This is a genomic window from Bacillus sp. Leaf49 (assembly GCF_001426125.1).
GTDB lineage: Bacteria > Bacillota > Bacilli > Bacillales > Bacillaceae > Bacillus > Bacillus altitudinis.
Window position 1 is genome coordinate 172830 of the sequence record NZ_LMRK01000022.1, and the last position, 57671, is coordinate 230500.

Consider the following 57671-nt stretch of genomic DNA (forward strand, 5'->3'; position numbering starts at 1 on the left):
AAAATTTTTAGCCTCAGGCGATCAGGTTGAAGTAACAATTGAACCAATTGGGACGTTATCAAATCGCGTCAAATAAAGGCGTGTTGACACAGGATTGTCGCTTTGTGTTCGACTTATTTCGTGGTACGATGAGAAGGTAATTGTTCTGATAAAGGGGGAAATCACAAATGGGAACACATTTACATATTACAGCGTGGGTGCTAGGTATTATTTTATTTTTCGTTGCCTTTGCATTAGCAGGTAAAAACGATAAAGGCGCTAAAATTGTGCATATGATCGTACGACTGTTCTACTTGATTATTATTGCAACAGGCGTAGAGCTGTATGTTCGCACAGGAATGAAAATCCCGGGTTACGGGGGCGAGTATGTTGGAAAAATGATACTTGGTATTCTTGTGATTGGTTTCATGGAAATGGTCCTTGTACGCAAGAAAAAAGGAAAATCGGTGACGGGTGTATTCATTGGTTTTATCGTGGTTGCTATTGTGACCATTCTTCTCGGCTTACGTCTGCCGATCGGTTTCCATATCTTTTAAGATAAAAAGGGCATTGCTTATCAAAAGCAGTGCCCTTTTTATGTGAGATCAAACTGAGACATCAGCCGATGACCGTCAGACGTCGTCCATTCCAATTGAACTTGATTTGTACCCGAATGATGGTGGCATTGAAGGGCAAGTGATTGCATGTCTCCTGAAAACTGAAAAAAAGACACGCGATGAGAAGGATGGAAGGAAGAGAAGATACAATCATAGACGGAAAAGCCAAGCTGTTCTACATAGTCAATGATCTGATAAAAGACGCTTTCCGGTACGAACATGAGCAAATCAAGCCACCCTTTAGAAAGAGACGCTGTATATTGAATGCGTTCACCGCCTTTTACCTCCATCAACTTCCCATTCTCACAAAGAACGACAGACCCGAGCAATTCTCCTTTTGTCCATCGATCCTTTTCTTTCAAACAGATCATAGAACTTTGAAGGCTTTCAGGCAGCATGATGTCTCCTTCTTCGTCTTCAATCAGACAATGACCGTTTTCCATCAGTAAGTACCCGTTACACCATTTTGGGTGGTTTTGCTGAAGATATGTCATTCGGTTCTCCATTCGCAAAACCTCCTTTCCTCTTTCTTTTCTTACCAAATGAAGCTTGTCCTATACACAGGGGAAAAAAGGACAAATCAACTATCAAGGAGCCGATGCATAAACTAAGAAAGGCTAAATGAGAACACTTGATGAAAAACGGATGGGAGCTGATGATGATGTGTGGAATAACAGGCTGGGCAGACTTTAAAAAGCAGCTCATCCAACAGGATCATGTAATCAATCAAATGACAGATACATTATCTAAACGAGGGCCGGATGATACAAATACGTGGAAAAGTGAGCACGTTCTTTTCGGCCATAAACGGTTAGCCGTTGTCGATGTTGAAGGCGGAAAGCAGCCGATGACATATACCCATCAACACCATGATTATACGGTGGTATACAATGGAGAACTTTATAACACGGAGGATATACGAAAAGAATTATTCAAAAGGGGGCACCGCTTTCTTGGGCATTCTGATACAGAGGTTCTTCTTCACGCCTATACAGAATGGAAGGAAGAGTGTGTGACCCATTTTAATGGAATTTTTGCATTTGTCATTTGGGATAGTGAGCGTGAATTATTATTTGCAGCGAGAGACCGGCTCGGTGTCAAGCCATTTTTCTATACAGAACGTCATCATTCCTTTTTGTTTGGCTCAGAAATCAAAGCACTTCTAGCTCATCCTGAAATGAAAGCCAAAGTGGATCATGAAGGGTTATCAGAAATCTTTGGTTTAGGGCCGTCTAGAACACCAGGGCAAGGCGTATTTAAAGGGGTGAAAGAGCTGAGACCTGCTCATGCCCTAACCTTTTCAAAAGATGGTTTGCGTGTGTGGAGGTACTGGAATGTCAAAAGCAAGCAGCATACAGATTCGCTTGATGACACCGCTCAGCACGTGAAGGAACTCTTTACGGATGCTGTTACAAGACAACTTGTCTCTGATGTGCCTGTATGTACGTTTTTATCGGGCGGTGTGGATTCTAGTGCCATTACGGCCATTGCCGCCAAGCACTTTGAGAAAATAGGGAAAGCCCCGCTGCATACGTATTCCGTTGATTACGACGGAAATGATCAATTCTTTGAAGCAAGTCAATTTCAGCCGAATGCTGACGGCCCGTGGATTGATCGAATGACCAAAGCGTTTCAAACGAATCATCACAGCTGCATCATTGGGCAAAAAGAGCTGGCTTCTTATTTGAAAGAAGCGGTTGAAGTGCGAGATTTGCCGGGGATGGCAGATATTGATTCTTCCTTACTATGGTTCTGCCGAGAAATTAAAAAGGATTTTGTTGTTGGTTTATCAGGTGAATGTGCAGATGAAATTTTTGGAGGTTACCCATGGTTTCACATGGCAAGCGAAACCAATGGATTTCCGTGGATGAGATCAACGGAAGCACGCATTCAGCTTCTTCAAGACTCATGGCAAAAGAAATTATCACTGAAGGAATATGCGCAAAGCAAATATGAAGAAACCGTGGCAGAAACCCCTCTTTTAGATGGGGAAACTGGAGTAGATAAAGCCCGAAGAGAACTTTTTTACTTAAATATGATTTGGTTTATGACAACACTGCTGGATCGAAAAGATCGTATGAGCATGGGGGCGAGCCTTGAGGTACGTGTACCATTCGCAGATCATCGTCTTGTTGAGTATGTATGGAATATTCCTTGGGAAATGAAAATGTATGGAAATCGGGAAAAAGGGGTTTTGAGAAAAGCATTAGAGGGAATTTTACCGAATGAAGTGCTTTATCGCAAGAAGAGCCCTTATCCGAAAACACATCATCCTGCTTATACTCAGGCGGTAAAAGAGATGTTAACAGATTGTCTCGCGCAAAAGGATTCTGTGCTTCATGAATTTTTAGATCCACATCAATTAAAACAGCTGATTGAAACGGAAGGGGCTTCTTTCCAGGTTCCTTGGTATGGTCAGTTAATGAAAGGCCCACAGCTCATTGCCCATTTGGCACAGATTCATCATTGGTTTGAAACATATCGAATTGATATAGAAGCATAACAAAGGGTCGGCTTTCTTGCACTTGTTGAAAGGAAGTCGGCTTTTTTGATACATAACATGAGACTTTTAGAGCACATCAAAAGTTGATCTAACCGCTTCAATTTGTATAATTAACTTAAAGTGAATTAATTTGGAGGAAAAAGGATAATGAAAATCATTGTGATCGGAGCAGGACCAGGGGGACTTGCAGCAGCTATGATGTTGCAAAGCAAAGGACATGATGTTCATATATATGAAAAACAGTCCTTTGTTGGCGGACGTAACTCTAAGTTTCAACTTGGTGATTTCACGTTTGATACAGGTCCTACTTTTCTCAGTATGATTCATATTGCAGAGGAACTGTTCACCTTTGCCGGTAAAAATCTCTATGATTATATAGATGTGATTGAATTAAAAGAAATGTATAGATTAATCTTTCAAGATGAGAAGCTTGATATGATTCGAGATCGAGACGAAATGTACAAACGGCTAGAAGCCTTTGCACCTGGTGAGGGCGAGGGGTATGTACGTTTTATGAATGATACAAAACGAAAAATGGACCGCCTAACGCCGATTCTACAAAGTAAAATGGATCGTTTCCATCATTACTTGCGACCAAAAGTCATCAAAGCACTTCCTCAGCTCTCATTAAATAAAAGCTTATATGATGTGCTGTCGGATTATTTCTCAAATGAATCAGTGAAATATGCCTTTACATTCCAATCAAAATATTTAGGGATGTCACCTTGGGAATGCCCAGGAGCGTTCTCAATTCTTTCCTTTATGGAGCATGACACAGGCGTTTATCATCCGAAAGGCGGAGTGAATCAGCTGTCAGAAGCGATGGCAAAGGCAGCTGTTGAATCTGGGGCTACCCTTCATCTATCAACTGGAGTTGACAAGTTGCTGACGGAAGGCAGGAAAGTGAAGGGCATTCGCTTAGAAACTGGTGAAGAAATACAGGCAGATGAGGTGGTCGTAAATGGTGATTTTGCACACGTGATGACAAAGCTTGTAGAGCCGGGTCTTTTAAAGAAATATAGCGAGAAGAAACTGAAAAAGAAAAAATTCTCATGCTCCACCTTCATGCTGTACCTAGGTTTAGATACGATATATGATGAGCCACATCATACCATCGTTTTTTCCGATGACTATGCGAAGTTCGTCAAAGAGATTACGAAAACCTTTGAGCTGCCGGATGATCCGTCCATTTATATTCAAAATGCAAGTGTGACAGATGATTCGCTTGCGCCAAAAGGCAAGTCCGCTCTTTATGTGTTAGCACCTGTTGCCAATAATCAAAGCGGTATTGACTGGGAAGTGTATCAAGAAGAATTTAGAGAGCTTGTGCTGGATACGCTGGAGCGGAAAACAGGCTTTAAGAATATCAGGCAGCATATTGAAGTCGAGCGGATGATCACGCCGAAGCACTGGGAAGAAGAGCTGTACGTGTATGAAGGAGCTACATTTAATCTGGGTCACCAGTTGACGCAGATGATGGTACTCAGGCCGCATAATGAATTTGATGAGTTGAAACACTGCTGGCTCGTTGGTGGAGGAACCCACCCGGGCAGCGGATTGCCAACCATTTTAGAATCAGCGCGTATTACGACAAATGCGATTCTGTCAAAAGAGAAACATACGCACAAAAGAGTGCCACATCAAGAAAAGGGGAGCGCCTCATGAAAAAACATATATTGATTGCTGGCGGCGGTATTGGCGGTATGATCTCAGCCCTCTATTTAAAAAAAGCTGGACATGATGTCACCCTTGTTGAAAAAAATGAACGGCTCGGCGGGAGACTTGCTTTTGTACGTGAGAAAGGATATAAAGTAGATGAAGGTCCGACCATTGTCCTACTTCCTGATATGTTAAAAGGCATTTTACATGACGTAGGCATTGATGAAACATCTCTTGATCTCTTGCAGCTCGATCCGCTGTATACGATCCACTATCAAGATGGAACCTCCTATACGAAATACTCTGATACACTGCGACAACTAGAAGAAATCAAACGTGTATTTCCAAAGGAAGAACAGGGATATTTAACATTTATGCAAGAAATGACGGATCGGTTTCAAGAAGGGCAGGAAGCTTTTCTAGAAAAATCATTTCATGAAAAACGAACCTTTTTTACAAAAGCGAACATGAAGATTTTAATGAAATTAAAAGCATATCGAACCGTTCAAAGTTCTCTCAAAAAATATTTTTCAGATGAGCGCCTCCGAGATGCATATGCACTTCAAACCCTCTATGTCGGAGGAAATCCGTATGAAGCATCTGCCATTTATTCGCTTGTTTCATATAGTGAGCACGCACACGGAATTTACTATTTAAAAGGCGGATATGCGAGTTTAGTAGATATATTGGAGAGACAGCTCTTAAAGACGGGTGTACACATAAGAAAAAGTGAAGAAGTCGCACAATTTGAGTTTGAGGGGAAACGTGTGGTCAAGGCAACAATAAATGATGAGCACATAGCAGCTGATGCATTTGTGATGAACGGAGATTATCCAGCGGCGTTAAAACAGCTTGGTTTAGGTGAACAAGACCGGCGTAAATACGTTCCATCCTCCGGCTGCGTGATGGTGTATCTAGGGTTAAACAAAGTATACGATGAAGCACCTGTTCATCAATTTTTCATGGGAGAACACTTTGATCAGCATATGAGAGAGGTGTTCCAAACGAAAACGATACCTCAAGATCCATCATTTTATACGTTTAATCCATCGACCATCGATCCATCCCTTGCCCCAGAAGGCAGCAGTGTCCTATATATGCTCATTCCTGTTCCATCAGGAGATCACATCGATTGGGAACAAGAGACAGACTTTGTGGATAAAATGGTGGAGCGTCTTGAGAAAAGAGGCTTTCCACAGCTGCGAGAGGCGGTTGTCTGGCAAAAGGTGAGAACACCGAATGATTCAATGCGAGAAGGATTGTTTGAAGGCGGCAGCTTTGGACTCGCTCCTAATTTGTTTCAATCAGGTGTGTTTCGCCCGCAAGTAAAGGTTGCAGATGTAGACAATCTATATGCGGTAGGTGCTTCCATCCATCCCGGCGGCGGGGTACCGATCGTGATGCAAAGTGCAAAGCTCATGGCTTCTGTACTGCTTAAAGAGCTGAACAACAGAAAGGAAGTGAAGCTAAGTGGTTGATGTGCAAACAGCATTGAAAATATGTGAAGAGACCATTCAAACCCATTCAAAAACGTTTTATCGTGCCTTTTCCATGCTGCCTAAAAAGAAAAGACAGGCTGTTTGGGCCGTATATTCTTTTTGTAGGAGAGCGGATGACATTGTAGATGAGTCTCCTTCACCAAAGGAAGAACTGGCGTCTTTTCAGGAGGCATTTGAACGTTTCTTGCAAGGAGAAGTAGATCGTGATGATCCAATGTGGGTGGCGCTGGAGTATACATTTCAACAGTTTCGTATGGATGAATCCCCATTCCGTGACCTGCTGCGAGGACAGGAGATGGATTTAGAGCAACATCGATATGAAACGTTAGATGAACTGCTCATCTATTCCTATCATGTCGCAAGTACAGTTGGATTAATGCTGCTTCCGATCATTGCACCGCGTAAAAAAGAACAGCTAAAAGAAGCTGCGATTTCCCTTGGGATTGGCATGCAGTTGACCAATATTCTTCGAGACATTGGTGAGGATAAGGCGGAAAGGAACCGCATTTATTTGCCAAAACAAGTCATGGATCAATTTGGGTATACAGAGCAAGAATTACAAGAAGGGATCGTCAATCAAGCCTTCCAGCACGTATGGGAATATATTGCTTTTGAGGCAGAGGCGTACTATGAGGAATTTTTTGACCATCTCCATGAATTCCCACTTTATTCAAGGATACCAGTGAAAGCAGCTGCTCACTTTTATAAGGCTATTTTAGATAAAACTAGAGAAAACGAATACCGCGTCTTTACGAAGCGGTCATATATTTCAACACAAGAAAAAGCACTTATTTTAGAAGATATTACGTAATGAAAAGAAGACAAAGGGCTAAAATAAAGTTCATTTTAGCCCTTTGTCAACAATCTGAAAGGACTGCACCCGCAGTCCTTTTTATGTGGAAGTAAACCGATACTCCGTCCACACCCTTGAACGCCACCGCCTATACATGAAGATACCTCTTACCCATTCATCCACGATAAAAGAAATCCAAACCCCGATAAGGCCCATCTCAAGTTGAATGCCTAATAAATAAGCGATCGGAAGGCCGATGCCCCACATTGAAATCATCGCCATATAGACTGGAAACTTCGCGTCACCAGCTGCCCGCAAGGAGTTGATGATGACCATATTAAAAGAACGTCCAGGCTCTAAAACAATCGTCAATATGAGGAGGAGGCTCGCGATTTGAATGATCTCACTGTTGCTAGTGAAAAAAGTAAGTAAATGCGTCGATGATAAAGATAAAGCAGTAGAAGAAAGAAGCGAGATGGCAATGGCCCAGTATAAGCTTTTCATGCATCTTCGATAGGCCGCATCAAATTCTTTCGCCCCGATCAGGCGCCCGATTAAGATTTGCGTTCCTTGGCTAATGGCGGCACCAAATAACATAATGAACATCATCAAATTCTGGGTATAGACTTTTGCTGCCAGTGCTTGCGTGCCCATAAATGTGATAAACAGCGTAATAATCATTTGAGAGCCATTATAAGAAAGCTGTTCTCCAGCAGAAGGAATGCCGATTTTTAGCAGTTTTTTTAAATGCGTTCGCTGGATGTAAAACATTCGCTTGAATGAAAACCGCAATCCAATGCGGTGTCGAACAATGAGGATCATGGCTGTTAGACCGATCAACCGTGCAAATGATGTGGAAAGAGCAACACCCATGACACCTAATACAGGGAAGCCAAATGGTCCAAAGATGACCAAATAATTACCAGCAACGTTTAACAGATTCATACCGATGGTGACATACATCGTATCTCTCGTGAATCCATAGCTTTTTAAAATAGCACTATAGGTCATAATGAGCGCCTGTATAAAAGACAGCAGGCCGACAATCTGTAAAAAGACGGTTGCATCTGGCATGAGCTCGCTTGATAATCCCATGATATGCAGGATGGGCACAGCTAACACAAACATAAGAAGACTGATCGCAAAGCTAATGAGGAAGTTGGTGCCTAGTGATACATAGGCAACTAGGGTCGCTTCCTGATTGCGGCCCGCTCCTAAAAGCTGCGCAATGACAATCGTCGTCCCAGTCGTAATGAAGCTGAACATCACAATCAATAGATTTAGTAGCTGATTGCTTACCCCTACTGCGGCAACACTATTGTCAGAATACTGGCTGAGCATCAGTGTATCTGCGCTCCCCATCAGCATATATAAAGAGATTTCGATAAAAATAGGCCAAGTTAATGCAAATAATGAAGGGTGGGATTTTTCACTTTTGGCTTGAACCTTTTGTATTGTCAGTGCTTGTGGTTTCATCACATCACCTTCTTTCGTATAAATCCGATTTATAGTGTACCTTGCATCGACTATAATAAGAAGAGATGAAACCGAAACTTATTGGAGAAATCCGACTTCATAAGGGGATGAATATGGGTCCATTTATTACATTTACTGTACCGCCATTTCCAGTCTATATTGCTTCAGGCAAAGGTGTATTCCATCCAGGAGAACGACATATCTCCAGAATTTTCACCGTGTTTGATCTTCTTTATGTCACGAAAGGTGAACTGTGGATCACAGAAGACGAGGTGCCTCATCACGTAAAAGAGGGAGAATATATCATCTTATCACCGGGACTTGCCCATGGTGGACATCTGCCATGCAAAGAAGAAACACTTTATGAGTGGCTGCATTTTTCAATTGATCCATTTGAGTTTACAGATCGGCCGAGAGAACACTGGTTTGACATGAAGCAAAATCAAGCCACTTTTGAAAAAGCAGCAAGCTATGAATTTCGTCTGCCCCGAAAAGGAAAAGTGAAAGGGGGAAGCGTGCTACAGAAGCATCTTTTAGCGATGCGCGCTTTAAATGATGATGCGTCTGAACTTCAGCTCAAAAAGCAGCTTCAATTTGAGGAAATGCTCATCCATTTACAAAAAGAAGCATTTCATATTCCAAGTGCAAAGGAGACTGTCGCTTCAGAAGTGGTTTACTATCTTGAACGTCATTTTACGCAAAAATTAAAGATGGAGAAGCTGGCAGAGATTCTTCATTATCATCCTGATTACATGACAAGGTGCATGCAGACCGTGTACGGACTGACGCCGAGCCAGTACATCAATCGACTCAAAATTGAAAAAGCCAAAAGCCTACTTGCTTCAACGAATGAAAAAATAGCTCTCATTGCAGAACATGTAGGCATTGATGACCCTACTTATTTTTCAAAGCTGTTTCGGCAAAATGAAGGCATGACGCCTATCGAGTATCGTCATCTTGCTAAAAGAACGACAAAGTAAAGGAACGTGAACAGATGAAAGGAAAAAAAGAAGAGATTGTGAGCATACGTCCATTAGACGAAACCGATTTAGAAGTGGTATGGCATTTAAGGTTTAAAGCACCAGACCAGGCCTATCGAAAGTGGAATGCACCGTATTTTATTGAACATGACATATCGCTTGCTGCATTTAAAAAACGCTATTTACAGGATGAATCTGTCCTGCCAAAACTATTTGGCATTGATGTAGGAGGTGAATTAAAGGGCACAGTTTCTTATTATTGGGAGAATGAACGCACACGCTGGCTGGAGTGCGGGATTCTTATTTATGACTCACGTTTTTGGAATGGGGGCGTTGGAACAAAGGCATTGCGTCTATGGATCGATGAACTCTTTTCACACATCGATATCCCACGCATCGGTCTGACCACCTGGTCTGGAAATGAACGCATGATGCGTTGCGCAGAGAAATGCGGGTTTATCCTTGAGGGAAGACTGCGTAAGGTTCGTTACTATCAAGGGGATTATTATGATTCGATGCGGTATGGGATGCTAAGAGAAGAATGGCAAAGCCTTCCGCACCATTCATTTGAATAGTTGTTTTTAAGATTAGGAAAAAAGTATAGTAAGATTCAATAAATTGAAAAAGAAGGGTGGCGGATGAATGTGAAATGGATTACAGGTTGGTTTGTATCCATATTAGTCGCAATCTACCTATTCGTTGATGCACCAAAACACGGGAAAAATAAATGGTTATGGGCCATCTTAGGCCTTTTACTCGGGCTCTTCACACTTGGAATATATCTCATTCAAACAGGAAGAAAAGGGTTGGGCTGGACAGTACTGATTGTGTCCATTCTCATCTATGCGATTGCCATCCTCGTCTTTGTCTTGTACTTTCTCATGCTGATCTTCGGGTACTCCAACGCAAATTAGAGAGTACGGCTGTGGCGATTTGTTTCACTTCAAGTTGCTACCGATTGATGGTTTGATTGCGCCAAAGCATCTTAGGATCAATGGTGATGGGGCGCGGTCAAGATGATCCTCATGTTTAACCATCTTATTTTATCTCATGTGGCTCACTGCTTTGGTCAAGTAAGTCCTTCATAAAGAAGGGCTTTTTTCTTTTATTTTTTGAGCAGGGACACCTGCAATGACAATCCGCTCTTCATGAAAGGAGCGATTCACTACTGCATTTGCTCCGATGGAAATATGATTCGCAATATAAATATTTCCAAACAGTTTAGCGCCAGGGCCGATCCATACATGATCTCCAATGACGGGCACATCTTTTTCATGATGGTTTTGACCGATATTCACGCCTTGATGAATATCACAAAACGATCCGATTTTGGCGTGCTTGTTCACAATCAACAGCCCAGTATGGTTGATTCTGAGCCCAGGTCCAAATACACCAATTGGGATATCAAAGCCAAGCTGCATGCCTTTCTTTTTATGTAAGTAACGATAAAACCATTTGCGTAACGTAGCACCGCTATTCGTATAGTACTCATATTTTCGTAAATATCTTTGATATTTCCAAATATCATCCCCAAGCCACTTTGGTCTTTTTCGATTGATGGCAAGTGCTTTCTGATCTTGTGCCAAGTAGTGGTGAAGGTCATGCTTCGTTAAAATCATCAGATCTCCCTCGATTCCCTTTCGTTTCAGAGAAATTATACCATCATACCCATTTATATCAAGATAAAATAACGTTCATTTTTTGTTTTACTGCATTCATTTCATTCGGCCGTCGCGTATCAAGCAAGGGAGCTACAACGCATAGAGCAAAAGAACCAGGAGAATTGTTTTGTAATTTTTTTCAATATTTTTCATACTCAAACGTTACATCGCCCTTATGGCTGTAGATGTTTGTAAAAAATACACGAAATTACTCGTTAAAAAGAGAATATAGCATTCATATGCTTTTAGAATCATCTTTTTGAATACAATTGACTTTCGTATCTTACATCCTCTAGGCTAGTAAATGAAAATGATAATCTTTATCAATTGGAGGAGTGTTTTATTATGTCCATCAAAACCGTTTCTAAAAATCAGCAATTTTTAGAGCAACAAAGTCAAAGAGAATCTAATGCAAGGTCTTACCCGAGACGGTTCCCATTAGCCATGCAAAAAGCCGAAGGTATGATCGTGACAGATGCAGATGGTAGAGAATTTTATGACTGCCTAGCAGGTGCAGGAACACTTGCCCTTGGTCACAATCACCCGGTTGTTATAGATGCTATTGAACGTATGCTTCATGAAAAAAGACCGTTGCATACGCTGGACATCACTTCAGAGATTAAAGAAGAATTTGTGAATGAGATTTTTTCTCACTTGCCAGAAGAGTTTGCAAAAAGAGCAAAAATTCAATTTTGTGGACCAACTGGTGGTGATGCTATAGAAGCAGCAATTAAATTAGTCAAGACAGCGACGGGAAATCGTTCCATTCTATCATTCCACGGAGCATATCATGGTGCTACGCATGGCACGATGTCATTAAGCGGCAACTTATCGCCAAAGGAAAAAGTACAAGGATTAATGCCAGATGTTCACTTCCTGCCTTATCCATATGAATACCGCTGCCCATTTGGAATTGGCGGTAAAGATTCACATCGCATTTCCAGCTCTTATATTGAGCGTGTATTAAATGACCCTGAGAGTGGAATTCTTCCGCCAGCAGGCATGATCTTTGAAGCGGTCCAAGGGGAGGGCGGCTCCATCCCGGCATCAATTGAATGGATACAAGAAATGAGACGAATCACAAAAGAAAAAGGAATTCCACTTATTATTGATGAGGTTCAATCAGGCATCGGCCGAACGGGTAAGATGTTTGCCTTTGAACATGCTGGTATTGTGCCAGATGTCATTGTGTTATCAAAAGCAATTGGGGGAAGCCTTCCGCTATCCGTTGTGATTTATGACAAAGACTTAGATCAATGGAATCCAGGTGCACACATTGGCACGTTTAGAGGAAATCAAATGGCGATGGCAGCTGGAACTGCTACGCTTAAATATATAAAAGAAACCAATCTGCTTGATCATGTAGAAGCGCTTGGTCAGCGTATGCAGGCGAATCTAAAAGACATTCAAAAACAAGTGCCTGCTCTCGGTGATGTGCGAGGAAGAGGATTAATGATTGGTGTTGAAGTTGTGAATCCAGATGAGAAACAGGATGTGGACGGCAGTTATCCAGCAAATCCAGAGCTAGCCAGTCTCATTCAAAAGAATTGTTTCGATAAAGGCTTAATTGTGGAGACAGGAGGCCGTTTTGGAAGTGTGATTCGATTCTTACCACCTTTGATCATGACAGAAGAACAGCTTGAAAAAGTCATCACGATTTTTAAAGAGGCAGTTTACGATGCAGTCAACTAAACCATCTGTCGATTCATTATTTATTCAACAAAGCCAGCTTGGGAGGGAGTCCTTCCAAGCGGCACTCTACACATCCATCGACAGCTTACTGGCAGAGTGGCAAACAAGCAGAGGACCGTATAGCGGAATATTGCCTGGGAAATTAGCGACTCATGTCGAATCGTTATTCCAGATTCAACCGGCTGGTGAATCCATTGAGTCTGTTTTTCAAGATATAAAAAATCACCTTTTACCGCATTTAGTGGATGTGTCACATCCTAAATGCCTGGCACATTTGCATTGCCCACCTCTTATCCCTGCTCTGGCAGCAGAGGTGATCGTAAGTTCCTTTAACCAATCAATGGATTCCTTTGATCAAAGCGGCATTGCATCTTTGGTTGAGGAGGAAATCCTCAAGTGGTTATGTGAAAAGTTTTCTTATGGAGAACGAGCAGATGGGACCTTTACGAGCGGTGGAACCCAATCTAACTACATGGGACTGCTTTTAGCAAGAGATGCATTTTGCGAAAACACTTGGCAATGGAATGTACAGCAGAAAGGGTTGCCGAGCGAGGCAAATCGTATGCGGATTCTTTGCTCCAAGAATGCCCACTTCACTGTGAAAAAATCAGCATCTCAGTTAGGTTTAGGTGAACAGGCTGTTGTGTTAGTTGAGACGGACGAACATCACCGAATGGACCTGCATGATTTGCAGAAGAAGCTTATGGAGCTTAAAGAGCAGGATTTGCTTCCATTTGCAGTCGTGGCGACTTGCGGGACAACTGATTTTGGCAGTATTGATCCTGTACATGACATATATGACATGGTGAAGCCTTTCGGTTTGTGGATTCATGCAGATGCTGCCTATGGAGGAGCGCTTGTATTAAGCAAAACGTTCCGAGGAAAATTAGATGGCATCGAGCTTGCTGATTCGATCACGATCGACTTTCATAAGCAATTTTATCAGCCGATCTCCTGCGGGGCATTTCTACTAAAGGATAAAAGATATTTTGGTTTGATTGATTACCATGCAGATTATCTCAATCCAAAGGAAGATGAACTGGAAGGCATTCTGCATCTCGTGAATAAATCTGTTCAGACGACGCGCCGGTTTGATGCGCTAAAACTCCTTCTCTCTCTGCGTATGATTGGAGAAGAAGGATTTGCAAGTATCATTGACCATACCATCCAATTTTCGAAAGATGTGGCTACGTTGATTGAGAAAAATGAGCATCTTGAGGTGATCAATCCTGATCCAGAAATCAATGCAGTCGTGTTCCGTTTTATAGATGATCATCAAGCAGATGACATCAATAAAATCATTCATCGCACACTTTTCCAAACAGGAACGGCTGTCGTAGCAAAAACAGTAGCCGATGGTCAAACTTGCTTAAAATTCACTTTGTTAAATCCGAGAACGACTATTACACATATTGAGGAAATCCTTTCTGACATTGTTGATATCGGGATCGCTCATATTCAATCCGGGAGGGTACTACGTTGAGTCAATATAAACAAATGGCTGAAAATGCAACGATGCAAAGCTTTTTAAACTGTTTTTTACGTGAAACAGGAATTGATCGATCTGCAAAGAAAGAGACAAAAGCAGACGGCTCACTTGTATTTGTAGCAGCATTAGCAAAACAAGATCTTGAGCTTGTCATTCCGATTCGATATTTTTCGCCTGTAGGCCGTCATCTCTTTGATTTTCCCGTTCGCTTTCGCCCGCAAGGCAGTGAGCAACAGGGAACGATCGTCGATTACACCACACTTGTTGCTTTATGTTCAAAGGAACTTCTCATTGAATACGGCCGCACAGATGCAGAGGATGAGTTCATGCTTCGCATCATTTTAAGCTGCCGGAATATTGAACGATTCATCAGAGAGAGAGAAAGTGATCGAGCAGCTCTTTCTTCAGCTGATTTTGAATATATCGAAGCGGAGCAGTCACTTCTTCTTGGGCATTTAACGCATCCTACACCAAAAAGCAGACAAGGAATGACAGAAGAGGAGGAAGCGATTTATTCTCCTGAGCTGAAAGGCTCTTTCCAGCTTCATTACTTTAAAGCACATCCGTCAATTGTGCTTCAGGATTCTTCTCTTTCACAATCTGCGGCAAGTCTCATGTTTGAGGAGCTCATGCGCCAGATGCCAGAAGAAAAAGAGAGACTGACGACGTTAACAGAAGGCGGTGAATATGTCCTGATTCCGATTCATCCGCTACAAGTCCAAGTGGTCATGGGGAAAGCGTTCGTCAAGCGTTATATAGAGGACGGGATGCTGACGTATTTAGGGCCGCTAGGATCTGAATACACAGCGACATCTTCCTTTAGAACGGTCTATCAAAAAGACTCTGCGTACATGCTTAAATTCTCTGTCCCTGTAAAGATCACAAACTCTTTACGCGTTAACAAACAAAAGGAACTTGATCGTGGAGTTGAGATGTCACGTATCTTAAAAACAGAATTAGGCGTTTCTTTATATGACAAATTCTCTGGATTCCGTGTGATTGAAGATCCTGCGTATCTATCTATTCAAGGGGATGAGGCGGAATCTGGCTTTGAAGTCGTCATTCGTCAAAATCCATTTTTGCATCATGAAAAAGGGGCAAGCTTAATTGCAGGGCTATGTCAGGATCATGCATACGGAGGAAAATCAAGGCTTTCAGGCATTATCCATGAATTAGCAGACGCTGAAGGCAGATCAACAGAAGATGTCAGCCGTGATTGGTTCACACAATATTTATCGATTGCGTTAGAGCCGATGCTTTGGCTGTTTGAAACGTATGGACTTGCCCTTGAAGCCCATCAGCAAAATGCTGTCGTACAGCTAAAGAATGGATATCCGCACACATTCTATTATCGTGACAACCAAGGCTACTATTATAGCGAATCGAAAAAGGATCAGCTTGCGAAGCTTGTTCAAAACTTAAGCGTCAGAAGTGAAACCATTTGTGCAGACGATGTAGCGGTTGAGAGACTGCGTTACTATTTCTTCTTTAATCATTTGTTTGGTCTTGTGAATGGTTTTGGTACAGAGGGGCTTGCAAAAGAAGAAGATTTATTAGCCCTGATTAGAGACACACTGATTGCGCATGAAGAGACATATGGTGCATCTGAGCTGACGAACAGTCTTCTCCGGTCACAGGAACTGCCTTCAAAAGCGAACTTACTCACGCGATTTGAAGATATGGATGAGCTGACCGGTTCTTTAGAAACTCAATCCAGGTACACGTCTGTATTGAATCCGCTCTTTTTACATAAGGAGGCGCTGATTGGATGAGGCATCGAATTGGGTTCATTCGCGCTGAATATGAACGGGACGTCCAGCTTGTCCACAAGTGGATGCAAGAAGAGTATGTCCACCCATTTTGGCATTTGAATATTCCATTTCCTGCTTTTGAAAAGCACTTTTATCAGGCCATTCATGATCCGCATCAAACCCTTTATTTAGGAACCATTGATGGAACGCCGATGAGCTATTTTGAAGCATACAATGTGAAAGGGGATATCATTGAATCGTACTATGAGCCTTCTCCGCATGATCAAGGCATTCACCTGTTAATTGGAGAGCCAGATTATGTAGGGAAAGGATTTGCGGCTCCGCTGCTTCAAGCCATGACAGCATTTCAGTTTGAGCAGAACAAACGAACAGAAAAAATCGTGGCTGAGCCAGATATTCGGAACGAAAAAATGATTCATGTCTTTGAAAAGTGTGGATTCGAACGTGTGAAACCAGTTACTTTACCAGATAAAACAGGTCTTTTGATGTTTTGTCATCGAGATCGATTTGAAAGGAAGTATAACCATGACGCGGTTCAACAAGCAAAATAATGTAGTGGATGTCATTGGGATTGGTATTGGACCATTTAACCTAGGGCTTGCTGCATTATCTGAAGAAGTAGATGAAATTGACGCTTTGTTTTTTGAAAGAAGTGAAGCGTTCCACTGGCATCCAGGTATGCTCATTGAAGGGACAACACTTCAAGTCCCCTTTTTAGCGGATCTTGTCAGTATGGCGGATGTGAAAAGTAAATATAGCTTTCTCAACTATTTGCAGGAACAAAACCGTTTGTATTCATTTTACTTTCTAGAAGACTTCCATATCCCACGCAAGGAATATAGCCATTATTGCCGCTGGGTCGCGGATCAATTAGATTCTTGCCGATTTGGCATGAATGTCGAATCTGTCTCCATCGTTGAAAAAGCTGGAGAAAAACGATATGAAGTGCATGTCCGTCATGTGAAAGATCAAACGGTAGAGGTGTTTGAAAGTAAGCATCTTGTTTTAGGTATCGGTACACAGCCTGCGGTACCAGCATCTCTTCAGCCAGCTTTAGGGGATCGGGTGTTTCATTCTGCTGATTACTTGAAACGAAAGAAAGAAGGCTGTTTTAAAGGAAAATCCGTGACGGTCATCGGTTCTGGTCAAAGTGCGGCAGAAGTATTCTATGACATTTTATCAGACGATGAGGCGAAGGATATTCATTGGTTTACACGCTCTAAAGGGTTTTTCCCAATGGAATATTCAAATTTGGGTCTTGAGTATTTCTCTCCAGACTATATTGATTTCTTTTATGAGCTTCCTCAGCCTAAAAAAGATGCGCTATTAAAGCAGCAAGATTTGCTGTATAAAGGCATCAGCTCAGCGATGATCCGAGATATTTATCACTTGCTTTATGAACGTTCTGCTTGCGGAGAGCAGCTGAACACCGTGCTGCAGGCGATGACGGAAGTCAATTTGATTGAGGAAACGAGGGACGGCTTATCGCTTTCATGCAATCAATGGGTCAAAGAGGAATCCTTTACGCATGAGACAGACATTGTCGTCTTGGCAACGGGCTATCAATCTGTATTACCGCCATTTATTGATCCGATTTCCCATCATATTCAGTGGGATCATCAAGGACGCTTCCAGGTTGAACGTGAATATCGATTGAAAACAAACACATTAGGTGAAAATGATATTTTTGTACAAAATGCAGAGCTTCATACACATGGAGTAGGCGCACCAGATTTAGGGCTAGGGGCGTACCGAAACTGTGTCATTATCAATGAACTGGCTCGTCGACCTGTGTATCCACTTTATCAAAAGCATGTTTTCCAGACATTCGGTACACATAAACACGCAAATACATTTGAAGAAATCAAAGGGTAAGGAGGATGAACCGATGAGTGTACAAGATGAATTGAAAAAAGCGGTCAATCCTGCTGCTTGGAAAAAAGCAAACCAACGAATGGTGGCAAAAATGCTGTCCGAATATATGTATGAGGATATGCTTCATCCCGTTCAGCTAGATCATCAGGATGGCATCGCCCAATATGAATTAATCATTCACGAACAGAAGAAATATCGTTATCTCGCAAAACCTCGTTTGTTTGATAGTTTTGATACGATTGCTGAATCGATCGAGTGCTGTCAAGACGGAACATGGACAAAGGATGTTAGTGCCATTGTGTTTTTACTAGACATTCAGCCAATCATCCCAATGTCTTCTGAAACAACTGGCCATCTGATCAAAGAGCTTCACCATACCTTGTTAGCTGATGTTCATTTGCTGTCGAAAAAAGCACTTCGTGCAGATGAGCTGACGGATACAGATTATGCATGGATTGAAGGCGAGATGACTGGTCATCCGTGGATCGTCTATAACAAAGGGCGTATTGGGTTCAGCTACGATGATTACTTAGCCTATGCACCTGAAAGGCAGGAATGTGTGCAGCTGTCTTGGATTGCTGTTCACCGAGAACTTGCGACTTTCCATGCGGTCGATCATGAGAACTATGAGCACATCATTGCCAAGGAATTAGACGAAGTCACGATTCGTCAATTCCAACGTGTGTTAAAGGATGAAGGGCTAAATGCGGCTGATTATTATATGATGCCTGTTCATAAATGGCAGTGGACGCATATGATCATCCAGCATTTCCCTGAAGATTTAGCCATGCGCCGTATTGTGTATTTAGGAGAAGGGCTGGATCAATATATTCCACAGCAATCGATCAGAACCTTTACAAACATCTCAAATAAAGGCAAGCATCATATTAAACTGCCAATGAGTATTTTAAATACGCTAGTGTACCGGGGACTCCCATCAGAACGTACGGTGATTGCTCCTCGTATTACAGCACATATTAAAGGAATCGCCGATCAAGACGCCTTTTTATCCGATGTATGCCGCGTGATTTTACCAGGTGAGAATGCGAGTATCAATGTTGATCATCCTTATTACAGCAAGCTACCTGGTGCGCCATATCAATACCTTGAAATGCTTGGGGTCATTTTTAGAGAAAGCATTTATACGTATTTAGATGAAGGGGAGAGCCCTGTTACGCTGGCGGCACTGACGTATGAAGATCATGAAGGCGAGCCTTATCTGAAGCAGCTCATTGAAAAATCGGGTCTGTCAGCAAAAGAATGGATGGCGTCATTCTTCCATGTTGTCATGCCGCCGCTTCTGCACTTTATGTATCAATATGGCACGGTGTTTTCACCGCACGGACAAAATACAATTCTTGTATTAAAAGATCACAAGCCGCATCGTTTGGCGATCAAAGATTTTGTTGATGATGTGAACATTAGTGATCAACCGCTGCCTGAATTGGCTTCATTAGAAGAAGATCTAAAGGAAGTGTTGCGTAGTGAGCCGCCTGAGGGTCTTGTACAATTTATTTTTACGGGCCTGTTTATTTGCAATCTTCGTTACGTGTCAAACGTGTTAGACAATCACAATCTGTTAGATGAAACGACGCTTTGGCGCTTGCTTGCAGAAGAAATTCAGCAGTATCAAAAGCAATTTCCACAGCTAAAAGATCGTTTTGCTTTATTTGATCTATTCCAGCCTCAGCTGACAAAGCTTTGCTTAAACCGTAATCGCATGATTGATTACGGCTATGGAGATGGAGATGACCGGCCGCATGCATCAGAGCATGGCAAGGTCACAAATGCACTCGCTCAAGTTCTCTCATCCGTAGGCGAAAAATAAAAAAGAAAAGCTGTAGACAACATCTGTCTACAGCTTTTTGATTTTTTATGAAAATGCTTGTGAGGCCAGGAAATAGAGAAGCGCCGGATCGTTCTGCTTTTCGTTCCCGCGAATCACCATAAAATGTGCGACGTTTGTTTTCGTAAATCCTGCTTCTACAAGTGATGCATGCAGGCGTTCAGCTGTTTCTTCCTGCATATCTATACGAAAGGCGCCAGAATAAGACGTGAGAAGTGATTGAATGAGTGCTAGCGCCGTTTGTTCATCGTTTGCTGCAAGCGGGCCAATCATCAGATTAGCTGGTGTTTCCACACCAAACGCGAAGCCGGTGATTTCGTGGTGTTCATCCTTTGCGATCAGTTTAAATGCTGCTCGCTCCATTCGTTTTATTAAGAAGTTTGATCGATTGGTTCCTGCGCCTTTTTCATCCAGTCTTTCAATAGACGGGAGGTGCGTTTCATCAGCGGGAAAAAGATGAATCTGATGTGACACGTGAAGCGCACTAGGGTTTGTTTTTTGTGCTTTGTATGTATGAATATAACCGGCTGTCTGAAAGCCGATTTTTTCATAGACTGGCTGTCCTTGTACAGTAGCCGTTAAAACGACAGGGACACTTGGATCACTATGACGAAGCAGTGTGTCAATCATTTGACGGGCAAGACCGAGGCCTCGATGTGTCTCAGATACAATGACCGCTCCAATTGATGCCACACTGTCATACTGAAAAAGTCCAGCGCATGAAATGACTTGTCCTTCAGTTGTTGTAAAACCGGTAAAATGTCCATTTGTTAAAAGAGATGTGAGCTCTTCCGCATTGTAATCAGGCCAATCGACCTCTTTTGACAATGCGACAAGGTCTGGTATGTCATCAAGGGTTAAAGATCGTTGAATAACGTTTGGCAATACACGCAACTCCTTCTTAGCTGATTTCTCTCTATGTATCGTACCATAAGAACGCATAAGAAAAAGGAAAAGGGGATACCTTTTCCTTTTGTCTAGTTTAATAATTGAGGTCACGGTTGTATTCATATTCAAAGGTGAGCTGTAAGTTCTTAATTGAGACAACGCCTACTTTGATTAACCGTCCACCGATCAATTGAGGAACCTCGGTTGCATTAAAAGAAACAAAAAAGCGGTCTTTTGCTGGCACTTGACTTGTTTTATAAGAAGAGATGTCAACTTTTTGACCGTTCCAAGGTACGTTCACTGTTCCGCCTTTTAAGGAAGAGACGGTGAATACATAATTATATGCATTTGTACTACCTTTTTCAGCTTCTAATGACAGGCCAGTGACAACGGCATCCTGCGGCAAGCTGCTTAAATCAAAAGAAGAATTGGGAGATCCGGCTTCATTGAAACTATTCAATGTGGCAGGTGATCCATATCGTTTGGTTGTGCCTTTTTCAATACTTTTATCAAAGACAATACGATACATGTTGTCCTCTTCATTTAATAATTGCTTTGGTTTGACGGCTAAATAGTAGTCAGTACTGGCGGCAATTTTCGGCATATGGATGATTTCATTTTGGTTGTTTGTCCGCACAGAGGAAGACACGAGTGACCCGCTCTGATTGTAAAGATAAAGATCGAAATCATTTCCAGCTTTCACATTGACGAGTTTGATAGAAAAGCGGCCATCTGCTCCATCAAATTTAGAGCTGGTGAACCGATAAAAATCAATGTCATTCATAGAAGAGATACTACCTTCGTGATATAAATAGGTCTTGTTTAGATGAAGAGAGTGCTGTAAGAATTGAGCTTTGTCCATCGTATCATTGTTTGCATAATCACTGTCTGGATACAGATGCTCCAATTCTTCTGTATAATATTTTGTTTGTTTCGTAGACGTTTCACTTGCTTGAGCAGGTGATTGGAAAAGAGGGCTAGCGATAAAGAGGCCTGTAAGCAATAAAACCCCGATCTTCTTTTTGAACATGACAAACATCTCCTTTTAAGTAAATGACTTTCATTTATAATATCGGTAAATAAACGTATTTTTTCATATATATTCCATTTTTATTTATAAAAAGAACCTCCAATTCAGGAGGTTTTTTTAGTGAACGTTAAAATATCGAGCTTCAGGATGAGAAACGACAATGGCTGAAACGGATGCTTCAGGCTCCATCATAAACCCTTCTGTGAGATGAATCCCGATTTTTTCTGGCTGCAGCAGGTGGAATAGTTTTTCTTGGTCTTCTAGATTAGGGCACGCTGGATAACCAAAGGAATAGCGCTGACCTTGATATTTGGCTTGGAATCGTTTCTCCATCGTGAAATCGACTGGGTCTGGGAATCCCCATTTATCACGAATTACTTGGTGCGTTCGTTCAGCCAATCCTTCTGCAAGCTCAAGTGCTAAAGCTTGGACAGCATGCATTTTCAAATAGTCACCCTCTTGTTTAAATTGCTGCGCAACTTCTCGTATGCGGGCACCAGCCGTCACTGCAAATAAGGCGATATAATCTTTCTCGTTCTCTCCGGTTTTCCGCACATAATCAGAAATAGACCGGTACGGAAGTTTTTCCTGTCTTGGAAATTGGAATGTCTCAATGACGCGGTCAGGCGCTTCTGGATCATAGATATGCAGGTCATTCCCATTTGAATTGGCAGGGAAGAATTGATAGACGAATGCAGGTGCAAACCAGTTTTTCTCTCTGCCTTCTTGAAGAAGATCTGTGATCAGCTGTTTTAACTCCAATGCTTTTGGATGCTGTTCAGCCAAGAGCTTTTTGACCTTTCCTTTTAAACCGAGGTGATGGCCGATCAGCATTTGCTCATTGACATAGGGCATTATGTGGTGCAAATCAATATCCCGTACATAATGGCGTTTCGTATTTTCTGGCGTGAATATCGCTGCCTCCGGAAGTGTCGCGCGTTTTTCTAGTAATTCAATCACAGCTTTTGGCTGCGTTGTTTCTTTTTCCTTATGGAGCGTTTCTTGATCCTCTAAGGGTTTTGTTTGAAATTGAAGAGGGTTCGTTCTTAATTCATTCGCTAAAGACAGACCGTCCATTGCATCTTTGGCGTAAAGGACGGGGCCATCATATTGAGGCGAAATTTTCATCTTCGTAAACTTCCGTGAAAGCGCCGCGCCGCCCACCAAAATGGGAACAGAGATGTTTGCTTTTTGTAAATCTTGAGCGGTCAAGACCATTTGCTGTGCTGATTTGACAAGTAAACCTGATAGTCCAATCATATCTGGCTTTTCTTTTTGCACCGCTTCAATCAATGTTTGTGGGGTTACTTTGATTCCGAGATCGACGACGTGAAAGCCATTATTGCTCAAAATGATGTCGACCAGGTTTTTCCCTATATCATGGACATCTCCTTTGACGGTGGCGAGGAGAATCTTCCCTTTGCCGCTTGCGTCCTTTTTCTCCATAAATTGCTCAAGGTATGAAACAGATGCTTTCATGACCTCAGCGGATTGAAGCACTTCAGCTACAATCAATTCGTTTTGATTAAAAAGGCGCCCAACCTCTGACATTCCCTGCATTAATGGTCCATTGATGATATGAAGAGGTGATTCAAATTTCTCCAAAGCAAGGGCAAGGTCATCAATCAGGCCTTCTTTCGTCCCTTCGACGACATAGAGTGCCAGTCTTTCATCAAGCGATAAGGAGATCTTTGGTTTTTTCTCTGTTTTCTTTTTCCCGCGATAAAATTGTGTGAACTCAGCAAGGGTTTGATCATTTGTTTCATAAAGTAAAGTTTCAGCCAGCTTGATTTCTTCCTTTGGAATTGAAGCGAAGCGTTCAAGCTTTTCAGTATTCACGATCGCATAATCAAGCCCTGCTTTGACGCAGTGATACAAATAAACGGCATTCAATATTTCTCTACCAACTGGCGGGAGTCCGAAAGACACGTTACTAATGCCTAAAATGGTGAGACATTCAGGCAGTACTGCTTTGATTCGCTCAATGCCTTTAATCGTCTCTTCAGCAGCACCAATATACTGTTCGTCTCCAGTACCTACTGGAAAGACAAGCGGGTCAAAAATGATATCACTCGCAGGGATTCCATATTTTTTCGTGAGCAGGTCATGGGATCTTACGGCAATTTCAAGTTTTCGATCTGCTGTGACGGCCATCCCTGTTTCATCGATTGTTCCAACAACAAGTGCGCCGCCATATAGCTTGACAAGCGGAAGAATCTCTTCAAAGCGCTCTTCTCCATCCTCTAAATTAATAGAATTGATAATGGCTTTTCCTTGAGAATACATGAGTGCTTTTTCGATGACATGTTTATCGGTTGAATCAATGACAAAAGGAGCTTTCACTTTTTTCATGGCTTCTTTTAAAAAGCCTTCCATGTCTGCTATCTCATCACGATCAGGGTCTGCTAGACACACATCAATGACGTGAGCGCCATTTTTCACTTGAGCACGAGCAATTTCTGCTGCCTCTTCAAACTTTTGTTCTGCGATGAGCCGTTTGAATTTGCGTGAACCAATGACATTTGTGCGCTCGCCAACAAAGAGGGGGCGCATCGCTTCTTCATAAATGAGGGGCTCGATTCCTGATACGGTATGCGGTGATGACTCATGCGACATGCTGCGGGGCTGAAGCGGACGTACTTCATCTGATAATGCCTGAATATGTGCAGGCGTTGTACCGCAGCAGCCGCCGACGATATTTAACCAGCCTTCTTTTGCAAAAGCGGCGATTTTTTTAGCAAGCGAAGCAGGGGATTCGTGATATTGTCCTTCTTCATCAGGGAGACCAGCGTTTGGATAGCAGCTGACAGCCGACTTTGAGATGGAGGAGAGTGTACGGATATGGTCTGTCATAAATTCTGGACCAGTTGCACAGTTTAGTCCGACGCTGATTGGTTTCATATGCTCAAGTGAGATATAAAAGGCTTCAATATCTTGACCGGCAAGGGTGGTGCCCATTGGTTCGATCGTCCCTGACACCATCAGTGGTAGCTCAATACCGGTTGCGTGAAAGGCTTCTTGAATGCCTTTAAATCCAGCTTTGACATTCAGCATGTCTTGACTCGTTTCTAAAAGAAGAGCATCACATTTCCCATCGATCAGGGCGCGGGCTTGTTCTTCATAATTTGCAACGAGCTCTTCAAACGTTGTGCCGCCTGTCACGGATAATGTTTTTGTAGTGGGCCCCATTGCGCCTACTACAAAGCGGGGCCAATCTGGTGTCGACAAACGGTCTGCTTCACGCTTTGCTAGCTGAGCTGCTTTTACGTTCAATTCATAGGCGAGATGGCCAAGTCCATATTCATCGAGAACGAGCTTTGTCGCACCGAATGTATTCGTTTCAATGAGGTCAGCACTTGCCTCTAGGTATTGCCGGTGAATCGTGGAGATAATGTGAGGGGCTGTGACGTTCAAATATTCGTTACAGCCCTCATACTCTTCTCCGCCGAAATCCTCTGCTGTGAGATCGGCGTTTTGAATCATTGTGCCCATTGCACCGTCAAGGACGAGGATGCGTTTTTTGAGCTGTTCAGTGATAGTTGGCATGGATGTTTGGCTCCTTTTCTTTCTGATGGATGTAAGTTGTCAGTTCTGCTGTTAAATCTGATCGAAGGAAAGGGGTAATTAAATAGATACCATTAAACAATTCGCAAGCTGTATCTAACAAAGAGCGAGCAATCGCTAACCCTTCTGTCCGCTGCTTTTCTTTATCTTCGCCTGCCTTGGCCATAATCTCACGAATCGAGTCAGACAATTTAATGCCGGGAATTTCATGATGAATAAACTCAGCATTTCGGCTGCTTGTTAGCGGCATAATGCCGATATAAATCGGTTTATCCAAATGTCGGCTTTCTTCATGAATTTTCACAAGCTGTTCCTCAGAGTAAACAGGTTGTGAAATAAAATAATCGGCCCCGTATTCGATTTTCTTCTCGAGGCGTTTGACTGCTTTATCAATATGACGGACATTTGGATTAAACGCGCCAGCCACTGAAAAATTAGTCTTTTTCCCGAGTGGCTTCCCAGAGAAAGATAGTCCCTCGTTAAATTGTTTGATCAGACGGATCAAATCAAAGGAGGTTAAATCATACACAGATGTCGCACCTGGGAAGTCTCCAATTTTAGACGGATCGCCTGTGATGGCTAAAATATCGGTTAGTCCAAGTGTGTCCAGCCCCATTAAGTGGGATTGGAGTCCAATTAAATTGCGATCACGACATGTGATATGGACAAGTGAACGCATATCAAGCTGCTGTTTTAATAAAGCGCCGCATGCCACATTGCTAATACGCGGGGTAGCTAGAGAGTTATCGGCCAGTGTGAGGGCATCAATGCCTGCACTTTTTAATTCGTTCGCTGCGACGAGGAATTTTTCAAAGTTCAGCTTCTTCGGCGGATCCAGCTCGACGATAATCGAACGTTTTTTCACAGCCAGCTCGTCAAGACCTGGTTCTGTCCGTTGATCTTGGATGGAAATGATTTCTTCTTTTAATACTTTCACTTCTTTTTCGGTAATAGGTGCTAAATCTTTGACCGCCTCAGCCATAGCACTAATATGCTGAGGGGTTGTTCCGCAGCAGCCTCCAATGATTCGTGCGCCCTGATTTCTAAACTCAAGTGCACTTTTTCGGAAATAATCATTATCTGTATCATAGACGAGTCTGCCTTCTTCAAGGGAGGGGAGACTGCTATTTGGATAGACAGATAAATGAGAATTTTCCAAAAGTGGAACACCTTCAAGTGCCTGAATCATATGATAAGGGCCTAATCGGCAGTTAATGCCGACGACATCAGCGCCAAGTGAGGATAATTCAGATAAACCGTCTTTTAGCGGTGTACCGTCCTGTAATACACCTTGCTCATGCATGGAGACGTTCATGACAATCGGAAGCGCTGTTTCTTTGCGAGCAATCTCAAGAACGGCTTTTGCTTCTTCAATATCGTAGTATGTTTCAAGCAGTAATCCATCAGGCTCTTCATTTAAAAGGATATAGAGCTGTTCTCTAAAGCTCCGTTTAATCTCGTCTAAAGAGTAGGCATTTTTGTTAAATGTTCGAATGCCGCCGATCGTTCCGAGGACATAAGCTGAGCCAGCGGCTGCTTTGGCAATTTGTACAGCTTTTGTGTTAATGCGTTTTGTTTCTTCCTCTAAGCCGTAGCGGGATAGTTTAATATAATTCGCACCGTATGTGTTCGTTTGAATAATGTCCGCTCCAGCTTGCACATATGCCTCGTGCACTCTTTTGACTTCATCTTCTTTTGATAAATTTAATTCTTCAAAGCAGCGGTCAATGCCATAAGAGTATAAAAGTGTTCCCATTGCTCCATCAGCAATCAGTACGCGATTTTGTAAGTCTTGTAATAGGCCCATTGGTTTCCTCCTTATTTCTATGTAACAAAAAAAGCCTTCTGATAAGAAGAAGACTTTTTGGCTGTATTGAAATTCTTCTTCTTATCTTCCAAGCAGTTGCTTGCTGGATTTAGCACCTTGGTCATAGAAAATAGATTTCTACTACACCGGTTGCTGAGGCTTCACAGGGCCAGTCCCTCTGCCTCTCTTGATAAGAAAGCGATATGAACATGTCAATGAATTGAACTTCCATCAACTGTATCGAAAAAATCGGAAATAATCAATGGAAAATTTGAAATTTATCGAAAATTTATAAATTGGACGTCAATCGGTAAATCTGCCTTGCTCATGAGCGCCATCACTTCTTGTAAATCATCTTTATTTTTTCCCGTCACACGTACTTGGTCATCTTGAAATTGCGACTTTACTTTTATACCAGATTGTTTGATCAAGGCATTGATCTTTTTGGCATTGTCCTTATCAATCCCGCTAATCAGCTTTGCACGCTGGCGAACGGTTCCACCTAGGGCATGTTCTGTTTTTCCGTAGTCAATGTTTTTAGTCGGTACGTTTCGTTTAATCAGTTTTGTCACAAGGACATCCTTTAGCTGCTCCAGCTTGAAGTCATCATCAGAAATGAGAACGAGTTCTTCTTTTTCTAGTGAAATATCACTTTTACTTCCTTTAAAATCATAACGGTTTTTAATTTCTTTCAGTGCTGCTTGAATGGCGTTTTGCACCTCTGGCAGCTCCACCTTCGATACAATATCAAATGAACTTTCTTTTGCCATCACATATGACCTCCAACTATAGATATTGCGTCTATTTTATCATGCCCATAGGGGAAGAAGAAACTTTATCGAAGAGAGTTCAGATGTATGCGGTATAATTCAAGTACAGTTTGTCCACTTTAGCTAACAGAACTAGAGATGTTCATGATGACAGAAGTATAGTAGAATAAAGTGAATCAAAAGATGAACGAACGCTCTTTTAAGGGCAGATAGGAAGGAAGAGAACATGAGACCAGGTGAGCAACTGACCTTGCAAATAGATAACGAGATGGAATACGGCTACTTTTTAACAGATGGCGAAGATTCTGTCCTCCTACATCGCAGTGAGATGACAGAGGATATTGGAGATCGTGATGAAGTAGAGGTCTACTTATATGTAGATCATGAGGAAAGACTGGCAGCGACGATGAAAATTCCTAAAATCAATGCACATACATACGACTGGGTAGAAGTTGTAGACGTTGTAGAAGATATGGGTGCTTTTGTCGATATAGGTTTGTCAAAGGATGCACTTGTTGCAACTGAACACCTCCCGCCTTTTGAGGAAGCGTGGCCGAAAAAAGGCGACAAACTATACTGTATGCTCAAAGTGACAAGTTACGGGAGAATGTTCGCAAAACCAGCCACTGAAGATGTGATCAGTGAATTGTTTACTGAAGCGCCAGAAACGTTAATGAACAAAGAAATTACTGGAACAATCTATCGCTTAATTGCGACAGGTTCTTTTATGCTGACAGATACAGGCGTGCGTGGATTTATCCACCGCACGGAACGAAAGGAAGAGCCTAGATTAGGATCGACCGTGACAGGACGCGTCATTGCAGTGAAAGAGGACGGAACCGTGAACGTTTCTCTGCTTCCTAGAAAACAGGATGCATTATCTGACGATGCAGAAGAAATCTTAACTTACATGAGAACGAGAAACGGTGCAATGCCTTACGGGGATAAAAGTGATCCAGAAGATATCCGGGAAAGATTTCAAATGAGCAAAGCAGCCTTCAAACGAGCATTAGGTCATCTGATGAAAAATGATCTTGTTTACCAAAAAGAAGGATGGACATACGAGAAAAAGTGAGCATTTGCTCACTTTCAGCGTGTAGACAAACCCTCGCATTCTTTGTCAGTCCTGCGTGCTGGTGCTCACGAATGCCAAATTCGCTCCGCGCCAGTACTCGTCCTTCCTAGACTGCAAAGGTTTTCTATCACGCTGAAAAGAAGACAAAGGGCTAAAATCAACAACATTTTAGCCCTTTGTCAACAATCTGAAGTGAGCATTTGCTCACTTTTTTTATTTTTGTCATAAATAATGGTTTTTTTCAGTGAAAAAAGTCATGAAAAAAGCTGAAAATCCTTCACTTTATCATTGAAACAATGACTCTCAAATCCGATAAATAAGGGGTAAGGATGATAAAAGGAGTGTGTTTTTGGATGAAAGTGAAGATTTCATTACTTCTGATGGCAGCTATGATCATGGTGCTCGCCTCATGCAGCAATCAGCAGGGAGGACCACCGGTATCAAATGCGAAGCATATTGGTGTCATGCTGACGGATGATGGTCTTGGTGATCAATCATTTAACGATTCATCATTTAAAGGATTAGAAAAAGCACGTGATGAGCTTGGCATTGAATTCGATTATAGAGAAATTGCAGAAACCGATACATATGAAAAAGGGCTGACCGAGCTTGTGAAAGATGGAAATGACCTGATCATCGGTGTAGGTTTCAGTATGCAAGAAGACTTAGAAAAGGTAGCGAAAAAATATCCGAAAAAGCAATTTTTACTCATTGATGCTGTGTCTGAACTGAAAAATGTCACATCAGTGACTTTTAAAGAAGAGCAGGGCAGCTATTTAGCGGGAGCACTTGCTGCCATGACAACAAAAAGTGATGTCATTGGTTTTGTTGGCGGAGTCGATGCAGAGGTGATCCACCGATTTGAACAAGGCTATCAAAAAGGTGCAAAATCAGTGAATCCGAACATCAAGATTGTATCCACGTATGCTGGCACATTTAGTGATGCAGGCAAAGGCAGTAAAATAGCGAAAGACATGATCAAAAAGAAAGCAGATGTTTTATATGCCGCAGCCGGTTATACGGGTGTTGGTGTATTAAAAGAAGCGCAAACGCAAGGCAAATATGCAATCGGTGTGGACAGCGATCAGTATTATACAGCTGAAAAAGCCGTTATTTCGTCTATGGTCAAAAAAGTCGATGAAGTCGTCTATCAATTCAGCGAACAGCTCGTCAAAAGCAGCAAAATCGAAAGCGGGCATATCGTTTATGACTTAAGTAATGACGGAATCGATATGGCAAGAATCCGGGTGCTCAAAGATGCTGAGAAATTAACCAAAAAATTAAATGGACTGAAGCAGACACTTCTGAAAGAAGAGGGGGCAGCATCATGAGCTTACGCATCAAAATTTTGCTCAACTCACTCATTTCACTTCTTTTAGCGGTTGGCGTAATTGCCTTTATTATTGTGAGTATGACAAAGATTCAGTCATCAAGCGAAACAGAAGTTCAAACCTTACTGAACGTACAAAAAACGAAGGCCAGCTTTGAAAGTGTCGAACAAGCCATGACCAATTATTCCATGACCCTTTCAGATGAACAGCTAGAGGTCGTTCAAAACGATATATCGACAGCGAAAAAACAGCTGCAAATGTTAAACAAAAACGCAGGAAATATGAACAAAGAAGCCCTAACACGGTTAAATTCAAAGTTTGACACATGGACGCAAGAAGCAAACAATGCCATTGGTGAAAAAAATGCCTCTGATGCCAGACGAGTGGCTGCCAGAATTGACGGTGTTTTAAACGACGTGCATACGATGAATAAAAGAGCACAAGAAGCGTATGAATACCATTTAGAGGAGGCGGCAGACAATGTGCAAAGGATCATCACAAGCGCATCTGTCGCAGCCCTCACGCTGATTGTCATCGCCGTCTTTTTAAATATTGGTTTAACGAGATCCATTGTGACGCCAATCAAATCCCTTTCTTACCGGGCAAAACAGATTGCCGAAGGAAACCTCGCTGTGGAGCGGATGAACATCAAGCGGAAAGATGAAATCGGCGGATTAAATGAGTCGTTCAATCAAATGACGGATCAGCTGATTAGCTTGATTCAAGAAATCAGCCATGTCTCAAGCCAAGTAGAATCATTCTCGATTCAGCTAGATGATGAAAACAAAAAGCTTATGGAATCGGCCAATCAAGTGTCTGTATCGACAGACGAAATGGCGAATGGTTCACAAGCGATTTCAGAAGACCTTCAGCATGGCGTTAGTTTGATTGAGAAAATGGATTCACATGGCCGTAAGAATTCCGAAAGATCACATACAGTCATCCGTAGTACAGAGGATGCCATTGAAGCGGTGGATAGCGGAAAGCACACGTTAACAGAAACAAAAGCAGCCATTGAAAAAAATACACGTGCGACGAGACAAATTGAAGAGTCAGCAGGAGAATTCACTCAGTACGCAAGCGGAATCTCCGCAATGGCCAAAACGGTTTCTGATATTGCGGACCAGACAAACCTCCTCTCGCTTAATGCGGCGATTGAAGCGGCAAGAGCAGGAGAAGCTGGCAAAGGGTTTGCCGTCGTAGCGGACGAAATCCGTAAGCTGGCAGATGAATCGTCTCGTGCAACAAGACAAATTTTTGACATGGTGAGTCATATTGAAAAAGGCATTCAATCCATTAGCCAAACTGTACAAGAAGGGGTCAAGCTATCACTTCAGCAGCAAGATGCAATGGACAAAACCTCACACTCCTTTGAAGATATAGAAACAAAAGCACAACATATTAAGCAAGAAATGGCGGTCTTAAATGACCAAATCATTCAATCAACAGAGCTTGGTGGACAAGTGCTGCACTCGATTGAAAATATTAGTGCCGTTGTAGAAGAAACGGCAGCGGGCAGCGAAGAAATTTCTGCCTCGGCAAACGAACAGCTGCAATCTTTCCATCAAATGAACAAACAAGTAGAAGAACTGATGAATATGACAGCAAGGTTAAACGAAACCGTTCACCGATTTAAGCTATCATAAGAAAAGCACCCTTCCCGTGATGTTTCAGGGAAGGGTGCTTTTTATGATGGGCTGCCTGTAAAGAAGATGGCAAGTGTGCTAGGGCCTGAGTGGGACCCAACAGCCGCGCCGATGACCTGGATGTCGATTTCTTTTGGGTGAAATTCCGCTTCGATTAATTGTCTCATTTCTTCTGCAAGTGCAGGGTCATCTCCATGACTAATGCCAACAGTTTGACTAGACCAGTCAGATCCGCGTTCTTTCATCAGCTCGATAATGCGTTTCAATAATTTTTTACGGCCACGAATTTTTTCAAGGGGTATCAGTTTTCCATCCTCAACGTGTAAAATGGGTTTAATACTTAACAATCCGCCAACAAATGCGGACGCTTTACTGATTCTTCCGCCTCTTGCTAAATACGATAAATCGTCTACAGTAAAAATATGTTGTAAAGATTCACAAAAATGCTTTACAGACGTTTCAATTTCTTGTATTGTATTTCCGTCAATGGCAAGTGATTGAGCGTGTTTGACAGCTAGTCCATAACCAAGTGAAGCACATTTAGAATCAATGATTCGTAAATCGAAATCAGGGTATTCTTCCTTCACTTCGTTTGCCATCATCACAGCGGTTTGGTATGTACCTGAAAGCTCTGATGAAAAGGCAACATAGATAGCGGATGTATGGGTTTGGGCTGCAGAAACAAAGGCTTCTTTGATCCGGTTCGGTGAAGCTTGTGATGTTTTTGGACTTGCGCCTTGTCTCATCGCATCAAATACTTGTTTTGGTTCAATGGTGATCAAATCCTCAAATTCCTGCTCGCCGAGTAATACACGAAGCGGAATGAGTGTCATGTTTTGTTCATCATAATAAGAAAGAGGCAGATCAGCAGCACTGTCTGCTATGATATGAACAGTCATCAAAATCCCTTCTTTCTAAAAAAATCAACCATATTTTACATCTTTTTAGCCTAACTATATCATAGAAAATCATTTTTTCGTGTTCAAATTCTAAATTTTAGGGAAAACCATAGAGAGAATGGTAAGTGGAGGAATGACAACATGTTCATTGGAGAAGCAAAAAAATTCATCGTCGTCGTCATTGGTGCCTTACTCAATGCGATTGGGCTGAATTTATTTTTAATCCCTGCTGACGTATATGCAAGTGGTTTTACAGGGGTTGCCCAGCTATTATCTAGTTTAATCGATCAATATGCACCGTTTTATTTATCAACAGGAATCCTATTATTTATTTTAAACATTCCGGTCGGCATTTTAGGCTGGATGAAGGTTGGTCGTTCCTTTACTTTGTATAGCATTATTAGTGTGGCACTGACAACGATTTTCCTCGGCATTTTACCAGAGACAAGTGTTTCTGAAGATATTTTATTAAATGCTGTATTTGGCGGAGTCATTTCTGCACTTGGCATTGGGATTACACTGAAATATGGGGCATCTACAGGCGGCCTTGACATTATTGCGATGATTTTAGCGAAATGGAAAGACAAACCAGTGGGCACGTATTTCTTCATTTTAAACGGAATTATCATTTTTACAGCAGGATTGTTACAAGGTTGGGAGAAAGCTTTATATACCCTTGTCACATTATATGTGACGACTAGGGTAATTGATGCTATCCATACGAGACATGAAAAGCTGACTGCCATGATTGTGACAAAGAAAGCAGATGAAATCAAAGAAGCCATTTATGGAAAAATGGTCAGAGGGATTACGACTGTTCCGGCAAAAGGGGCATTTACCAATGAACAAAAAGAAATGATGGTCATTGTCATTACAAGGTATGAGCTGTATGAACTTGAACAAATTATAAAGGAAGTCGATCCAAAAGCCTTTACAAATATTGTTCAAACAACCAATATTCTTGGATTTTTCAGACGAGATTAAAAGGTGGGTAGAAGATGAAAAAAGGGTTAGTGCTTTTTCTCGTTCTATTGGTTTTAACAGCTTGTGGACAACAAAAAAAGGATGAACCAGACAAGGAGGTATCCGGTCAAATGGGAGAAAAAACCGTTGTACTCACAGTAGACCCCGTCCAAAAAGGTTCTTCGGTTCAATTTCATATGTCACTCAAAAATGAATCAGATCGAGATATTGAATTCACGTTTAACACAAGTCAAAAATTCGAATTGAGTGTGTACGATGAAGACGGAAATGAAAAATACCGTTACTCGAAAGACCGTATGTTCACACAAGCCATCCAATCCTTTGTGCTGAAAGCAGATGAAACATATGACTTCCAAGATACGTGGTCAAACGGTGTGGAGCCGGGAACGTATGAAGCGGTCGTCACATTTAAAGGAAAAGCAGAAGGGCTAAAGCAAATCACTGAGAAGAAAACGTTCCAAGTGAAATAAGCATAAGAAAAGCTGTCCACAAAGCGGACAGCTTTTTTCGTTAAAGATCATCAAGCAGGTCTTGGAACGTATGCAGCTGGTTTCTTTCTGCATCTGTCGAATTAGCAAATGCAGATGATACGGCGTTTTTAGCTCGCTGAACTGCTTGTTGACGCTCTAAACCAGATGGAAATGAAGAAGTAAGGGCTTCCTCAGTAAATGATTTGGCTTGATCAAAAAGTTCGTTTCTCACAATGAACCTCCAGAAGCATCAGTCTTCATATTTCCCCTGTCCTCCGTAGCTTCTTCAAGTGTGGAACGATACGGAAAACGTGCGTCATGTAGACTGACTGAATCTTTACCTTGTTGTATAAAGCGTTTCGATTTGCTTCTTTTACCCATTCGGAATCCGCCCCTTTACACAAGCTGACAGGACAACCTGTCTAACGGTAGTATGCCCGCTTCGACCTGCTATGTATGAATGGAAAAATTAAAGCGAGAAGTAATTCGTTAGGAATTTTGCAATCCCATCTTGTTCATTCGTATCTGTCACTTCATTAGAGACGCGTTTCACTGCATCAATCCCGTTGCCCATTGCAACCCCGCATCCAGCAAATTCAAGCATCTCTAAATCATTGTCTTCATCTCCGAATGCCACAATCCGCTCCTGAGGCACACCGTAATAATCACTGATCTTTTGCAGTCCAACGGCTTTGTTCATACCTGTTTTAATGATTTCAATGACGTGCCACGGAGCAGCCCAGCGTCTGTGGTCAATCACTTCTGCATGAACATCTGTCAAATAGCTCCGAATCGCTCCGACGTCTTCTTCTTTTGCGTGAATTAAGACGCTTGTGACATTCTCTCCAAGATTGTTCCGAAGGTCTCCAACGGTCACTTTGTTTGCATTCATATTAAATATATCAATGAGCTTTTCATCATGATAATGGAAATACAAATCGTCTAGCACTTCAGCTAACACATTGTGTACTTTATATTCCTCACTAATATCCACAAGCTGTTTCACGACTTGAAGATCAAGTGATGTGTGAAATCTGCCCCATTTTTCATCAAGAGGATGATGGACAAACGCTCCATTAAAGTTCACAATCGGTGAATCGAGCTGCAATTGCTGATAATAAGGAGAGCTGGAACGAAATGGCCGGCCAGTTGAAATACAGACATGATGCCCGCTGTCTTTCACTTTTTGAATGACATCAAGTGTGTGTGCAGAAATCGTTTTATCGTCTTTTAATAACGTGCCATCCAGGTCAAGTGCGATTAGATAAGGTTTAGTCTCCATAAAATCTCCTTTGATCTGTAAGTAATAGGAGGCAGCTGGTGCGGGTGCCTCCACCTATAGTGTATCTTTATCACATCTTCGTTGTCTACATGTTAAAATAAACAAAGACGGGAATGATAAAGGAGGATTCATAGGCTGTGATCACCATTGATGAGCAAATGACACACGATATTCCATTTTTACATATCGTAAAAGCTGAAAATAAAGATAAACCGATGCCACTTGTATTTTTTATACATGGATTTACAAGTGCACGCGAGCACAACTTACACTTCGCCTTTCATTTGGCGGAAAAAGGCATGAGAGTCATTTTGCCTGACTGTGCTTATCATGGTGTAAGATCAGAAAACCTCAGCTTAGAGGAGCTGGCATCAAAGTTTTGGGAAATCGTCCTGAACGAAATACGTGAAATCGATATCTTAAAAACATATTTTCAAGAAAAACAATTGATTGAAGCCGATCTAATAGGTGTTGCAGGTACTTCCATGGGAGGCATCACGACCTTTGGTGCACTCGCAAAACATGATTGGATTAAAGCGGCAGTCAGCTTGATGGGCAGTCCGAAATATACGACATTCCTACAAGCACAAATTATGGACATGCGGCACAAAGGGTTGATGAAAGAGATTACAGATGAAGAGGTTCATCAGCAATTAGACGCGCTGCGTCCTTATGATTTAACGCTACAAACAGATCGATTAAACAAAAGACCGCTGTTATTCTGGCATGCAGAAAACGATCCAGTTGTCCCTTACAGACATGCAAAAGCTCTTTATGACGAGTTAGCAGAAACCCAATATAAAGAAGATCCGCACCTGATTCGTTTTATTACAGATGGACAGGCTGGCCATAAGGTCTCAAGACAAGCGATGTTTGAAACCATTGACTGGTTTGTGACACACCTGAAAAGCACAAACGTTTAGCCAAAAGGAAAAGTACGTTATACTAGTTGAAAAAGGAGTGGATATCATGGATGAAGCATTGAAAGAAAATATTTTAGGCGCCCTAGAACAGGTGATTGACCCTGAGTTAAACGTAGACATCGTCAACCTTGGACTTGTCTATGATGTCGATCTTGATGAGAATGGAAAAGCGGATATCACAATGACTTTAACATCAATGGGCTGTCCCCTTGCACCAGTTATCGTCGATGAAGTCAAAAAAGCATTAAGCGACTTGCCTGAAGTGAAAGAAACAGAAGTTCACATCGTATGGAATCCACCTTGGACACGTGACAAAATGTCAAGATACGCTAAAATTGCGCTTGGTATTCAATAAGTAAATACGACCTGGTATGAGTAGAACTCGTACCAGGTTTTTTTATGAAAAATTAAGGTAGAGGAGGAGTATGGCTTGATATAATGGATGTAATTTTATAGAACGGAGTACCTATAATGAAACGAAAGTGGATATGGATCGTCCTTTTGATGGGATATGGTGCTGCCTTTTTTGCATCAGTCTCTATACGTGAAGATCAAGCACACAAAAGACAAGGACTTGAGGCGTTTACAGATGTGAGTCACCTCATGCCGGTCAAAATAAAAAAAGTCGTGCAAGGAAAAGAAATAGAATCTTTAAAAGAAGTATTAGAAGAAGCAAAAGAGAAGAATCTGCCCATTTCAATCGCCGGAAAGCAGCATAGTATGGGCGGCCACACGTATTATGAAAATGGCATTGTACTAGACATGACGAAATTTCGCCGAATCGTATCATTTAATGAAAAAAAGAAGACCATTCGGGTCCAGAGCGGCGCCACATGGGATGATATTCAAACATATGTGAACCCATATGGTCTTGCAGTAAAGGTGATGCAATCTCAAAACATCTTTACGATTGGTGGCTCGTTAAGTGCAAATGCACATGGACGTGACATTCGCTACGGCTCACTTATTGACACTGTGCGCTCTTTCACACTGTTAAAAGCAGATGGAGAGATCATCACAGTAAAGCCTAGCGATGATTTATTTACTGCCGTGATTGGAGGATACGGCTTATTCGGTGTCATTTTAGATGTTGAGCTTTCCTTAACAAAGGATGAATTATATAAAATGGAGACAACCTCTCTACACTTCGATGAATACACTGATTATTTTCAAAAGCATGTAAAGAACAATAAAGAAGTGCGCATGCATCTCGCAAGAATCTCTACAGCGAAAACAAATTTTTTGAAAGAGATGTATGTGACGAATTATTCACTTACTTCTGATCAACAGATCGATCCATACCGCGAGCTCAAAGAAGATCAGCTCGTCATCCCTTTAAAATTTATGCTCGGCCTTTCGAGAAGATTTGATAGGAAAGATTTGCTATGGAACTTGCAAAAGAAGTATTTTCAAAGTCAAAATGACCAGCTGATCACAAGAAATAACGTGATGCGGTCTGATTCTGCTTTTTTAGAATATGAAAATGAGTCAGATACCGATGTGCTTCAAGAATACTTTGTTCCAGTTGATCGTTTTCGTGCGTATATCGATGACATGAGAGGGTTTTTACAACAGGAAGAATTGAATTTAATGAACATCACGATCCGCTACGTACAAAAAAATGAAAAAGCGGATCTCTCATATGCGAAAGAAGATATGTTTGCACTTGTTTTGTTAGTGAATTATGGTTTTGAGAAAGAAGAGAAGGCAGAAGCAGAGCGGGTCATCCGGCAAATGACAGATATCACCTTGCGGCACCATGGAAGCTATTACTTACCATACATGCCTTATCAAACGAAAGCACAAATGAAACAAGCGTATCCAAAAACCGATCTATTCTTTCAAAAGAAAAAGCAAGCAGATCCAGATGGCAGATTTATCAACTACTTTTATGAAAGGTACAATACACAATGAATGCTAAAGCAATGAAATGGTTCGTCTATTCACAAAGTCTACTGTTTTTCGCCAGTAGTCTCATTTTCCCTTTTTATATTCTTTTTATTAAAAATGTTGGGTCGAGCTATTCTCAATTTGGTCTTGCTTATGGTCTGTTTGGTTTGAGCGGTGCGTTCATTCATTTATTATTAGGAAAACTTCCTGAAACGACCGACAGGCGTCTCTTTTTAATCATTCATTCGTTTGGTATGGCGTTTCTTCTTCTCCTTTTTCCACATATCACAGAAGTAGAGCAAGTTTATATGATTCAGATTGCCTTAGGTGTGCTAGGTGGTGTTCAGAAGCACGGAGAGAAACTGCTCGTCACCGAACTCACAAATGAGAAGAAGCGAATGAAAGAAGTTGGGCACTATCATTTTTGGACAGCGCTTTTTTCATCTATCGCCATCATGCTTGGCGGCCTGTTTGCTGATTTTTTCACCATTCATTTGATTTTTTATGCAAGTTCCCTATTATATTTATGCAGTGCGCTTTTGGTTCTCAATATGAAGAACAATAGATAAAATCCGCATGTCTCACGAAGATATGTGGATTTTTTTATGAAAAAAAATGAAAACAAATATTAAATATACAATTGAATTAATTTTTATACATGTTATAATGTTAAATAATTTCACAAAGATCAAGAGGGTGTATTGACGTTGAAAATAGGTATTATAGGTGCTACAGGGTACGGTGGTGCGGAATTAGTTCGTATCTTTAAGCAGCATCCACATGTGGAGGAATGTATATTGTATTCATCAAGTGGTGATGGGCAATTATACAGTCAATCTTATCCGCATCTGACAACGATTACTGACCAAACATTAAAAGCCATTGATCCGGCTGCCATTGTGCAAGAAACAGATGCTGTGTTTTTAGCGACACCAGCAGGCGTTTCAAGTGAACTCACACCGAAGCTCATGAATCAAGGGGTGCCAATTATTGATTTATCAGGTGACTTGCGCATTCAAGATGGGGCCGTTTATGAAGCGTGGTATAAACGAAGGGCAGCGGATGATGCATCGGTTCAACAAGCTGTATACGGATTATCTGAATTGAATCGTGATACCATTAAGCAAGCGGAAGTCATTGCAAACCCAGGCTGCTTTCCTACTGCAGTTCTTCTAGGTTTAGCACCGCTGATGAAACAGAATTTAATCGATGAATCTATGATCATAATAGATGCAAAAACCGGGGTGTCCGGTGCAGGACGATCAGCCTCACTTGGCACACATTTTTCAGAGCTGAACGATAACTTTAAAATTTATAAGGTGAATGAACATCAGCACACACCTGAAATAGAACAAGTACTTAGAGAATGGAACCCGCAAACGGCGAACATCACATTTTCAACACATCTTGTCCCGATGACAAGAGGGATTATGGCGACGATGTATACACAATTGAAAGCAGATGTCACAAAAGTAGAATTAATGAAACGGATGAAGGACTTTTATGAAGATTCCTATTTTGTAAGAGTGAGAGATCATGGGATATATCCGCAAACAAAAGAAGTATACGGCAGTAACTTCTGTGACATTGGTTTTCATTTAGATGAGCGAACAGGCAGACTGACGATTGTATCTGTCATAGATAATCTCATGAAAGGCGCAGCCGGCCAAGCGGTTCAAAACTTCAATATCATCAAAGGCTTACATGAAGAGGCGGGCCTCACAATGACACCTCTCTATCCATAAGAACAGGGGAGACAACAAACATGATCGAATTGAATGAAAAAAGTATTGTCAAAATAGACGGGGACGTATCATCACCAAAAGGTTTTGAAGCAAAGGGGATTCATATAGGATTACGCTATTCAAAAAAAGACCTTGGCTTGATCATCAGTGAAGTACCAGCAGCGAGTGCAGCGGTATACACTCAAAGTCACTTTCAAGCTGCGCCTCTTCAAGTCACACAAAAAAGCTTGAAAAAGACGGGCAAACTAAAAGGTGTCATTGTCAATAGTGCGATCGCCAACGCATGTACAGGTGAGCAGGGATTAAAAGATGCATACGACATGCAGGCAGCCTGTGCAGACATGTTAGGGACAGAGCCTGATTACATTGCTGTTTCTTCTACTGGTGTCATTGGAGAGTGTCTGGATATGGATAAAATCAAAACAGGCATCGCTCAGCTAAAAGAAGCAAAAGCAGGAAATGGCCACTTTGAAGAAGCGATTCTAACAACAGATACAGTCATTAAAAATACGACATACTCCTTGACGATAGACGGGAAAGAGATTCTCATTTCTGGTGCAGCAAAGGGCTCTGGTATGATTCATCCGAACATGGCAACAATGCTCGGGTTTGTCACAACCGATGCAAATGTCGAACAAGAAGCTTTGCAAAATGCTCTTCGTGACATTACAGATGTGACGTTTAATCAAATTACCGTCGATGGAGAAACATCAACTAACGATATGGTGCTTGTGATGGCAAATGGAATGGCAGAAAACCAGGCACTGAATGAAGAACATCCAGAATGGCCATTGTTTAAAGAAGGATTAAAACTAGCCTGCGAAGATCTAGCAAAAGAGATTGCAAGAGACGGAGAAGGCGCAACTAAATTAATCGAAGCGAAAGTTGTTGGTGCTAAAAACAACTTAGAAGCGGGAATTATTGCAAAAAAAATCGTAGGTTCAAGTCTTGTGAAAACAGCCGTATACGGTACGGACGCCAACTGGGGACGGATTATCGGAGCAATCGGTCATAGCGCAGCTTCTGTCACGCCAGAAGAGGTGGAAGTTTACTTAGGCGGGCAGTGTCTGTTTAAACATAACGAACCTCAGTCTTTCTCAGAAGAGGAAGCAAAAGCGTATCTAGAGCAGGATGAGATTACGATTTTCATTCAAATGAATGAAGGAAATGGTGAAGCGGCAGCATGGGGCTGTGACCTTACCTATGATTATGTGAAAATTAACGCGAGCTATCGCACATAATGAAGGAGATAGACATGGATAAAACGATCGTGTTCAAGTGTGGAGGCAGTGTCATTCGAGAACTTTCCGATACCTTTTATGAAAATGTCCGCTCACTTCAAGCTGCTGGATTTAAACTGGCTATCGTACATGGCGGAGGTCCTGAAATCACGAGCATGCTGCAAAAATTAGAAGTGAAAACGGAATTTGTAGATGGACAGCGCAAAACAACAAAGCCGGTGTTAGAGGTAGCCGAAATGGTCCTTTCAGGAACGGTGAATAAATACTTTGTTTCAGAACTGGCAAAGCATGATATATCATCTGTCGGTGTATCTGGTAAAGATGGACAGATGCTTGTCGCCGATTTTCTCGATCAAGATGTATATGGGTACGTTGGCGAAATCAAAGAAGTCAATCCAGAGATGGCAGAAGCACTAATGGAGAAACAATTCATTCCCGTCATTGCGCCGCTATCTATGACCGAAGAATGCCAAACGTTAAATGTAAATGCTGATCTTGCAGCATCAGCAGTCGCAGGAGCTATGAAAGCTGATAAGCTCATGTTTGTCACAGATGTGGAAGGAATTTTAAAAAATGGTGAGCTGTTAGACGTTGTCACCGAACAAGAAGCTCTCAAGCTCATCGATGAAGGCATTATTTCCGGGGGAATGATTCCAAAAGTGCAATCTGCGCTCAGTGCTTTATCAGGAGATGTGGATGAAGTCATGATTGTGAATGGAAAAGGCAGTATTTTTACAGGAGATACCTTTAAAGGAACTCGAATTGTAAAACAAAAGGAGGCGGTCCTGTGAGTCATCTCTTTCAAACGTACGGACGGTGGAATGTTGAAATTAAAGAGGCAGAAGGTTCTTGGGCAGTTGATACAACTGGGAAAAAATATTTAGACTTTATACAAGGCATTGCGGTCACGAATTTAGGTCACAATCATCCAAAGGTCAATCAAGCCATCAAGAAGCAGCTTGACGAGGTCTGGCACGTATCAAATCTATTTGAAAATGGACTGCAAGAAAAAGCAGCGGAAAAGCTGGCAGCAAACAGTTCAGGAGATCTCGTATTTTTCTGCAACAGCGGGGCTGAAGCGAATGAAGGGGCTATCAAATTGGCCCGAAAAGCAACAGGGAAAACAAATATTGTGACGTTTTTGCACTCTTTCCATGGGCGCACGTATGCTGGTATGGCTGCCACAGGTCAAGATAAAATCAAAACTGGTTTTGGACCGATGCTGGAAGGCTTTCATTATGTACCGTTTAATGACCCTGAAGCGATCACAGCGTGTGAAATCGATGATGTCGCAGCGGTCATGCTGGAAGTGGTGCAAGGTGAAGGTGGAGTGAATCCAGCTACAGCTGAATTTCTAGAAGCTGTTCAAACGTTTTGCAAAAAACATCAAGCGCTGCTGATTGTAGATGAAATCCAAACGGGTATTGGGCGCACAGGGACAGCATTTGCCTATGAGCAATCGGGACTTGATCCTGATATTATTTCAGCCGCAAAAGGTTTAGGAAATGGGTTTCCAGTCGGTGCAGTGATAGGGAAAAAAGCTTTAGGGGATGCATTTTCTCCAGGCTCTCATGGCACAACATTTGGTGGCAACATGCTCGCTATGTCAGCTGTGAACGCAACTCTTGATGTGATATTCAAAGAAGACTTTCTTTCAGAAGTGAAAGAAAAGGGTGCGTATCTCTTAAAGAGACTGCAAGAAGTCAAACAGCTGAATATCGTGAAAGAAGTACGGGGCAAAGGATTAATGGCAGGGATTGAGTGTCACCAGCCAGTAGGTGATTACATCACAGCTCTTCGAGAGCAAGGTTTGCTGGTGCTTCCAGCTGGTCCGAATGTCATTCGTTTATTACCTCCACTGAATGTCAAAAAAGTTGAATTGGATCAAGCAATAGAAGCGGTCATTCAAGTGTTAGCAAATGAAACAGTAACGGTCTAAATTTTTTTGCATCGAAACGTATAAACATGCATTTATATTATTAATTATTCAATACGGGGTGACACAAGCATGAAAGGTTATTTAAATTTAGAAGATGGAGCCTCTTTTGAAGGAGATCTGACAGGAGAAGCTGGCATAACAGGTGAAGTGGTCTTTTTTACAGGGATGACAGGTTATCAAGAGGTGCTCACAGATCCTTCTTATAAAGGACAAATCATTGTTTTCACATATCCACTCATCGGAAACTACGGGATCAATCATGAAGACTTTGAGAGCAAAAAACCACAAGTAAAAGCGGTCGTTGTCTATGAGGCAGCTGAGCATTTTTCTCATCACCTTGCAGCCGTAAGCTTAAAAGATTATTTACAGAAGTGGAACATTCCGCTTCTTACACATACAGATACTCGCGCAGTCGTGCAGAACATTCGAGCAAATGGAACGATGAACGCAGTGCTTAGTTTAGACGAAAATGAAACGCCGCCTGCAATGAAGCAAGACAATGTGGTTGAGCAGGTTACAGAAGATGAAGTATACACACAAGGCAGCGGTGAGGAACATGTAGCGCTCATTGATTTTGGCTTTAAAAAATCAATTGCGGACTCACTCGAAGCGCGCGGCTGTAAAGTCACAGTGATTCCGTACAAACAAATGGAAAAGGTATTTGATATCAAGCCAGATGCGATCCTTTTGTCAAATGGACCTGGAGATCCAAAAACAATGAAGCCATATTTAAAAACCATTCATGACATCATGATGACCTTCCCGACACTAGGCATTTGCTTAGGTCATCAATTAATTGCTCTTGCGCTTGGCGGGGATACGTATAAGCTTCCTTTTGGCCACCGCGGGGCGAATCATCCTGTACAAGATACAGAATCAAAACGTGTCTTTATGACAAGCCAAAATCATAGCTATGTGGTCAATGAAAAAAGCATGAATGACAAAGAAGTGGACGTCAAATTCCTCCACGTGAATGACGGATCTGTTGAAGGATTCATTCATAAAGAGAAGCTGATTATGTCCGTTCAATTTCATCCAGAAGCACACCCAGGCCCTGCAGAAAGTGAATGGGTATTCGATGATTTTATTGAGAAAGTGAAACAAGCAAGGAGAGAAGTCGCACATGCCTAAAGATCAAAGCATACAAACCATTCTAGTCATCGGGTCTGGTCCAATCATCATTGGTCAGGCAGCAGAATTTGATTACTCAGGAACACAAGGTTGTATGGCCTTAAAAGAAGAAGGCTACAACGTCATCTTAGTGAATAACAACCCAGCAACTATTATGACAGACGAGTCATTTGCTGATGAAATTTATTTTGAACCGCTTTCAGTTGATTCAGTGACAAGAATCATTGAAAAAGAGAAACCAGATGGTCTTTTAGCCAATCTTGGCGGACAGACAGCTTTAAACCTTGCTGTCGAGCTAGAAAAAGCCGGTGTGCTGAAAAAGCATGGGGTAAAACTGCTCGGAACGTCAGTTGAAACAATTGAAAACGGTGAAGATCGTGAGAAATTCCGTGCTCTCATGAAGCATTTGAATGAACCTGTACCAGAAAGTGAAATTGTGGATAATGCGAAAGACGCCCTTCAATTTGCAAAAGAAGTGGGCTTTCCTGTCATTCTTCGACCAGCCTACACACTTGGTGGTAAAGGGGGAGGCATCGCTTTAACTGAAGAGGCTTTTAAACCGCTGATTGAAGGTGCTCTTCTAGCGAGTCCGATTCATCAGTGCTTAGTTGAAAAAAGCATTGCTGGCTTTAAAGAAGTCGAGTATGAGGTCATGAGAGATCGTCAAAATACGTGTATCACTGTATGTAACATGGAAAATATCGATCCAGTTGGTGTGCATACAGGTGACTCGATTGTCGTTGCACCGTCACAGACATTAACGGATCAGGATTATCAAATGCTCCGCTCAGCAAGCTTAAAAATTATTTCAGCGCTTGATGTCGTTGGCGGCTGTAATATCCAGTTCGCTCTTGATCCACTTAGCAAAGAATACTTTGTCATTGAGGTCAACCCTCGGGTCAGCCGGTCTTCTGCTCTTGCATCGAAAGCAACAGGCTATCCGATTGCCAAAATGGCGGCAAAACTTGCGGTCGGTTATACACTAGATGAATTGAAAAATCCGCTTACAGGAACAACGTATGCTAGCTTTGAGCCGGCACTCGATTATGTCGTGGTGAAATTCCCGCGCTGGCCGTTCGATAAATTTAAACAGGCAGACCGGAAATTAGGCACAAAAATGAAGGCGACTGGTGAAGTCATGGCGATTGACCGTAATTTAGAATCTGCCATTCAAAAAGCCGTCGCATCACTTGAAATCAAAACAAAGGGCTTCCACTTGCCTGAACTGAAAGAACATACGACTGAACAGTTATTTGAATTAATCAAAACACCGGACGATCGCCGTTTCTTCGCAGTCATGGAGCTTCTTTTCAGACAAGAAACCGTTGAAACGATTCATGAAACGACGAAGATTGATCTGTTTTTCTTACATGTTTTCAAGAATATGATCACACTCGAACAAGAATTGAAGAACCATCAGGGGACGCTATCCAAAGACACCTTAAGAAAGGTAAAAGAAAAAGGTTTCCTTGATGAAACAATCGCTTCTCTGACGGATCGCAGTGAACAAGATATCAGACAGCTTCGCCAAGAGTATGGCATTTCCGCTTCATTTAAAATTGTCGATACATGTGCGGCTGAATTCGATGCAAAAACGAATTACTTCTATTCTACGTACTTTGGCAAAAGTGATGGAGAGCATCAAGAGAAAACAAAGCAGCGTGCACTCATCATTGGCTCCGGTCCGATTCGAATTGGGCAGGGAGTCGAGTTTGATTATAGTGCCGTTCACGGCGTTCTTACTTTACAAAAGCTTGGATTTGAAACCATCATGATGAACAATAATCCAGAAACGGTTAGTACCGATTATGAGATTGCAGATCGTTTATACTTTGAGCCGATCACGTTAGAACATATTTTAAACGTAGTTGAAGCGGAGCAAATTGATTTTGTCATCGTTCAATTTGGCGGGCAGACAGCAATCAATGTGGCGGAAGGTTTAGAAAAAGCCGGCGTTACCTTGTTAGGCACGTCCTTTGACACACTAGATGCATTAGAAGATCGCGATTTATTCTATCAGCTTCTTGATGAACTGAATCTTCCTCATGCAAAAGGAGATACAGCTCATTCAAAAGAAGAAGCACTGGGGCATGCTGCAAGCATCGGGTACCCTGTTCTTATTCGTCCATCATATGTCATTGGTGGAATGGGCATGATCGTTGTTCATACAGAAGCTCAATTGGCAGAACTACTTGATCAGCCAGATCATTTACCTTATCCGATCTTAATTGATGAGTATGTCACTGGAAAAGAAGTGGAAGTGGATCTCGTTTCAGACGGACAAACGACATTCATTCCAACAATCGTTGAGCATATTGAAAAAGCGGGCGTACACTCAGGTGACAGCTTTGCCATCTTACCAAGTGTCTCTATTAGTGAAGACATCAAAGAGCAGGTGTATAACGCTTCTGAACAAATCGCAAAGAAATTAGCTTTTAAAGGCATTATGAATATTCAATTTGTGATAAAAGGGAACCAGGCGCTCGTATTAGAGGTGAATCCTCGGGCAAGCCGGACTGTTCCAGTTGTAAGTAAAGTCATGGGTGTTGACATGATCCCAATGGCGACTCAGCTGTTAGCTGGTGCAACGCTTGAAGAATTGAAACCGGAAACGAAGAATAAGGGGGGCACAGCTGTTAAATTCCCAGTCTTCTCCTCACATGCCATTCAAGATATCGATTTAAAGCTGACACCTGAAATGAAAGCGACGGGTGAAGGAATGTGTGTTGGAAAGAACGTCGAAAGCGCGTTGAAAAAAGTGTTTGCACCGATCTGGAAACAGAAAGGAAGCCTCTTTATACAAGGCAGTGAATTATTCGTAGATGAAGCAAAACGAGCAGGCTTTGACGTCTGGACTGGCAGCTTTGAATCGTGGCTGCAACAAGACGATAAATCGCTTCACATTCATTTAGGTGATGATGAAGAGGCAAAAGAACAGCGTGTAAAAGCACTCACACATGGTGTTCAAGTTCTAACCGAATATGAAACAGCGCAAGCGTTCCTGCAAGGAAAAGATGGAGATGTATCACCAGTATCTCTCCACGAATTATATAAAAAGGAAGTGACGGCATGAGCCAAGTCGACGTGCAACCGGCATTATACGGAAAAGACTTTTTATCGTTAAAAGACTTTTCGATCAATGACATTGCGTACTTAATTGAAAAAGCAGAAGAAATGAAACAACATCCATATCAAGATTTATTCAAAGGAAAAACATTAGCGATGATCTTTGAAAAATCTTCAACTAGAACCCGTGTCTCGTTTGAAGCGGGCATGACGCAGCTAGGCGGACATGCGCTCTTCCTCAGCTCAAATGATCTGCAAATTGGTAGAGGAGAAACGATTGGTGATACAGCGCAGGTGCTGTCTGGGTATGTAGATGGCATCATGATTCGAACCTTTGAACATGAGAAGGTAGAAGAACTTGCAAAATACGCCTCTATTCCAGTGATCAACGGACTAACGGACTATTCTCATCCATGTCAGGCACTGGCTGATTTACTGACGATTAAAGAAGCAAAAGGCACACTAAAAGGTGTGAAAGTGGCGTACATCGGTGATGGGAATAATGTGGCTCATTCCTTAATGGTTGGCTGCGCGCAGTTAGGCTGTGACATTGCCGTTGCATCACCAAAAGGCTATGAACCTCTTCAAGAGGTGACAGACACTGCCCAGGCGTTTGCAAAACAATCAGGCGCAGAAGTCATCGTCACAACAGATCCAGTAGCTGCTGTTCAGGATGCAGGTGTCATTTATTCAGACGTATTTACAAGCATGGGACAGGAAGCTGAAACAGAGAAACGTCTAGCTGAATTTAAAGAATATCAAGTCAATGAGGAACTCATGCAACATGCAGCAGCAGATTATATCTTCCTTCATTGTCTGCCGGCACACCGAGGAGAAGAAGTGACGGCTGATATCATTGATGGACCACACTCTAAAGTATTCCAGCAAGCAGAAAATCGCTTGCATGTGCAAAAAGCGTTAATCAAAGAGCTCATGTATCAACAACCTAAATAAATCACAAGTGTCCCTGTCTCGGCTGAGCAGGGACTTTTTACATATTGGATTGGAGAGGCAATGGACGGGACATAATAACATCAATCGAGAAAGGAGGATGGAAATGGGTCAACAGCATCAGTTTAAATCTGGTAATAAGGCACCTAATAATGGTGTTTATATCGAAATCGGTGAGACCGGTAGTATGGTGAAAGATCCTTTAAAGATAAAGCTTAAAGCAGGAGACGTCTTTCCGGATAACTCGAACCATAACCGTGTTTGGACTTACCAAAGAAAGCCTTAAGCAATTGACTAAGAGTCCATATGAATAAGTCTTTAGAGGCATGTGTCATGCCTCTTTTTTCTTTATAATAAAAAACAATTAAGTTCCAATTTTCAAATAAATAGTATGAAAAAAAGAAAGTTTAAGGTAAAATATGTAAGAATAGTATAAGGTTGAAAGGATTTGTGTGATGGAAAAGATGAATCTCAGTGAAAGTGTTTGGAATAAACGCTTCACCTCATTGTTCATATCAAGACTCATAAAAAATACAGGAGAAAGTTTTGCTTTTACATCCGTTCTTTGGTTATTGATTTTAAGAGGGGATGGAGCGCTCGGTACCGGACTTCTTCTAGCAGTGACAGTTCTTCCTTCATCATTGTTGGCCCCAATACTAGGACCTCTTATGAAAAGACATCATTTATCTAAATGGATGTTTGCTTCAGATGTCATTCGAGCAACCATTGTACTCATTATTCCACTACTGCATTTTTCGCACATATTGCCTCTATGGTTATTGATCTCATTAATGGTTATTCAATCGGCAACAGGTGCAGCCTATAACCCGGCTTCTGTGGCTATCCTTCCGCAGATTGTTCCAAAGCATCTCATTCAAAAAGCAAATGCGATCCTGCAATCATCTTTTGAAATTGTCGCACTTGCTGCGGTGATGGTCGCTGGTCTTTTGGTCAAATTAATTGGACCTGCAGATACGCTCCTGATCACCACTGCTTTATTCATCATATCGGGCATGTTTATTATTGGCGTTAAACTGAAGAAGTCTGACGAAGAAAAAGCAGCAGGCATTAAACAAGCAAAGAATACATATCTGTATAACTTAAAAAGAGGCTTTCTAGTCGTTAAAAATCATCATATTTTATTTGCACTGACCCTTTATTGTATTTTAATGAATGTCGCCGCAGCTCCGTGGCAGGCATTATCCGCTGTATATGTAGCAGAAGCGCTGCAAAGTGATTCAATGGTGTATTCCATTTTAAGAGGTGTCGCTGCAGTCGGTGCGTTTATGATGGGCTTTGCACTGGCGAAGGTGAAAATCAAAAGATTCGGCTTGTTCTTTATTGTCGCAGGCATGATTGAAGGAGCTGCATTCTTTATCACTGGAATGAGTACATGGCTTCCAGTCGTTCTTCTAGCTTCCTTTATTTTTGGTGCAGCCGTCAGTGCGATCAATGTCCCAGAGATGGTCATTATTCAAACGTCTGTTGACCAAGAAGATCAGCCGCAAGTATATGCCGTGATCAACGCGTCATCAAATGTCTTTCTCCCGCTTGCAGCCGTCATATCGGGCGTCCTGGCAGAACGCTTTGGAGCAGGACCTGTCATTGCGGGGGGTGGTGTGCTTGAAATTTTATCGGGCATCGCGATCTTCCTGTTCACAGGGCTTGCGAAAAGCCATTTGTCAGCAGACAAACAGAAGTCCGAAACGGTTGAGGTGTAACTCAAAAACCCCCTGTAATTGACGGCAGGGGGTTTTAGCGTGCGCTCTCAACTTCTAGTCATCATTCTGAAAAAAAGAAAAAGAGCTAATCTCAAATCATTAGCTCTTTTCCAGCAATATTAAGAATGTTCTGTTGAACTTTCTGTTTCTTTCATTGGACTTACTTCAGCAAAGATGAATAAAATAACCGTAAACACTATGGCAAGAATGGAAGTTAACGTAAAATCATAAGCAGCTCCATTCATAGATGAAACGATGTAACCAGCCATATGTGTCAGCAGAAAAGTCCAAATGAGGGTGATAATGTAATGCATTATTCCACCGTCCTTTATGTAACAATCTATTGACTATCATACCATAGATACGAGTTCAGAGAAAAGACTGTTTTCCGCCTTTATGTGATCATTTTGAGACCTTCTACTATAAAAATAAAAAGAATTCTTCTGTCTTTAGGGGATTTCCTTATTCCTACAAGAGTTGTTGTTCATATCATAGAAAGCAGAATCACTGAAAGGAGGCTGGCCATATGGGTGTAAGCGAACGTTTTTTCCAGCTTGGTTCCCAGTGGAACGTCATTCACCTTCCTCAAAAACCAAATGGCTTTGGCATTCTAATCCTCGGTGACCGAAATCACTTTGTGCAGGAAAATACATCATTCTGGCTTCAGCATTACGGAAGAAACCAGCTATTAACTGCTTTAAAGGATGAAGGATATACATTGTTTAATAGTCATCTTCATGGGAATCACTGGGGATGTGAAGATGCTGTTTTTAGTGCGAAACAGCTTGTTCATCACACATTAAAACAAGAAATATTAAACCGGGAAATTCATGTGCTGGCAGAGGGAATGGGCGCACTTGTCGCCATGAGTCTTGCCGAAGAAATGCCAGAAGTGCTAAGGTCTATAGCCATGATGAATCCATGTTTACACCTGCAAGCACAAAGAGAAAGAGAAAAGGAACACAAATTCTTCTACAAACAGTTCATGAAAGAACTCGCACAGAGCTATGGGTGCTCTGCAAAGGAAGCAGAAACGTATCCACTTCCGTCTTGCCCCGTTCATTCAGCTCATGTACCGATTCATATATGGCAGAGACTAAACGGCGCACCGTATGCCTATGAACTACATGCAAAGCCTTTTATTGATCAACATATGATGAATCCAGACCATTGTCAGATGGACCTTACCTTGCATATGTTTGATCATCCAAGAAGAATCTTTCAGTCCATTCACAAGTTTTATAAATCGCATGAAAGAGAATTGTAATGAATAGGATGATAACAGCCCTTCATGGAAAGGGCTCTTCTTTTTATTCGATATGCTAAAAAAGGGGACATGAACATGGAAACAGGACTGATCATAGGTGCAGATGAATTTTTTGGACTGACACTTTGTGAATATATGATGAAAGAGGGCATACAAGTGGATATCACATATCCTAAGGAGCAGTCAGAGGAGCAAAAAATGTTATTAGAAGAGCGGATGATGTGGCTCGGCCGCAATGATCTTGTCCGCGTTATTGATGGTCAAGATAGGAAAGAGGCATATGACCTGATCTTTTTTCAATCAGATGATTCAATGAACAGAGAGACAATCCTCGAAGCGAAGCATGGCATATTCCGCTTGTTTTACGAAGAACCCGAAAGCCATTCGCATGAACAAAGCGTTTCGACTGTTATCCTTCCACGCATGTTTGGTCCGTGGACACTCCATGAAGAGAGACGAATAAAGGATGATCACACATTTTTTGTAGAAGATGTCGCAAAGGAGCTTTTAAAGTGGGCACGCACCGATCAAAGGCAGGAAATGATCCATCAATTAAAGGTAGAAAGACAAACAGGTGACAAACAAGCAGAAGAAATCATAGCAGAATGGAAAAGACAAAACTCAACATTTTTCGACAAAAAGCAAGAATGATCTTCCATCTTATCTTTTTTCAGTATAAAATAAACCTATATTTAACATACAGGTTCATGCCTGCGTGTTGCAAAGGGAGTTGAACATGGCATGAAGTACCAGCGGCTTGTCATGATCTTTTCGTTCCTTCTTCTTATGCTATCTGCCTGCTCGCAGGCGCCGTTAAAAGGACATATTGAGAAGGTGGGTTTACTCGTCCCCGATACGATTAATGATCAAGTTTGGGGAACGAAAGGTTATAAAGGCTTATTAAATATCCAATCAACATTTGGTGTAGATGTTTATTATAAGGAAGGGATGGTCGACAAGGAGAAAATCGTTGATGCTATTGAAGAATTTCATAAAAAAGGAGTCAATTTAATTATTGGCCATGGCAATGAATACAGCGAAATTTTCAACTTGATCAGTGAAGATTATCCGAAAACACAATTTATCACGGTCAATGGAGGCAAGCCTCAAGCTGATAATGTCACAAACGTCACGTTTAAAGGAGAAGCAATGGGCTTTTTCGGAGGCATGACAGCAGCACATATGTCCAAAACAAAAAAGATTGGTATTCTGGCTACATATGATTGGCAAAGTGAAGTAGACGGTTTTATCAAAGGTGCAAAATATCAGGACGAACATGTGCAAGTCCTAGCGGAATTTGTCGAAAACTGGGATGATGCTGACAAAGCCGTGAACCTCTATCAAAAATTGAAAAAACAAGGTGTAGATGTTGTGTATCCAGCAGGTGATGGTTATAATATCCCTGTCATTGAACAAATCAAAACCGACAATTTATCTGCGATCGGATATGTCACTGATCAATCCAACCTTGGAAGCCATACGGTGTTAACTAGCACTGTACAGCATGTCGATAAAGCGTACAGTATCATTGCGAAGAAGTTTAATGAAGGCAAGCTAAACGAACAAGGTGAGTACTCCTTTGACTTTAAAGAAGGAGTGATCGAAATGGGGAAATTTAGCTCAACCATAGACCGCGCTTTTGTGAAAGACATTGAGAAGGATATTGCGAATTACAAAAAAACAGGCAAATTGCCAAATGAAAAGTGAGGACGTTGAACATGCAACACGAAAAATCGATGGAGTTTTTACAAATTGCGATGAAGTATTTTCCACAAGCAAAAGAAGAATTAGATAAAGCAGGGATTCAGCTTGATCCACAAGCACTTCAGCCGCTTCTCTCATTGTTTACATCTGTCATGCAAGAGGCATATGAGCTTGGAAAAGCAGATGCAGCATCAGAAAAAGCCACAGAATAGTGGCTTTTTTTTATGATAATTTTTTCTTGAAGGCACTAATCATAGGGCCGACATCTTTAAACACAGGCTTCAGCTCATCGATGGAGTTCATAATGTTTCCAATTTGATTCATGACATGCATGTAGTCAATGGAGTCATCACTTGAAGAAGTCTCTGCACGCTCCTCCTTTTTTTCTGTCTTGCTTTTCTCCTTTTCAAGTGGCTGACCAAACATCATTGCTGAGAAAATATCCTTTTGCGCCATATCACATGTTCCTTTCTACTATTGGTATATCATTAATCTATGAAAAAAGTGAGAGGAAAGGTTAGACGTTTGTATTGCCAAGGAGAAAAAAATAAGGTAAAATTAGTACCAGATACTAATATAAGATCACAATATCACATGCTCGTATGAGTAAAAGGAGTCTTATTCAATGAATGCTGGAATTATTGGCCTTGGCCGCTATATACCTGAAAAAGTATTAACAAATCGTGATTTAGAAAAAATGGTTGAAACTTCTGACGAGTGGATTCGTACTAGAACAGGTATAGAAGAAAGAAGAATTGCATCTGATGATGTCAATACATCTCATATGGCGCTTGCTGCTGCAAAAAAAGCATTAGCTGACGCAGATGTGGCTGCAGAAGATATTGATATGATTCTTGTAGCGACAGTTACGCCAGATCAAGCATTTCCGACAGTCGCTTGTATGATTCAAGAGCAGCTCGGTGCACATAAAGCATGTGCAATGGATATTAGCGCTGCCTGCGCTGGCTTTATGTATGGGCTTGTTACTGGAAAACAATTTATCGAATCTGGCACTTATAAACATGTGCTTGTCGTTGGTGTAGAAAAGCTTTCTCGCATTACCGACTGGGATGACCGCAACACAGCTGTTTTGTTTGGAGATGGAGCAGGTGCTGCTGTACTAGGAACAGTCAGCGAAGGCAAGGGAATTCTATCATTTGAGCTTGGAGCCGATGGAAGAGGCGGGAAGCACTTGTACTTAGATGAAAAAGATCATACAATCATGAATGGAAGAGAAGTATTTAAATTTGCTGTGAGACAAATGGGCGAGTCAAGCGTAAACGTGATAGAAAAAGCTGGACTATCAAAAGAAGACGTAGACTTCTTGATTCCGCATCAAGCAAACATTCGCATTATGGAAGCAGCACGCGAACGCTTAGAGCTGCCAGTTGAAAAAATGTCGAAAACAGTCCATAAATATGGAAACACATCAGCAGCATCCATTCCAATTTCACTATGTGAAGAAATCGAAGCCGGAAAAATTCATGACGGCGATGTGATTGTAATGGTTGGTTTTGGTGGCGGATTAACGTGGGGCGCAATCGCTATGCGATGGGGCCGATAAAAGAGTGGGGTGCACAAATTAATGGATAAGAAACGAGTAGTTGTTACAGGATTAGGTGCTTTGACACCTCTTGGCAACGATGTAGAGACAACATGGAAAAATGCTGTAGCAGGTGTATCAGGTGTTGGCCCGATCACACGTGTTGATTCAAGTGAATATACAGCAAAAGTAGCAGCAGAACTAAAAGATTTTAACATCGAAGATTACATGGAGAAAAAAGAAGCGAGAAAGATGGCACGCTTCACACAATATGCAGTCGTTGCTGCTCAAAAGGCTTTAGAAGATTCACGCCTCGAAATTACAGATGAAAACGCACCTCGTGTTGGGGTATGGGTTGGATCTGGTATTGGCGGACTTGAAACATTCGAAGAGCAATTCGAAGTGTATTCAAATAAAGGAGCTAGACGCGTAAGCCCGTTCTTCGTTCCAATGATGATTCCAGATATGGCGACAGGTCAAATTTCGATTGCACTTGGCGCAAAAGGGGTTAACTCTTGTACAGTGACAGCATGTGCGACAGGAACAAACTCCATTGGTGATGCCTTTAAAGTGATTCAGCGCGGAGATGCAGATGCGATGATTACAGGTGGAACAGAAGCACCATTAACGAAAATGTCGTTTGCTGGTTTCTGTGCAAACAAAGCCCTTTCGACAAATCCTGATCCAGATACAGCAAGTCGTCCATTTGATAAAAACCGTGACGGATTTGTTATGGGTGAGGGAGCGGGAATTGTTGTTCTTGAAGAATTAGAGCATGCGTTAAAACGTGGTGCGACCATTTATGCAGAAATCGTTGGCTACGGTTCAACTGGAGATGCATACCATATCACAGCACCTGCTCCAAACGGAGAAGGCGGCGTACGTGCAATGAAAGAAGCAATTCGTGATGCAGGTTTAACAGTGGAAGAAATTGATTATATCAATGCCCACGGAACAAGCACACCGTATAATGATAAGTTTGAAACAATGGCGATTAAAGAAGTGTTCGGAGAGCATGCGAATCAGCTTGCGATCAGTTCGACAAAATCAATGACAGGTCATTTACTTGGTGCAGCAGGCGGAGTAGAAGCGATTTTCTCTGTTCTGGCGATTAAAGACAGTGTCATTCCGCCAACGATTAACCTTGAAACACCAGATGAAGAATGTGATCTTGATTATGTAGCAAATGAAGCACGTTCAAAAGAAGTACAAGTTGCTTTGAGCAACTCACTTGGTTTTGGCGGGCACAATGCGACAATTATCTTCAAAAAATACGAAGCGTAATATGTCTTAAGAAGGCGGCGATCTATAAACAGATCGCCGCCTTTTTGCATATGATGAAAATGGAGGTGTTCAGCGGTATGGGTCTGATCAATACACAATATCTCATCCAACAATCATCATCATTTCAGGAGCTGGCGGCACGTTTTGTCCCTTATTTTAAAGGAGCGGAGAAAAAAGAAGGATCATCTATTCTCGCCCATTTACAACATCACGGAATGGTGCGATCATGGAACGCCTGCCAGGAAATGATCGACAAGCTCAAAGAAAAAGGGTATTTCAAGCTTGTGATGAAAGAATACAAAGCGCTGCAAAAAAAGTGGGGAGGTCCTGATGTCCCCGTCTTTATTTTGCCTGTTAATGAGAGCAGCAAAGAGATCAGAGAACAATTTTACTTTCAATCCGGCATGGCATTTGATGACAAAATCTTTCTTTTTTTATCCCCGCATACACCGAAGGATCGAATCGGTACGTTGCTGACGCATGAATATCATCATGTATGCAGGTTGCATTTTCTCACGAAAGAAGAAAAAGATTTTACATTCCTTGATACAATCATGATGGAGGGGCTCGCTGAATATGCTGTGTATCATAGATATGGAGAAAGCTATACAGCAAAGTGGACGACTTTATATGACGAATCGCAGCTGCAGCGCATGTACAAGAAATGGGTATCCAGTCACCTTTATCAAAAAGTGCAGGACGACGAAAGGCTGATACAGAATCTCCTTTATGGAAAGGGGAACTACCCCAAAATGCTTGGCTATGCCACTGGATTTTATATCGTGAAAAAGTATTTCGATGAGCACCGAATCAGCGAGGAGTCTATGATTGCGGAGCCAGCGGAAACGTTTTTAAAGGCGATAGAATCATAAAGACAAACATTCACAAAAAAAGTGACATATTACAATTTTACTAAATACTTCTTGATTTCGTCATGCTGATGTAATAATATACAAATATAAATTTTGATAATTCTTTTTATTCTAAAAAGACAGAATTTTTTGATTCGGTTCATTTAATCTATGGAGAAAGGGGCGAATGCATGAGCACACTGCTTGAAGTGCAAAACTTAAAAACCTATTTTTTTCGAAAAAAGGAACCAATACCTGCTGTTGATGGCGTTGATTTTAGTATCAAAACAGGGGAAACAGTCGCATTAGTCGGTGAGTCTGGGTCTGGTAAAAGTATTACGTCTTTATCCATCATGGGTCTGATTAATGGGACTGGTGGGAAGATTATGGATGGTTCCATTAAGCTTGATGGAAAAGACCTTGTTACATATAGTGAAAAGGAATTGTGCAATATTCGCGGTAATGATGTATCCATGATCTTTCAGGAACCCATGACCTCACTTAATCCCGTCTTAACCATCGGGGAACAAATAACAGAAATCCTCATTTACCACAAAAAACTTTCAAAAAAAGAAGCGACCAAAAAAGCGATTGATTTGCTAAAGCTTGTAGGCTTTTCCAGGCCAGAACAAATCATCAAAGATTACCCGCACCGTTTATCCGGCGGTATGCGTCAACGAGTCATGATCGCCATTGCGCTAAGCTGTGATCCGAAGCTCCTCATTGCGGATGAGCCGACTACTGCTCTCGATGTGACCATACAAGCCCAGGTGCTGACCTTAATGAAAGATTTATGTTCGACCTTTGGTACATCTATACTTCTCATTA

Annotated in this window: 55 protein-coding genes and 1 riboswitch (2 of these 56 cut by a window edge); of the genes, 41 read left to right on the top strand and 14 right to left on the bottom strand. The window is 41.8% G+C overall.

Annotated elements, in window-relative coordinates:
- On the top strand, window positions 1-76 hold the 3' end of the coding sequence (locus ASG46_RS15545; protein ID WP_056705139.1) for a fumarylacetoacetate hydrolase family protein. Its footprint begins 830 nt before the window's first position; 76 of the gene's 906 nt are visible here — the last part of the coding sequence; its start codon lies beyond the left edge, outside the window; its stop codon occupies window positions 74-76.
- Window positions 77-167: 91 nt separating this feature from the next.
- The gene (locus ASG46_RS15550) at window positions 168-536 is read left to right on the top strand and encodes a YisL family protein (protein WP_007499115.1); all 369 of its coding nucleotides are present in this window, start codon (window positions 168-170) and stop codon (window positions 534-536) included.
- A gap of 38 nt (window positions 537-574) precedes the next feature.
- On the opposite strand, the gene ASG46_RS15555 is transcribed toward ASG46_RS15550, so the two are convergent.
- Window positions 575-1102, bottom strand: coding sequence for a DUF2777 family protein (locus ASG46_RS15555; RefSeq protein WP_056705140.1), 528 nt, complete (start codon window positions 1100-1102; stop codon window positions 575-577).
- 155 nt (window positions 1103-1257) lie between these two features.
- Here ASG46_RS15555 and asnB point away from each other — a divergent pair, with 155 nt between their 5' ends.
- The 4 genes from asnB (at window position 1258) to ASG46_RS15575 (ending at window position 7068) form a co-directional block, all read left to right on the top strand.
- Window positions 1258-3099: an asparagine synthase (glutamine-hydrolyzing) gene (asnB, locus tag ASG46_RS15560; RefSeq protein ID WP_024720029.1), complete on the top strand. Its 1842-nt coding sequence runs from the start codon at window positions 1258-1260 to the stop codon at window positions 3097-3099.
- A 147-nt stretch (window positions 3100-3246) separates the two neighbouring features.
- Window positions 3247-4764, top strand: a complete 1518-nt coding sequence (locus ASG46_RS15565) for a phytoene desaturase family protein (protein ID WP_056705142.1) — start codon at window positions 3247-3249, stop codon at window positions 4762-4764.
- A complete protein-coding gene (locus ASG46_RS15570; RefSeq protein WP_056705144.1) occupies window positions 4761-6236 on the top strand; it encodes a phytoene desaturase family protein in 1476 nt (491 codons plus the stop codon). The genes ASG46_RS15565 and ASG46_RS15570 overlap by 4 nt, the downstream gene beginning before the upstream one ends.
- Window positions 6229-7068 carry a phytoene/squalene synthase family protein gene (locus ASG46_RS15575; protein ID WP_024720032.1) on the top strand — a complete coding sequence of 280 codons (840 nt, stop codon included), beginning with the start codon at window positions 6229-6231 and terminating at the stop codon, window positions 7066-7068. The genes ASG46_RS15570 and ASG46_RS15575 overlap by 8 nt, the downstream gene beginning before the upstream one ends.
- A gap of 81 nt (window positions 7069-7149) precedes the next feature.
- Here ASG46_RS15575 and ASG46_RS15580 read toward each other — a convergent pair whose 3' ends face one another.
- Window positions 7150-8526, bottom strand: a complete 1377-nt coding sequence (locus ASG46_RS15580; protein ID WP_056705147.1) for an MATE family efflux transporter — start codon at window positions 8524-8526, stop codon at window positions 7150-7152.
- A 113-nt stretch (window positions 8527-8639) separates the two neighbouring features.
- Between ASG46_RS15580 and ASG46_RS15585 the strand changes: the two genes are divergently transcribed.
- The 3 genes from ASG46_RS15585 to ASG46_RS15595 all read left to right on the top strand — a co-directional run bounded on the left by ASG46_RS15585 (window position 8640) and on the right by ASG46_RS15595 (window position 10420).
- The gene (locus ASG46_RS15585; RefSeq protein WP_056705149.1) at window positions 8640-9506 is read left to right on the top strand and encodes an AraC family transcriptional regulator; all 867 of its coding nucleotides are present in this window, start codon (window positions 8640-8642) and stop codon (window positions 9504-9506) included.
- Between the two features lie 14 nt (window positions 9507-9520).
- Window positions 9521-10081: a GNAT family N-acetyltransferase gene (locus ASG46_RS15590; protein WP_056705151.1), complete on the top strand. Its 561-nt coding sequence runs from the start codon at window positions 9521-9523 to the stop codon at window positions 10079-10081.
- A gap of 63 nt (window positions 10082-10144) precedes the next feature.
- A complete protein-coding gene (locus tag ASG46_RS15595; protein ID WP_056705153.1) occupies window positions 10145-10420 on the top strand; it encodes a hypothetical protein in 276 nt (91 codons plus the stop codon).
- 168 nt (window positions 10421-10588) lie between these two features.
- Here ASG46_RS15595 and ASG46_RS15600 read toward each other — a convergent pair whose 3' ends face one another.
- On the bottom strand, window positions 10589-11125 hold the full coding sequence (locus ASG46_RS15600) for a serine O-acetyltransferase (protein WP_008348575.1): 537 nt from the start codon (window positions 11123-11125) through the stop codon (window positions 10589-10591).
- Window positions 11126-11512: 387 nt separating this feature from the next.
- Here ASG46_RS15600 and ASG46_RS15605 point away from each other — a divergent pair, with 387 nt between their 5' ends.
- From ASG46_RS15605 to ASG46_RS15630, 6 genes are read left to right on the top strand one after another with little or no spacing between them, the layout of a single operon-like run.
- Window positions 11513-12859: an aspartate aminotransferase family protein gene (locus tag ASG46_RS15605; RefSeq protein ID WP_017360200.1), complete on the top strand. Its 1347-nt coding sequence runs from the start codon at window positions 11513-11515 to the stop codon at window positions 12857-12859.
- Window positions 12846-14342, top strand: coding sequence for a pyridoxal phosphate-dependent decarboxylase family protein (locus tag ASG46_RS15610; protein WP_056705155.1), 1497 nt, complete (start codon window positions 12846-12848; stop codon window positions 14340-14342). The genes ASG46_RS15605 and ASG46_RS15610 overlap by 14 nt, the downstream gene beginning before the upstream one ends.
- Window positions 14339-16120 (top strand): IucA/IucC family protein, encoded by a 1782-nt coding sequence (locus tag ASG46_RS15615; protein WP_056705157.1) that lies wholly within the window; start codon window positions 14339-14341, stop codon window positions 16118-16120. The genes ASG46_RS15610 and ASG46_RS15615 overlap by 4 nt, the downstream gene beginning before the upstream one ends.
- Entirely contained in the window at window positions 16117-16671 is a 555-nt protein-coding gene (locus ASG46_RS15620) for a GNAT family N-acetyltransferase (RefSeq protein WP_007499091.1), read from the top strand. Before ASG46_RS15615 ends, ASG46_RS15620 begins: the two co-directional genes overlap by 4 nt.
- A complete protein-coding gene (locus tag ASG46_RS15625) occupies window positions 16646-17995 on the top strand; it encodes a lysine N(6)-hydroxylase/L-ornithine N(5)-oxygenase family protein (protein ID WP_056705159.1) in 1350 nt (449 codons plus the stop codon). The genes ASG46_RS15620 and ASG46_RS15625 overlap by 26 nt, the downstream gene beginning before the upstream one ends.
- Window positions 17996-18008: 13 nt before the next feature.
- Window positions 18009-19823 carry an IucA/IucC family protein gene (locus ASG46_RS15630; protein WP_048002557.1) on the top strand — a complete coding sequence of 605 codons (1815 nt, stop codon included), beginning with the start codon at window positions 18009-18011 and terminating at the stop codon, window positions 19821-19823.
- A 45-nt stretch (window positions 19824-19868) separates the two neighbouring features.
- On the opposite strand, the gene ASG46_RS15635 is transcribed toward ASG46_RS15630, so the two are convergent.
- From ASG46_RS15635 to ASG46_RS15655, 5 genes are all read right to left on the bottom strand, one after another.
- Window positions 19869-20726: a GNAT family N-acetyltransferase gene (locus ASG46_RS15635; protein WP_056705160.1), complete on the bottom strand. Its 858-nt coding sequence runs from the start codon at window positions 20724-20726 to the stop codon at window positions 19869-19871.
- 97 nt (window positions 20727-20823) lie between these two features.
- Window positions 20824-21759: a hypothetical protein gene (locus tag ASG46_RS15640; protein ID WP_008348558.1), complete on the bottom strand. Its 936-nt coding sequence runs from the start codon at window positions 21757-21759 to the stop codon at window positions 20824-20826.
- 117 nt (window positions 21760-21876) lie between these two features.
- The gene (metH, locus tag ASG46_RS15645) at window positions 21877-25305 is read right to left on the bottom strand and encodes a methionine synthase (protein WP_056705161.1); all 3429 of its coding nucleotides are present in this window, start codon (window positions 25303-25305) and stop codon (window positions 21877-21879) included.
- Entirely contained in the window at window positions 25289-27130 is a 1842-nt protein-coding gene (locus ASG46_RS15650; RefSeq protein WP_007499079.1) for a bifunctional homocysteine S-methyltransferase/methylenetetrahydrofolate reductase, read from the bottom strand. The genes metH and ASG46_RS15650 overlap by 17 nt, the downstream gene beginning before the upstream one ends.
- Window positions 27131-27208: 78 nt before the next feature.
- A riboswitch (SAM riboswitch) is annotated at window positions 27209-27327 on the bottom strand.
- Window positions 27328-27408: 81 nt separating this feature from the next.
- Window positions 27409-27900, bottom strand: a complete 492-nt coding sequence (locus ASG46_RS15655; RefSeq protein WP_056705162.1) for a YajQ family cyclic di-GMP-binding protein — start codon at window positions 27898-27900, stop codon at window positions 27409-27411.
- A 226-nt stretch (window positions 27901-28126) separates the two neighbouring features.
- On the opposite strand from ASG46_RS15655, the gene ASG46_RS15660 reads away from it, so the two are divergent.
- From ASG46_RS15660 to ASG46_RS15670, 3 genes are all read left to right on the top strand, one after another.
- The gene (locus ASG46_RS15660; protein ID WP_056705167.1) at window positions 28127-28975 is read left to right on the top strand and encodes a CvfB family protein; all 849 of its coding nucleotides are present in this window, start codon (window positions 28127-28129) and stop codon (window positions 28973-28975) included.
- A 353-nt stretch (window positions 28976-29328) separates the two neighbouring features.
- Entirely contained in the window at window positions 29329-30306 is a 978-nt protein-coding gene (locus ASG46_RS15665; RefSeq protein ID WP_056705169.1) for a BMP family lipoprotein, read from the top strand.
- Window positions 30303-31952 carry a methyl-accepting chemotaxis protein gene (locus ASG46_RS15670; RefSeq protein WP_056705171.1) on the top strand — a complete coding sequence of 550 codons (1650 nt, stop codon included), beginning with the start codon at window positions 30303-30305 and terminating at the stop codon, window positions 31950-31952. The genes ASG46_RS15665 and ASG46_RS15670 overlap by 4 nt, the downstream gene beginning before the upstream one ends.
- Before the next feature lie 41 nt (window positions 31953-31993).
- Here the strand turns inward: ASG46_RS15670 and ASG46_RS15675 are convergent, their stop codons facing one another.
- Window positions 31994-32851, bottom strand: coding sequence for a DegV family protein (locus ASG46_RS15675; protein WP_008348544.1), 858 nt, complete (start codon window positions 32849-32851; stop codon window positions 31994-31996).
- Window positions 32852-32992: 141 nt separating this feature from the next.
- On the opposite strand from ASG46_RS15675, the gene ASG46_RS15680 reads away from it, so the two are divergent.
- Both ASG46_RS15680 and ASG46_RS15685 read left to right on the top strand, forming a co-directional pair.
- Complete coding sequence (locus tag ASG46_RS15680) at window positions 32993-33835, top strand: YitT family protein (protein ID WP_007499067.1); 843 nt, start codon at window positions 32993-32995, stop codon at window positions 33833-33835.
- Between the two features lie 14 nt (window positions 33836-33849).
- Window positions 33850-34305: a BsuPI-related putative proteinase inhibitor gene (locus tag ASG46_RS15685; protein WP_008348542.1), complete on the top strand. Its 456-nt coding sequence runs from the start codon at window positions 33850-33852 to the stop codon at window positions 34303-34305.
- A 40-nt stretch (window positions 34306-34345) separates the two neighbouring features.
- Here ASG46_RS15685 and ASG46_RS15690 read toward each other — a convergent pair whose 3' ends face one another.
- The 3 genes from ASG46_RS15690 to ASG46_RS15700 all read right to left on the bottom strand — a co-directional run bounded on the left by ASG46_RS15690 (window position 34346) and on the right by ASG46_RS15700 (window position 35587).
- Complete coding sequence (locus ASG46_RS15690) at window positions 34346-34537, bottom strand: DUF3813 domain-containing protein (protein ID WP_008348541.1); 192 nt, start codon at window positions 34535-34537, stop codon at window positions 34346-34348.
- A complete protein-coding gene (locus ASG46_RS15695; RefSeq protein WP_025207136.1) occupies window positions 34534-34686 on the bottom strand; it encodes a hypothetical protein in 153 nt (50 codons plus the stop codon). Before ASG46_RS15695 ends, ASG46_RS15690 begins: the two co-directional genes overlap by 4 nt.
- Window positions 34687-34774: 88 nt before the next feature.
- Entirely contained in the window at window positions 34775-35587 is an 813-nt protein-coding gene (locus tag ASG46_RS15700; protein ID WP_008348537.1) for a Cof-type HAD-IIB family hydrolase, read from the bottom strand.
- Window positions 35588-35724: 137 nt separating this feature from the next.
- Here ASG46_RS15700 and ASG46_RS15705 point away from each other — a divergent pair, with 137 nt between their 5' ends.
- The 13 genes from ASG46_RS15705 (at window position 35725) to ASG46_RS15765 (ending at window position 50194) form a co-directional block, all read left to right on the top strand.
- Window positions 35725-36510, top strand: coding sequence for an alpha/beta fold hydrolase (locus tag ASG46_RS15705; RefSeq protein ID WP_041507472.1), 786 nt, complete (start codon window positions 35725-35727; stop codon window positions 36508-36510).
- A 46-nt stretch (window positions 36511-36556) separates the two neighbouring features.
- On the top strand, window positions 36557-36865 hold the full coding sequence (locus tag ASG46_RS15710) for a metal-sulfur cluster assembly factor (RefSeq protein WP_003211530.1): 309 nt from the start codon (window positions 36557-36559) through the stop codon (window positions 36863-36865).
- A gap of 116 nt (window positions 36866-36981) precedes the next feature.
- Window positions 36982-38424, top strand: coding sequence for an FAD-binding oxidoreductase (locus ASG46_RS15715; RefSeq protein WP_056705172.1), 1443 nt, complete (start codon window positions 36982-36984; stop codon window positions 38422-38424).
- A complete protein-coding gene (locus ASG46_RS15720) occupies window positions 38421-38969 on the top strand; it encodes an MFS transporter (protein WP_048001695.1) in 549 nt (182 codons plus the stop codon). Before ASG46_RS15715 ends, ASG46_RS15720 begins: the two co-directional genes overlap by 4 nt.
- Window positions 38970-39107: 138 nt before the next feature.
- Window positions 39108-40145, top strand: a complete 1038-nt coding sequence (gene argC, locus ASG46_RS15725) for an N-acetyl-gamma-glutamyl-phosphate reductase (RefSeq protein ID WP_048001745.1) — start codon at window positions 39108-39110, stop codon at window positions 40143-40145.
- A 20-nt stretch (window positions 40146-40165) separates the two neighbouring features.
- On the top strand, window positions 40166-41386 hold the full coding sequence (argJ, locus tag ASG46_RS15730) for a bifunctional ornithine acetyltransferase/N-acetylglutamate synthase (RefSeq protein ID WP_039167371.1): 1221 nt from the start codon (window positions 40166-40168) through the stop codon (window positions 41384-41386).
- A 14-nt stretch (window positions 41387-41400) separates the two neighbouring features.
- A complete protein-coding gene (gene argB / locus ASG46_RS15735) occupies window positions 41401-42177 on the top strand; it encodes an acetylglutamate kinase (RefSeq protein ID WP_017360181.1) in 777 nt (258 codons plus the stop codon).
- Window positions 42174-43325 carry an acetylornithine transaminase gene (locus ASG46_RS15740; RefSeq protein ID WP_017360180.1) on the top strand — a complete coding sequence of 384 codons (1152 nt, stop codon included), beginning with the start codon at window positions 42174-42176 and terminating at the stop codon, window positions 43323-43325. The genes argB and ASG46_RS15740 overlap by 4 nt, the downstream gene beginning before the upstream one ends.
- Window positions 43326-43394: 69 nt before the next feature.
- On the top strand, window positions 43395-44456 hold the full coding sequence (locus tag ASG46_RS15745) for a carbamoyl phosphate synthase small subunit (RefSeq protein WP_017360179.1): 1062 nt from the start codon (window positions 43395-43397) through the stop codon (window positions 44454-44456).
- Window positions 44449-47529 carry a carbamoyl phosphate synthase large subunit gene (locus ASG46_RS15750; RefSeq protein ID WP_046343171.1) on the top strand — a complete coding sequence of 1027 codons (3081 nt, stop codon included), beginning with the start codon at window positions 44449-44451 and terminating at the stop codon, window positions 47527-47529. Before ASG46_RS15745 ends, ASG46_RS15750 begins: the two co-directional genes overlap by 8 nt.
- Complete coding sequence (argF, locus tag ASG46_RS15755) at window positions 47526-48476, top strand: ornithine carbamoyltransferase (RefSeq protein WP_056705173.1); 951 nt, start codon at window positions 47526-47528, stop codon at window positions 48474-48476. Before ASG46_RS15750 ends, argF begins: the two co-directional genes overlap by 4 nt.
- A 103-nt stretch (window positions 48477-48579) precedes the next feature.
- Window positions 48580-48759: a YjzC family protein gene (locus tag ASG46_RS15760; protein WP_008348517.1), complete on the top strand. Its 180-nt coding sequence runs from the start codon at window positions 48580-48582 to the stop codon at window positions 48757-48759.
- A 169-nt stretch (window positions 48760-48928) separates the two neighbouring features.
- Entirely contained in the window at window positions 48929-50194 is a 1266-nt protein-coding gene (locus ASG46_RS15765) for an MFS transporter (protein ID WP_008348516.1), read from the top strand.
- Window positions 50195-50313: 119 nt separating this feature from the next.
- Here ASG46_RS15765 and ASG46_RS15770 read toward each other — a convergent pair whose 3' ends face one another.
- Entirely contained in the window at window positions 50314-50508 is a 195-nt protein-coding gene (locus ASG46_RS15770; protein WP_024720055.1) for a YjzD family protein, read from the bottom strand.
- A gap of 212 nt (window positions 50509-50720) precedes the next feature.
- On the opposite strand from ASG46_RS15770, the gene ASG46_RS15775 reads away from it, so the two are divergent.
- The 4 genes from ASG46_RS15775 (at window position 50721) to ASG46_RS15790 (ending at window position 53377) form a co-directional block, all read left to right on the top strand.
- Window positions 50721-51461 (top strand): hypothetical protein, encoded by a 741-nt coding sequence (locus tag ASG46_RS15775; RefSeq protein ID WP_007499048.1) that lies wholly within the window; start codon window positions 50721-50723, stop codon window positions 51459-51461.
- 75 nt (window positions 51462-51536) lie between these two features.
- Window positions 51537-52112: a hypothetical protein gene (locus ASG46_RS15780; protein WP_056705174.1), complete on the top strand. Its 576-nt coding sequence runs from the start codon at window positions 51537-51539 to the stop codon at window positions 52110-52112.
- A gap of 90 nt (window positions 52113-52202) precedes the next feature.
- Window positions 52203-53168 (top strand): BMP family ABC transporter substrate-binding protein, encoded by a 966-nt coding sequence (locus ASG46_RS15785; RefSeq protein WP_017360174.1) that lies wholly within the window; start codon window positions 52203-52205, stop codon window positions 53166-53168.
- Window positions 53169-53179: 11 nt separating this feature from the next.
- Window positions 53180-53377 (top strand): ComZ family protein, encoded by a 198-nt coding sequence (locus ASG46_RS15790; RefSeq protein WP_008348507.1) that lies wholly within the window; start codon window positions 53180-53182, stop codon window positions 53375-53377.
- A 10-nt stretch (window positions 53378-53387) separates the two neighbouring features.
- On the opposite strand, the gene ASG46_RS15795 is transcribed toward ASG46_RS15790, so the two are convergent.
- Window positions 53388-53621 carry a hypothetical protein gene (locus ASG46_RS15795; RefSeq protein ID WP_008348506.1) on the bottom strand — a complete coding sequence of 78 codons (234 nt, stop codon included), beginning with the start codon at window positions 53619-53621 and terminating at the stop codon, window positions 53388-53390.
- Between the two features lie 169 nt (window positions 53622-53790).
- Between ASG46_RS15795 and ASG46_RS15800 the strand changes: the two genes are divergently transcribed.
- The 4 genes from ASG46_RS15800 to ASG46_RS15815 all read left to right on the top strand — a co-directional run.
- On the top strand, window positions 53791-54729 hold the full coding sequence (locus ASG46_RS15800) for a beta-ketoacyl-ACP synthase III (protein WP_024720058.1): 939 nt from the start codon (window positions 53791-53793) through the stop codon (window positions 54727-54729).
- A 21-nt stretch (window positions 54730-54750) separates the two neighbouring features.
- The gene (fabF, locus tag ASG46_RS15805) at window positions 54751-55992 is read left to right on the top strand and encodes a beta-ketoacyl-ACP synthase II (protein WP_008348501.1); all 1242 of its coding nucleotides are present in this window, start codon (window positions 54751-54753) and stop codon (window positions 55990-55992) included.
- A gap of 77 nt (window positions 55993-56069) precedes the next feature.
- On the top strand, window positions 56070-56864 hold the full coding sequence (locus tag ASG46_RS15810) for a DUF2268 domain-containing protein (protein WP_041507466.1): 795 nt from the start codon (window positions 56070-56072) through the stop codon (window positions 56862-56864).
- A 170-nt stretch (window positions 56865-57034) separates the two neighbouring features.
- Window positions 57035-57671, top strand: the 5' portion of a protein-coding gene (locus ASG46_RS15815) for an ABC transporter ATP-binding protein (RefSeq protein ID WP_041507465.1). 344 nt of this gene lie beyond the right edge of the window; 637 of the gene's 981 nt are visible here — the first part of the coding sequence; the start codon lies at window positions 57035-57037; the stop codon falls past the right edge of the window.

What these genes read in the sequence shown, in the direction of transcription:
- ASG46_RS15630 (WP_048002557.1), top strand. Translation starts at nt 18,009, where the DNA reads ATGAGTGTACAAGATGAATTGAAAAAAGCGGTCAATCCTGCTGCTTGG.
- ASG46_RS15595 (WP_056705153.1), top strand. Translation starts at nt 10,145, where the DNA reads ATGAATGTGAAATGGATTACAGGTTGGTTTGTATCCATATTAGTCGCA.
- ASG46_RS15770 (WP_024720055.1), bottom strand. Translation starts at nt 50,508, where the DNA reads ATGCATTACATTATCACCCTCATTTGGACTTTTCTGCTGACACATATG.
- ASG46_RS15765 (WP_008348516.1), top strand. Translation starts at nt 48,929, where the DNA reads ATGGAAAAGATGAATCTCAGTGAAAGTGTTTGGAATAAACGCTTCACC.
- ASG46_RS15810 (WP_041507466.1), top strand. Translation starts at nt 56,070, where the DNA reads ATGGGTCTGATCAATACACAATATCTCATCCAACAATCATCATCATTT.
- ASG46_RS15555 (WP_056705140.1), bottom strand. Translation starts at nt 1,102, where the DNA reads ATGGAGAACCGAATGACATATCTTCAGCAAAACCACCCAAAATGGTGT.
- ASG46_RS15565 (WP_056705142.1), top strand. Translation starts at nt 3,247, where the DNA reads ATGAAAATCATTGTGATCGGAGCAGGACCAGGGGGACTTGCAGCAGCT.
- ASG46_RS15650 (WP_007499079.1), bottom strand. Translation starts at nt 27,130, where the DNA reads ATGGGCCTATTACAAGACTTACAAAATCGCGTACTGATTGCTGATGGA.
- ASG46_RS15570 (WP_056705144.1), top strand. Translation starts at nt 4,761, where the DNA reads ATGAAAAAACATATATTGATTGCTGGCGGCGGTATTGGCGGTATGATC.
- ASG46_RS15760 (WP_008348517.1), top strand. Translation starts at nt 48,580, where the DNA reads ATGGGTCAACAGCATCAGTTTAAATCTGGTAATAAGGCACCTAATAAT.
- metH (WP_056705161.1), bottom strand. Translation starts at nt 25,305, where the DNA reads ATGCCAACTATCACTGAACAGCTCAAAAAACGCATCCTCGTCCTTGAC.
- ASG46_RS15620 (WP_007499091.1), top strand. Translation starts at nt 16,117, where the DNA reads ATGAGGCATCGAATTGGGTTCATTCGCGCTGAATATGAACGGGACGTC.
- ASG46_RS15795 (WP_008348506.1), bottom strand. Translation starts at nt 53,621, where the DNA reads ATGGCGCAAAAGGATATTTTCTCAGCAATGATGTTTGGTCAGCCACTT.
- argB (WP_017360181.1), top strand. Translation starts at nt 41,401, where the DNA reads ATGGATAAAACGATCGTGTTCAAGTGTGGAGGCAGTGTCATTCGAGAA.
- ASG46_RS15655 (WP_056705162.1), bottom strand. Translation starts at nt 27,900, where the DNA reads ATGGCAAAAGAAAGTTCATTTGATATTGTATCGAAGGTGGAGCTGCCA.
- ASG46_RS15625 (WP_056705159.1), top strand. Translation starts at nt 16,646, where the DNA reads ATGACGCGGTTCAACAAGCAAAATAATGTAGTGGATGTCATTGGGATT.
- ASG46_RS15715 (WP_056705172.1), top strand. Translation starts at nt 36,982, where the DNA reads ATGAAACGAAAGTGGATATGGATCGTCCTTTTGATGGGATATGGTGCT.
- ASG46_RS15680 (WP_007499067.1), top strand. Translation starts at nt 32,993, where the DNA reads ATGTTCATTGGAGAAGCAAAAAAATTCATCGTCGTCGTCATTGGTGCC.
- argF (WP_056705173.1), top strand. Translation starts at nt 47,526, where the DNA reads ATGAGCCAAGTCGACGTGCAACCGGCATTATACGGAAAAGACTTTTTA.
- ASG46_RS15710 (WP_003211530.1), top strand. Translation starts at nt 36,557, where the DNA reads ATGGATGAAGCATTGAAAGAAAATATTTTAGGCGCCCTAGAACAGGTG.
- ASG46_RS15590 (WP_056705151.1), top strand. Translation starts at nt 9,521, where the DNA reads ATGAAAGGAAAAAAAGAAGAGATTGTGAGCATACGTCCATTAGACGAA.
- ASG46_RS15550 (WP_007499115.1), top strand. Translation starts at nt 168, where the DNA reads ATGGGAACACATTTACATATTACAGCGTGGGTGCTAGGTATTATTTTA.
- ASG46_RS15790 (WP_008348507.1), top strand. Translation starts at nt 53,180, where the DNA reads ATGCAACACGAAAAATCGATGGAGTTTTTACAAATTGCGATGAAGTAT.
- ASG46_RS15665 (WP_056705169.1), top strand. Translation starts at nt 29,329, where the DNA reads ATGAAAGTGAAGATTTCATTACTTCTGATGGCAGCTATGATCATGGTG.
- fabF (WP_008348501.1), top strand. Translation starts at nt 54,751, where the DNA reads ATGGATAAGAAACGAGTAGTTGTTACAGGATTAGGTGCTTTGACACCT.
- ASG46_RS15640 (WP_008348558.1), bottom strand. Translation starts at nt 21,759, where the DNA reads ATGTTCAAAAAGAAGATCGGGGTTTTATTGCTTACAGGCCTCTTTATC.
- ASG46_RS15675 (WP_008348544.1), bottom strand. Translation starts at nt 32,851, where the DNA reads ATGACTGTTCATATCATAGCAGACAGTGCTGCTGATCTGCCTCTTTCT.
- argJ (WP_039167371.1), top strand. Translation starts at nt 40,166, where the DNA reads ATGATCGAATTGAATGAAAAAAGTATTGTCAAAATAGACGGGGACGTA.
- ASG46_RS15750 (WP_046343171.1), top strand. Translation starts at nt 44,449, where the DNA reads ATGCCTAAAGATCAAAGCATACAAACCATTCTAGTCATCGGGTCTGGT.
- ASG46_RS15685 (WP_008348542.1), top strand. Translation starts at nt 33,850, where the DNA reads ATGAAAAAAGGGTTAGTGCTTTTTCTCGTTCTATTGGTTTTAACAGCT.
- ASG46_RS15670 (WP_056705171.1), top strand. Translation starts at nt 30,303, where the DNA reads ATGAGCTTACGCATCAAAATTTTGCTCAACTCACTCATTTCACTTCTT.
- ASG46_RS15585 (WP_056705149.1), top strand. Translation starts at nt 8,640, where the DNA reads ATGGGTCCATTTATTACATTTACTGTACCGCCATTTCCAGTCTATATT.
- ASG46_RS15800 (WP_024720058.1), top strand. Translation starts at nt 53,791, where the DNA reads ATGAATGCTGGAATTATTGGCCTTGGCCGCTATATACCTGAAAAAGTA.
- ASG46_RS15580 (WP_056705147.1), bottom strand. Translation starts at nt 8,526, where the DNA reads ATGAAACCACAAGCACTGACAATACAAAAGGTTCAAGCCAAAAGTGAA.
- ASG46_RS15775 (WP_007499048.1), top strand. Translation starts at nt 50,721, where the DNA reads ATGGGTGTAAGCGAACGTTTTTTCCAGCTTGGTTCCCAGTGGAACGTC.
- ASG46_RS15610 (WP_056705155.1), top strand. Translation starts at nt 12,846, where the DNA reads ATGCAGTCAACTAAACCATCTGTCGATTCATTATTTATTCAACAAAGC.
- ASG46_RS15660 (WP_056705167.1), top strand. Translation starts at nt 28,127, where the DNA reads ATGAGACCAGGTGAGCAACTGACCTTGCAAATAGATAACGAGATGGAA.
- ASG46_RS15780 (WP_056705174.1), top strand. Translation starts at nt 51,537, where the DNA reads ATGGAAACAGGACTGATCATAGGTGCAGATGAATTTTTTGGACTGACA.
- ASG46_RS15785 (WP_017360174.1), top strand. Translation starts at nt 52,203, where the DNA reads ATGAAGTACCAGCGGCTTGTCATGATCTTTTCGTTCCTTCTTCTTATG.
- ASG46_RS15700 (WP_008348537.1), bottom strand. Translation starts at nt 35,587, where the DNA reads ATGGAGACTAAACCTTATCTAATCGCACTTGACCTGGATGGCACGTTA.
- ASG46_RS15720 (WP_048001695.1), top strand. Translation starts at nt 38,421, where the DNA reads ATGAATGCTAAAGCAATGAAATGGTTCGTCTATTCACAAAGTCTACTG.
- asnB (WP_024720029.1), top strand. Translation starts at nt 1,258, where the DNA reads ATGTGTGGAATAACAGGCTGGGCAGACTTTAAAAAGCAGCTCATCCAA.
- ASG46_RS15605 (WP_017360200.1), top strand. Translation starts at nt 11,513, where the DNA reads ATGTCCATCAAAACCGTTTCTAAAAATCAGCAATTTTTAGAGCAACAA.
- ASG46_RS15600 (WP_008348575.1), bottom strand. Translation starts at nt 11,125, where the DNA reads ATGATTTTAACGAAGCATGACCTTCACCACTACTTGGCACAAGATCAG.
- ASG46_RS15745 (WP_017360179.1), top strand. Translation starts at nt 43,395, where the DNA reads ATGAAAGGTTATTTAAATTTAGAAGATGGAGCCTCTTTTGAAGGAGAT.
- ASG46_RS15695 (WP_025207136.1), bottom strand. Translation starts at nt 34,686, where the DNA reads ATGGGTAAAAGAAGCAAATCGAAACGCTTTATACAACAAGGTAAAGAT.